At 57.1% G+C, this 54,317-nt stretch carries 42 protein-coding genes and 6 pseudogenes (1 of these 48 cut by a window edge); 26 read left to right on the top strand and 22 right to left on the bottom strand.

From position 1 onward, the window contains the following. The 11 genes in view from trbI to trbB are tightly spaced (at most 50 nt apart) and all read right to left on the bottom strand, a layout consistent with a single transcriptional unit that may run on beyond the window. Nucleotides 1–209 carry the start of an IncP-type conjugal transfer protein TrbI gene (gene trbI, locus ACRQ1B_RS27630; protein ID WP_432297418.1) on the bottom strand. It extends 1,093 nt beyond the left edge of the window, so the window shows 209 of its 1,302 coding nt (coding positions 1–209); its start codon is at nucleotides 207–209; its stop codon lies beyond the left edge, outside the window. 15 nt (nucleotides 210–224) lie between these two features. Further along, entirely contained in the window at nucleotides 225–671 is a 447-nt protein-coding gene (gene trbH, locus ACRQ1B_RS27635) for a conjugal transfer protein TrbH (protein ID WP_432297420.1), read from the bottom strand. Between the two features lie 3 nt (nucleotides 672–674). Continuing rightward, nucleotides 675–1,505, bottom strand: coding sequence for a P-type conjugative transfer protein TrbG (gene trbG / locus ACRQ1B_RS27640; RefSeq protein WP_432297422.1), 831 nt, complete (start codon nucleotides 1,503–1,505; stop codon nucleotides 675–677). A gap of 16 nt (nucleotides 1,506–1,521) precedes the next feature. Next, on the bottom strand, nucleotides 1,522–2,184 hold the full coding sequence (locus ACRQ1B_RS27645) for a conjugal transfer protein TrbF (RefSeq protein ID WP_432297424.1): 663 nt from the start codon (nucleotides 2,182–2,184) through the stop codon (nucleotides 1,522–1,524). Between the two features lie 21 nt (nucleotides 2,185–2,205). Beyond that, a complete protein-coding gene (gene trbL, locus ACRQ1B_RS27650; protein ID WP_432297487.1) occupies nucleotides 2,206–3,381 on the bottom strand; it encodes a P-type conjugative transfer protein TrbL in 1,176 nt (391 codons plus the stop codon). After that, nucleotides 3,378–3,527: an entry exclusion protein TrbK gene (gene trbK / locus ACRQ1B_RS27655; RefSeq protein WP_432297489.1), complete on the bottom strand. Its 150-nt coding sequence runs from the start codon at nucleotides 3,525–3,527 to the stop codon at nucleotides 3,378–3,380. The genes trbL and trbK overlap by 4 nt, the downstream gene beginning before the upstream one ends. 50 nt (nucleotides 3,528–3,577) lie before the next feature. Next, entirely contained in the window at nucleotides 3,578–4,387 is an 810-nt protein-coding gene (gene trbJ, locus ACRQ1B_RS27660; protein WP_432297425.1) for a P-type conjugative transfer protein TrbJ, read from the bottom strand. Beyond that, complete coding sequence (locus tag ACRQ1B_RS27665; protein WP_432297426.1) at nucleotides 4,380–6,815, bottom strand: conjugal transfer protein TrbE; 2,436 nt, start codon at nucleotides 6,813–6,815, stop codon at nucleotides 4,380–4,382. The genes trbJ and ACRQ1B_RS27665 overlap by 8 nt, the downstream gene beginning before the upstream one ends. A gap of 10 nt (nucleotides 6,816–6,825) precedes the next feature. Continuing rightward, a complete protein-coding gene (locus ACRQ1B_RS27670; protein ID WP_432297427.1) occupies nucleotides 6,826–7,125 on the bottom strand; it encodes a conjugal transfer protein TrbD in 300 nt (99 codons plus the stop codon). Beyond that, nucleotides 7,118–7,510: a TrbC/VirB2 family protein gene (locus ACRQ1B_RS27675; protein ID WP_432297428.1), complete on the bottom strand. Its 393-nt coding sequence runs from the start codon at nucleotides 7,508–7,510 to the stop codon at nucleotides 7,118–7,120. Before ACRQ1B_RS27675 ends, ACRQ1B_RS27670 begins: the two co-directional genes overlap by 8 nt. After that, nucleotides 7,500–8,465, bottom strand: coding sequence for a P-type conjugative transfer ATPase TrbB (trbB, locus tag ACRQ1B_RS27680; RefSeq protein ID WP_432297491.1), 966 nt, complete (start codon nucleotides 8,463–8,465; stop codon nucleotides 7,500–7,502). Before trbB ends, ACRQ1B_RS27675 begins: the two co-directional genes overlap by 11 nt. Before the next feature lie 378 nt (nucleotides 8,466–8,843). Between trbB and repA the strand changes: the two genes are divergently transcribed. From repA to ACRQ1B_RS27715, 7 genes and pseudogenes are all read left to right on the top strand, one after another. Continuing rightward, nucleotides 8,844–10,034: a plasmid partitioning protein RepA gene (repA, locus tag ACRQ1B_RS27685; protein ID WP_432297429.1), complete on the top strand. Its 1,191-nt coding sequence runs from the start codon at nucleotides 8,844–8,846 to the stop codon at nucleotides 10,032–10,034. Between the two features lie 84 nt (nucleotides 10,035–10,118). Continuing rightward, entirely contained in the window at nucleotides 10,119–11,114 is a 996-nt protein-coding gene (repB, locus tag ACRQ1B_RS27690; protein ID WP_432297430.1) for a plasmid partitioning protein RepB, read from the top strand. Between the two features lie 156 nt (nucleotides 11,115–11,270). Then, nucleotides 11,271–12,515 carry a plasmid replication protein RepC gene (gene repC, locus ACRQ1B_RS27695; RefSeq protein ID WP_432297431.1) on the top strand — a complete coding sequence of 415 codons (1,245 nt, stop codon included), beginning with the start codon at nucleotides 11,271–11,273 and terminating at the stop codon, nucleotides 12,513–12,515. A gap of 189 nt (nucleotides 12,516–12,704) precedes the next feature. Continuing rightward, nucleotides 12,705–13,021, top strand: a pseudogene (repC, locus tag ACRQ1B_RS27700) (replication initiation protein RepC). Between the two features lie 381 nt (nucleotides 13,022–13,402). Continuing rightward, a pseudogene (locus ACRQ1B_RS27705) lies at nucleotides 13,403–13,888 on the top strand (recombinase family protein). 66 nt (nucleotides 13,889–13,954) lie between these two features. After that, a complete protein-coding gene (locus ACRQ1B_RS27710) occupies nucleotides 13,955–14,449 on the top strand; it encodes a GNAT family N-acetyltransferase (protein WP_432297432.1) in 495 nt (164 codons plus the stop codon). Nucleotides 14,450–14,573: 124 nt separating this feature from the next. Beyond that, a complete protein-coding gene (locus tag ACRQ1B_RS27715) occupies nucleotides 14,574–14,771 on the top strand; it encodes an antitoxin Xre/MbcA/ParS toxin-binding domain-containing protein (protein ID WP_432297433.1) in 198 nt (65 codons plus the stop codon). A gap of 15 nt (nucleotides 14,772–14,786) precedes the next feature. Here the strand turns inward: ACRQ1B_RS27715 and ACRQ1B_RS27720 are convergent, their stop codons facing one another. Together ACRQ1B_RS27720 and ACRQ1B_RS27725 are read right to left on the bottom strand one after the other, a co-directional pair. Next, complete coding sequence (locus ACRQ1B_RS27720) at nucleotides 14,787–15,947, bottom strand: site-specific integrase (protein ID WP_432297434.1); 1,161 nt, start codon at nucleotides 15,945–15,947, stop codon at nucleotides 14,787–14,789. Further along, nucleotides 15,947–16,972, bottom strand: coding sequence for a hypothetical protein (locus ACRQ1B_RS27725; RefSeq protein WP_432297435.1), 1,026 nt, complete (start codon nucleotides 16,970–16,972; stop codon nucleotides 15,947–15,949). The genes ACRQ1B_RS27720 and ACRQ1B_RS27725 overlap by 1 nt, the downstream gene beginning before the upstream one ends. Nucleotides 16,973–17,175: 203 nt before the next feature. Between ACRQ1B_RS27725 and tssI the strand changes: the two genes are divergently transcribed. Genes tssI through ACRQ1B_RS27750 form a run of 5 tightly spaced genes read left to right on the top strand, consistent with a single transcriptional unit; the run spans nucleotide 17,176 to nucleotide 26,273 of the window. Then, nucleotides 17,176–19,443, top strand: a complete 2,268-nt coding sequence (tssI, locus tag ACRQ1B_RS27730) for a type VI secretion system tip protein TssI/VgrG (RefSeq protein ID WP_432297437.1) — start codon at nucleotides 17,176–17,178, stop codon at nucleotides 19,441–19,443. Nucleotides 19,444–19,450: 7 nt separating this feature from the next. After that, a complete protein-coding gene (locus tag ACRQ1B_RS27735) occupies nucleotides 19,451–20,659 on the top strand; it encodes a DUF2169 family type VI secretion system accessory protein (RefSeq protein ID WP_432297438.1) in 1,209 nt (402 codons plus the stop codon). Next, nucleotides 20,656–21,066 carry a PAAR-like domain-containing protein gene (locus tag ACRQ1B_RS27740; RefSeq protein WP_432297439.1) on the top strand — a complete coding sequence of 137 codons (411 nt, stop codon included), beginning with the start codon at nucleotides 20,656–20,658 and terminating at the stop codon, nucleotides 21,064–21,066. Before ACRQ1B_RS27735 ends, ACRQ1B_RS27740 begins: the two co-directional genes overlap by 4 nt. Nucleotides 21,067–21,096: 30 nt before the next feature. Continuing rightward, complete coding sequence (locus tag ACRQ1B_RS27745; RefSeq protein ID WP_432297441.1) at nucleotides 21,097–25,689, top strand: DNA/RNA non-specific endonuclease; 4,593 nt, start codon at nucleotides 21,097–21,099, stop codon at nucleotides 25,687–25,689. 11 nt (nucleotides 25,690–25,700) lie between these two features. Then, nucleotides 25,701–26,273 (top strand): hypothetical protein, encoded by a 573-nt coding sequence (locus tag ACRQ1B_RS27750; protein ID WP_432297442.1) that lies wholly within the window; start codon nucleotides 25,701–25,703, stop codon nucleotides 26,271–26,273. 600 nt (nucleotides 26,274–26,873) lie between these two features. Here ACRQ1B_RS27750 and ACRQ1B_RS27755 read toward each other — a convergent pair. From ACRQ1B_RS27755 to ACRQ1B_RS27765, 3 genes are all read right to left on the bottom strand, one after another. Further along, a complete protein-coding gene (locus tag ACRQ1B_RS27755) occupies nucleotides 26,874–28,547 on the bottom strand; it encodes an IS66 family transposase (protein ID WP_432297443.1) in 1,674 nt (557 codons plus the stop codon). 66 nt (nucleotides 28,548–28,613) lie between these two features. Then, a complete protein-coding gene (locus tag ACRQ1B_RS27760; protein ID WP_432297444.1) occupies nucleotides 28,614–29,003 on the bottom strand; it encodes a hypothetical protein in 390 nt (129 codons plus the stop codon). 260 nt (nucleotides 29,004–29,263) lie between these two features. Then, nucleotides 29,264–30,366 (bottom strand): IS3 family transposase gene (locus ACRQ1B_RS27765; RefSeq protein ID WP_432297445.1). Its coding sequence is split into 2 segments (ribosomal slippage): nucleotides 29,264–30,105 and nucleotides 30,105–30,366, totalling 1,104 coding nucleotides; the frame shifts between segments, so codons are not numbered across the junction. 30 nt (nucleotides 30,367–30,396) lie between these two features. Here ACRQ1B_RS27765 and corA point away from each other — a divergent pair. After that, a complete protein-coding gene (gene corA / locus ACRQ1B_RS27770; RefSeq protein ID WP_432297446.1) occupies nucleotides 30,397–31,383 on the top strand; it encodes a magnesium/cobalt transporter CorA in 987 nt (328 codons plus the stop codon). Nucleotides 31,384–31,924: 541 nt separating this feature from the next. Continuing rightward, the gene (locus ACRQ1B_RS27775; RefSeq protein WP_432297447.1) at nucleotides 31,925–33,430 is read left to right on the top strand and encodes an ISL3 family transposase; all 1,506 of its coding nucleotides are present in this window, start codon (nucleotides 31,925–31,927) and stop codon (nucleotides 33,428–33,430) included. Nucleotides 33,431–33,491: 61 nt separating this feature from the next. Here ACRQ1B_RS27775 and ACRQ1B_RS27780 read toward each other — a convergent pair whose 3' ends face one another. Then, nucleotides 33,492–33,689: a diguanylate cyclase gene (locus ACRQ1B_RS27780; RefSeq protein ID WP_432297449.1), complete on the bottom strand. Its 198-nt coding sequence runs from the start codon at nucleotides 33,687–33,689 to the stop codon at nucleotides 33,492–33,494. Nucleotides 33,690–33,824: 135 nt separating this feature from the next. Here ACRQ1B_RS27780 and ACRQ1B_RS27785 point away from each other — a divergent pair, with 135 nt between their 5' ends. Continuing rightward, a complete protein-coding gene (locus ACRQ1B_RS27785; RefSeq protein WP_432297451.1) occupies nucleotides 33,825–37,544 on the top strand; it encodes a type III effector HrpK domain-containing protein in 3,720 nt (1,239 codons plus the stop codon). A 193-nt stretch (nucleotides 37,545–37,737) separates the two neighbouring features. Beyond that, a pseudogene (locus ACRQ1B_RS27790) lies at nucleotides 37,738–38,443 on the top strand (OB-fold nucleic acid binding domain-containing protein); the annotation flags it as partial. 196 nt (nucleotides 38,444–38,639) lie between these two features. Here the strand turns inward: ACRQ1B_RS27790 and ACRQ1B_RS27795 are convergent. Continuing rightward, nucleotides 38,640–39,566, bottom strand: coding sequence for a nucleotidyltransferase and HEPN domain-containing protein (locus ACRQ1B_RS27795; RefSeq protein WP_432297493.1), 927 nt, complete (start codon nucleotides 39,564–39,566; stop codon nucleotides 38,640–38,642). A 402-nt stretch (nucleotides 39,567–39,968) separates the two neighbouring features. Here ACRQ1B_RS27795 and ACRQ1B_RS27800 point away from each other — a divergent pair, with 402 nt between their 5' ends. From ACRQ1B_RS27800 to ACRQ1B_RS27810, 3 genes are all read left to right on the top strand, one after another. After that, on the top strand, nucleotides 39,969–40,571 hold the full coding sequence (locus ACRQ1B_RS27800; protein ID WP_432297453.1) for an AAA family ATPase: 603 nt from the start codon (nucleotides 39,969–39,971) through the stop codon (nucleotides 40,569–40,571). Between the two features lie 156 nt (nucleotides 40,572–40,727). Beyond that, nucleotides 40,728–43,106 carry a S8 family peptidase gene (locus tag ACRQ1B_RS27805; protein ID WP_432297455.1) on the top strand — a complete coding sequence of 793 codons (2,379 nt, stop codon included), beginning with the start codon at nucleotides 40,728–40,730 and terminating at the stop codon, nucleotides 43,104–43,106. Nucleotides 43,107–43,206: 100 nt separating this feature from the next. Beyond that, on the top strand, nucleotides 43,207–43,758 hold the full coding sequence (locus ACRQ1B_RS27810) for a hypothetical protein (protein ID WP_432297457.1): 552 nt from the start codon (nucleotides 43,207–43,209) through the stop codon (nucleotides 43,756–43,758). Nucleotides 43,759–43,866: 108 nt separating this feature from the next. On the opposite strand, the gene ACRQ1B_RS27815 is transcribed toward ACRQ1B_RS27810, so the two are convergent. The 3 genes from ACRQ1B_RS27815 to ACRQ1B_RS27825 form a co-directional block, all read right to left on the bottom strand. After that, complete coding sequence (locus ACRQ1B_RS27815) at nucleotides 43,867–44,490, bottom strand: plasmid pRiA4b ORF-3 family protein (RefSeq protein WP_432297495.1); 624 nt, start codon at nucleotides 44,488–44,490, stop codon at nucleotides 43,867–43,869. A 530-nt stretch (nucleotides 44,491–45,020) separates the two neighbouring features. Continuing rightward, complete coding sequence (locus tag ACRQ1B_RS27820) at nucleotides 45,021–45,179, bottom strand: hypothetical protein (RefSeq protein ID WP_432297458.1); 159 nt, start codon at nucleotides 45,177–45,179, stop codon at nucleotides 45,021–45,023. 23 nt (nucleotides 45,180–45,202) lie between these two features. Further along, nucleotides 45,203–46,111, bottom strand: a complete 909-nt coding sequence (locus ACRQ1B_RS27825) for a LysR family transcriptional regulator (RefSeq protein WP_432297460.1) — start codon at nucleotides 46,109–46,111, stop codon at nucleotides 45,203–45,205. 103 nt (nucleotides 46,112–46,214) lie between these two features. Here ACRQ1B_RS27825 and ACRQ1B_RS27830 point away from each other — a divergent pair, with 103 nt between their 5' ends. The 5 genes and pseudogenes from ACRQ1B_RS27830 to ACRQ1B_RS27850 all read left to right on the top strand — a co-directional run. Beyond that, nucleotides 46,215–47,090 carry an NAD(P)H-binding protein gene (locus tag ACRQ1B_RS27830; RefSeq protein ID WP_432297462.1) on the top strand — a complete coding sequence of 292 codons (876 nt, stop codon included), beginning with the start codon at nucleotides 46,215–46,217 and terminating at the stop codon, nucleotides 47,088–47,090. 373 nt (nucleotides 47,091–47,463) lie between these two features. After that, on the top strand, nucleotides 47,464–49,374 hold the full coding sequence (locus ACRQ1B_RS27835; RefSeq protein WP_432297464.1) for a methyl-accepting chemotaxis protein: 1,911 nt from the start codon (nucleotides 47,464–47,466) through the stop codon (nucleotides 49,372–49,374). A 36-nt stretch (nucleotides 49,375–49,410) separates the two neighbouring features. Beyond that, nucleotides 49,411–50,727, top strand: a complete 1,317-nt coding sequence (locus ACRQ1B_RS27840; RefSeq protein WP_432297466.1) for an ABC transporter substrate-binding protein — start codon at nucleotides 49,411–49,413, stop codon at nucleotides 50,725–50,727. A 582-nt stretch (nucleotides 50,728–51,309) separates the two neighbouring features. Continuing rightward, nucleotides 51,310–52,299 (top strand): annotated as a pseudogene (locus ACRQ1B_RS27845) (IS5 family transposase). Nucleotides 52,300–52,357: 58 nt separating this feature from the next. Beyond that, nucleotides 52,358–52,615: pseudogene (locus ACRQ1B_RS27850) on the top strand (integrase core domain-containing protein); the annotation flags it as partial. Nucleotides 52,616–52,644: 29 nt separating this feature from the next. Here the strand turns inward: ACRQ1B_RS27850 and ACRQ1B_RS27855 are convergent. Further along, on the bottom strand, nucleotides 52,645–52,875 hold the full coding sequence (locus ACRQ1B_RS27855; RefSeq protein ID WP_432297467.1) for a hypothetical protein: 231 nt from the start codon (nucleotides 52,873–52,875) through the stop codon (nucleotides 52,645–52,647). Nucleotides 52,876–53,123: 248 nt separating this feature from the next. Between ACRQ1B_RS27855 and ACRQ1B_RS27860 the strand changes: the two genes are divergently transcribed. Both ACRQ1B_RS27860 and ACRQ1B_RS27865 read left to right on the top strand, forming a co-directional pair. After that, nucleotides 53,124–53,801 carry a maleate cis-trans isomerase family protein gene (locus ACRQ1B_RS27860; protein ID WP_432297469.1) on the top strand — a complete coding sequence of 226 codons (678 nt, stop codon included), beginning with the start codon at nucleotides 53,124–53,126 and terminating at the stop codon, nucleotides 53,799–53,801. 170 nt (nucleotides 53,802–53,971) lie between these two features. Then, nucleotides 53,972–54,133 (top strand): annotated as a pseudogene (locus ACRQ1B_RS27865) (SDR family oxidoreductase); the annotation flags it as partial. Nucleotides 54,134–54,317 lie beyond the last annotated feature (184 nt).

A 54,317-nucleotide genomic window follows, 5' to 3' on the forward strand; every position in this document is an offset into this window, starting at 1 on the left:
GCGAAACTGGAGGCCGGCGACCCCTCGCCCTCCCCCGCCGGATTTGGCTGCCCGAACTTTATACCGCGCGATGACAGTCCGTAAACGAGGACAGCGAGGAACAGGACGACCAGACCGATCCCGAAGAACACGGGCAAACGGTTCAGGCGCTTCATCCCTTTTTTACTGTCAGGCTGCAAGGCGGTTCCGAGCTGTAGAGATTGGACCATGGTCGTATCCGCCTGTCAGTTGCGCTTCATCAGCGAAAGAGGGCTTGCCGGCGTGGCCACATCGTTTGAGACGCTATAGGCACGACCGATTTCGAGCGTATCGGTCGACAGGCGGGCGAGGACCTGCCCATCCGTCGAGACAAGCGAGTAGGCGAGCTCGACCCGCTCGGTGTTTTTCTGCCCATTGGTTTGCGTGTCGTCAGTGACGACCACATAACCCCAGCCTTTCAGGGCGGCCTCGAGCGCAACCGCGAAGTCGGATGCCTCGCTGCGCAATCTGATGGTCGCACCGGTCGAGCCGGCCTGCTCCGCATATCGTGCAGCCATGTCGCCGGCGATTGTGCTGGCGGCCGGTCCGGTAATCTTTGAAGGCGCAATGCTCTCGGGCAGCCCCTCCGTGGAGGTATGGCAGGCCGAAAGCGAGAGGACTATGAAGATAAAGGCTGTCGGGAAGCTGCGCATGGTTCAACCACCCCGCCGGATGGTGATTTTCTGTTTTCTCCACCCGACCCCAGACATCAGGATGGCCTTGTCGATATTGTAGTCGACGATCATGATGTCGTTTTTCATGCGATAATTGACGACGCGGTTTTGCCCTCCGGACACGACGAACAGGACCGGTGCGTCCTGGCCGGATATCGTGCGCGGAAACTGGATGTAGGTCTTTTGGCCATCCGAATAGACCCGCTTGGGACGCCAGGGGGCACGGCCGCTGAGGGAGTAGGAAAAGCCAAGCTGTTCGGGTGCGACACCGCCGTTCGGCCCGCTCGTCACCTGAAGTCTGGCATTGATGTCCGACAGTTTGGACGACGCATCCTCCGGATATTCGAAGCCGATCCGGGCCATATATTGGGTAGGGTGGGATTTCAGCTGGAAATGGTAGGTGCGGCGTGATGTTGTGACCACCATGGAGGTGACAAGACCTGCCTCCGATGGCTTGACGATCAAATGGATCGCTTGCCCGCTCGCTTCCCCGGATGTCGCCGGTTCCACCTTCCAGCGAACCGTGTCGCCAACCAGGACGTCTCGCACAATCTCCCCTCCCTGCAGTTCGATATCGCACACCTGCAGAGGCGAGCAGACGACGGAGGGCTGTGTTTCGCCGAACAGGAAGACGACCTTTCCATCCGGTCCACGTGTCACCAGTCCGGACTGCGCTCGCCACTTCCCGGAGAGACCGGTTGCCTTTGCCTCGTTTCTGTTGAGGCTTTGTGATACTGCCGGACTTGCCGCACTCAACGAGGCAGCAAGCGCCATCAGGCAGCCAAAGGCTGCATGTCTGTTTATCATCCGCATTGCGGTATCCCTGCCATTAGAGTTGCGCGGTCCAGTCGAAATCGATGACGTAGAGGCCGATCGGATTGAGCCGGATCGTCGTTTCATCCTGGGGTGAGTTGATCGAGACGGTGGCGATGCCGCGGAAGCGTCTGGTGGCCAGGTCCCTTCCCCGTCGATCGCGCTCGTATTCCGTCCAGTCGATCTGGTAGGTCTGGTTAGAAAGCGCGACGATATTGTTGACTTCGATGGCCACCGTCGCATTCACGGCTTTCTCGAACGGCGAGTTACCCCGAAACCAGGCATTGACCTTCTGGGTCGACGGATCGCCCGTCCGCAACAGTGCATAGGCACGGTCGACATATTGTTTCTGCACGACCGCATCCGGGGTGACTGACCGGAAGCTTGTAACAAAAGCACCAAGGGTCGCCCGCACGACACGTGCGTCTGCATACTCGATCTGCTGCGGGAAGCCGGCCGAGACCGTGGTTCCAAGCTTGTCCACCTCGACAATGTAGGGAACGAGCTTCACTTGCGTGCTGAGATAAAGCGCATAACCAAAGCCGATTACTGCCATTGTCAGGCTCAATATGCCGACGGTTCGCCAGGCGGCGGCGGCCTTGACATAGGAACCGTATCGTTCCGACCATTCCTGCCTTGCGGCGATATAGGGATTGTCGGGTGTGCGTGGCGCTGCCATTCTGCCCATCCTGTCTGCGGGTTATGGTTTATCCGATCGTTCGGGTGAGACTGGTTTTGACGAGGGCTTTCCCCGCGTCTGGTCAAGCTTGGCGTTTGCAAGCCCGAGCAGCGATCCGGCATACGCACCCGGCGCGCCGATCGCCTTTTCCTTGGCCGCCGCGCCCGTTGCCGCGGCCCCTGACGTAAAGCTCGCGCCCATGCCACGCAGTGCGGCACCGGCAACAGATGATCCACCGGCTCTTGCCGACTGTGCAGCGGCAAACCCGGCACCGGCCGCGCCGGCGGCCAAAAACGCACCACCCGCAGCAAATGACGCTGCCTGTCCACCATGGCGGATGGTTTCCATTCCGCCCGTAACGGATGCGCCCTGAACCACGCCCTGCAGTATGGTCGGCACATACATCGAGATAATGAAAACGACGACCGACACGCCGGCGATGGCAAGGGTGGTAATGAACTGGTCGCTTTCCGCGGTCGGTGCCCGGGCCATGCCCAAGAGCACTTCGGATCCGATCCTGGCAATCATCACCAGCGCCATCAGCTTCATGCCGACACCAAAGGCATAAACGAGATAGCGGATCGCAAAGTCCTTGGTGAACGACGATCCGCCCAGTCCGAGCATGATCATGCCGGCCAGCAGGCCGACATACATTTCGACCATCACGGACACGAAGATGGCTGCGACGAGCGAAAAGCAGACGACCACAATTCCCATGGCAAGAACGGCTGCTATCCCAAGAGCATTGTCCTCGAAGACGCCGAACTTCGCCTGCTCCGACATCTGCGATGCGACACGGATGCCGGCGTCGAACACTTCCGCCGGCGAGGCCGACCCGCCGCCTGACCCGATCTGGAAAAGACTGTCGACGACCGCACGCGCAAAACTCGGCCCTTGCGTCAAAACGAAGGCAAAAAAGCCGATGAACATGATGCGGCGAACAAGTTCGGCAAACCAGCTGTCGAGGGAAGCGGCCTGGGTCGCAAGCCAGACGGCGGCAATGCCGACCTCGATACCGGCAAGGATCCAGAATAGCGACCGTGCCGCATCCATGATCGTGGTCTCCCAGCCCTGGGCGGCGGCCGAAACCTGGTTCTGCAGCTCCGTCAGGACATCACCCTGCTGGGCCAAGGCCGGGGCGGCCAGCAGGAGCAGCAACGGCCCGGCAAACTGAGCGATTTTCCAAAACTTGATCATTGCCATCTCGGCCGCATCTCCTGGCCCTTCGGGATCGGCGGTAAAGTCTTCCCCGTGCCGAAGAATTTCTCCCTTGCCTTCCGTTGCTCCTCGCTCATTTTCCGGGGATCCGGCGCGTCACGCCGCGCCGTCAGGCTGACTGACAATGCCGCGACAGAGATGGCGCAGGCCAGGATCGAGAGCAAAAGCGTCTTGTTCACCAGCGTGGCTCCATCTTCTGGCCTTCCGGAATGTCGCGGACTTCGGCATTGAAGAATTTTTCACGGCGGGCCTGAGCCAGATCCTTGTCGGTCTGCTCGCTCTGTAGCCACGTGCCCATCAGGGTCATTTGCTGTGAGACCAGTCCGCGCAGTTTCTGCATCTGGCCGACCTGTTGCGAGGCGATCTGGTGCCCCACCTGCAATGCCTTCATCTGGCCGTCTGCCGTCTGCGACATCGATCGCAGCTCGCTCATCGTCTCTTCTTCGCTGTCGAACTGATCGGCGGTCAGGCTTGCCGCCTTGAGCGTGCCGGCGATGGTGTCGCGATTGGTGTCCGACCATGTCTGATAGGTCGTCGAGAAGCTTTCGGCATTCGGCAGATCAGTCTTGAGATCGGCAAAGCTCTTGAAGCGCTGCTTCAGGAGATCGTCGGCGTTGCCCATCGAAAATGCGATGCCCTGCCCCTCGGCGACGATGTCGCGCAACTGGCCGAGATCGCTTTCGATCTGCCCCCATATGTGGTTGGGAAGCTGCGCCGTGTTCTGCAGCATGTTCTTGTAGATGTTGAGCTGGTTCTGGATTTGCTCGGCAAGCTGGGTGATCTGGGTAATCTGGTTGGTGATCTGCTCGCCGGATTGACCGACCAGCGAGATCAGCTCGCCATTGTTGAGAAGCTGCGTCCATTCCGTGGCGCCGCCGGCCGCGGCACCCGCGAATGAAGCGGTAGGAGAGCTTGCGAGCATCAGCGAGATGGAGACAGCGAAAAGCGAACGTCCTGCCGATCGGCCTCGAATTTGGTCATGCATGGTTGTTGATCCCTCTTTCCAGAAGCCATTGTTGCGGCCAGGCCTGTCCATGATCGGCATGCAGCGCCCGGATACGGGCAAGGTCCGCCTTGCCGGTCGCGCCGACGAAGGAAAGCGTGACGGGGCCGAGTGACATGTCGAACAGCCGTCGCCCGTCAGGCGATGTGACGTAATATTCGCGCTTCGGAATGGCATTCGCGACAATCTCGATCTGCCGTTCGTTGAAACCGATCCGCTCATAGAATTCACGGGTGCCAGGTTCGCGGGCGGCGCCATTCGGCAGGCAGATTTTCGTCGGGCAGGATTCCTTCAGCACGTCGATGATGCCGGAGCGTTCGGCATCCGAAATCGATTGCGTCGCCAGCACAACCGCGCAATTGGCCTTGCGCAGCACCTTCAGCCATTCCCTGATCTTGGCGCGAAACACGGGGTGACCGAGCATCAGCCACGCCTCGTCAAGGATGATGAGGCTCGGCCGGCCATCGAGGCGCTTCTTGATCCGATGGAAAAGATAGGTCAGCACGGGCACGAGATTGCGTTCGCCCATATTCATCAACTGCTCAACCTCGAAACATTGGAAGCGGCCAAGCGTCAGACCATCTTCCTCGGCGTCGAGCAGCAGGCCCATAGGCCCGTCGACGGTATAGTGATGCAGTGCGTCCTTGAGCTCGCGCATCTGAACGCCGCTGACGAAATCCGAAACGGAACGACCGCTGGCCGATGCCATGAGAGCAATCTGTCGCGAGATGGCATTGCGATGGTCGGGTGTGATCGTGACACCCTGCGCGGCCACAAGTGTTTCGATCCATTCACAGGCCCATGCCTTGTCTACGTCTGTCGACAGGTCCTGAAGCGGGCAAAAGGCGAGATCGGCCCTCTGCCCTTCCCCACCACCGATTTCATAATGATCGCCTCCCACTGCCAGTGTCAGGGGGAGCATGGAATTGCCTTTGTCGAAAACGAAGGCTTGGGCATTCTCGTAGCGGCAAAACTGGGCAGCGATCAGCCCGAGCAAGGTGGATTTTCCGGACCCGGACGGCCCGAATATCAGCGTGTGACCGACGTCTTCGACATGCAGGTTGAAGCGGAAAGGCGTCGAGCCGGACGCCACCTGCATGAGAGGCGGTGCCTCGGCTGGATAAAAAGGGCAAGGAGCCAAGGGATTTCCCGACCAGACCGAATTGAGAGGTATGAGGTCTGCGAGATTGCGCGTGTTGATCAACGGTTCCCTGATATTGCTATACCAGTTTCCCGGCAGGCTGCCGAGGAAGGCGTCGGTCGCATTCAGTGTCTCGATCCGCGCGCCAAACCCTTCCGACTGCACAAGGCGGCGAACGGCTTCTGCCTTGTCCTGCAGGCCTTCGCGATTCTCATCGAACAGGACGATAACCGGGGTGTAATAGCCGTAGGCCACGAGCTGTGACGATGCATGCGCTATGGCATCCTCGGTTTCGGCCACCATGGACATGGCGTCCTGGTCGACGGACCGGGACTGTGTCTGGAACAGTTGATCGAAGAATGGCCGCACCTTCTGCTGCCATTTCCTGCGCGTGCGTTCCAGCCGTTGTTTGGCCTCTTCCGCATCGAGAAAGATGAAGCGGGACGACCATCGGTAGGTCAAAGGCATGAGGTCGAGGCTGTTGAGGATACCCGGCCAGCTTTCTGCAGGTAATCCGTCGATGGCGACAATGGCGAGGTATCGGTTTTCGACGCGCGGTGTCAGTCCGTGTTCGAGATCCGCCGTGGCCAGCCAGTCCAGGTAAAACGGAATATCGGGAAGTCGCACAGGATGGCTTTCGCCGGTGATCGCGAAGCGGATGAACTGGAAAAGCTCGTCGTATCGTGCAGTCCTGAAGCCGCCGCGCTCCGATACCTCGCGGGTGAGCATGCGCTGGATCGAGATCGTATTTCCCAGATATTGCTCGATCTCGCGGATCGAGCGGCGAAACGTCTCCAATGCACCATCAGCATAGCTCACCGATCGGCTTTCCGCGTCGGAATAGATGTAGCGGGCCAGGCCGGAGCGCCGTCGCTCTACTGGACGGTGCGTCAGGATCAGCGCATGCCGGCTTTCGAAATGGCCGCTTTCGCGTTCAAAGTGCCGACGGCGCTCGTCATCGATCATTCGCGTGACAGGATCGGGGAAATGGCTCTGATCGGCGGACGGATAATCAACCGTCGGAAAACGCAAGGTTTCGACCTGGATCATCCAGCCCGAGCCGAGACGCGACATGATCGCGTTGATCTGGCGCGAAAGCTCATTGCGCTCAAGATCGGTGGCACTCTCCAGGTCAGGACCTGCAAAATACCAGCCGGCCATCAGGCTCCCGTCCTTGAGCAGAATGATGCCGTTGTCGACAAGTCCGGCATAAGGGACCAAGTCGGCAAAGGATGGGCCAGTCGAACGCAATGAGCGCAGCGCAACCATCCTCACCTCCTCAGGACCGTCGCCACGGCGACGATGTCGGACGGTAGTGGGATCGATAGCGCAGGTGGCGCATGTAGATTTGTCGCATCATCGGATCGGATTTCGCCATCATCCTTAGAGCGCCGAGGAGTACGATCCAGATCGCGGCACCGATGATCGCGGAATAGATCGTGAGCACAACGAAAATCAGGATGACCGCCGCAAGGCCGGTCAGCAGCACAAGTTCGCGATCGGCACCCATCAAGAGGTTCGGGCGCGAAAGAGCACGGTGAATCCGGTTGCGATGAAGGGCGCTGCCGACGTCAGACATCGATACCCTCCCCTATCGAGATTATCGATGTCCTGGAGATTGTCGCGTGGTCGGCTGGCGTCTCAATGCCGATCGAGGCACCTGTCGAACCAAACAGACCGACGATCGTGGTTGCCCCCAGCAGGATTCCTGCGACGAGCACGACATAAACGAGCCTTCTCGCAAAATCATTGAGCTCGCCGCCAAATATCAACATGCCGCCGGCGATGGCGACTGCGGCAAGAGCGATATAGCCGGCCACTGGCCCGGTAATTGATTCCTGGATCTGCTCGAGAGGGCCTTCCCAAGGCAGGCTGCCGCCTGAGCCGGCAAAGGCAGGCGCTGCGATAGACGATGCTATCGCTGCGATCCATATTCCGAGTTGGCGCGAATGATTATGCAGCATGGCTGTCTTCCTCGATCTGCGGATAGTGTTTCGTCTGGTATCGCGACCCGTCGAACCCCTCGATATGCAGGACTTCCCGTACTCGCCGGCCTTTCCCGGCGCGTTCGATAGCAATGACCAGGTCGACAGCGTCCCCGATTACGGCCTGCATGGATTGCTGGCTTGCCTCTGCGGTGAGTTGCTCCAATCGCCTGAGAGCCGATATCGCTGTATTGGAATGAATCGTCGTCACGCCGCCCGGATGACCAGTATTCCAGGCCTTGAGAAGCGTCAGTGCCGCGCCGTCACGAACTTCGCCGACGATGATACGGTCCGGACGTAGTCGCATCGTGCTTTTGAGAAGCCGGGCCATATCGATGCTGTCGCTCGTGTGAAGACTGACGGCATTTTGCGCGGCACATTGGAGCTCGGAGGTGTCTTCGAGGACCACCATGCGGTCATCAGGCGAAGACGACACGATCTCGGCAATAACTGCGTTCGCGAGCGTGGTTTTTCCTGAGCCCGTGCCGCCGGAGATGACGATGTTGAACCGGCTGTCGATGGCGCCGCGAATGATGGATGCCTGCGCTGCGGTCATCGCCTGGGTGGCGACGTAATCGCTCAGCGGCACGATACGTGACGCTCGCCGCCGGATCGTGAACGAGGGAGCGTTGACGATCGGTGGAAGGAGCCCCTCGAACCGGTGACCTCCGATCGGCAATTCGCCGGAGACGATTGGTCGGTCTCTGTCTGCCTCTGACTGTAATGCATGGGCGACGGAGCCTATGACCAGTTCGGCCGATGACGCCGGCATCTCGCCTGCTGGCGCCACCCCATGCTCGAGGCTTTCGATGAAAAGCTTGCCGTCGGGATTGAGCATGATTTCGACGACCGACGGATCATCAAGCGCGTGGCAAAGGCGTTCACCCAAAGCATCGTGGAGCTTGCGGATGAGCCGAGAATGCGACTGAAGCATTGGAAGCGGTCCCCTCGTTATGGCGTGCGAGAAGACTGGCTCGGAGGTAGGAAGGGCGTCGAGATGCAAAATTGCACCTCGTGATATGCGGGTGATTCCGTCAGGCTCGGGACAGTCAAGTGCAGCGCCGCAACCAGTTTGGTCGCGTTCTCGCTATTGAGTCACAGGAAAGATTCACCTCAGTCAGCTTTTCGAGAAACTCTAAGTTGCTGAATCATATAGGTAATGCTGCCGTCCAACTCTTTGGGATGCGTTGCGTTAAAATCTTGTTAACTTTAAATTCCTTGTCGCGCGCATGGAATCGGAGGATAGTTGCGCAAATGATGGCTATGTGGCCATTTTTTCGAAAATGAAGCCACTCAGGAAATAGTTTGCCAAATGAGCCAGATGCAACCCAATCGTTTTGATCTAGAGATTGCCGAACAGGGATCGAAGATCTCCAGCGCGTTGCACATGCTGCGTAGCCAACAGTATCCACCAGACGCCCGCAAGGGGTTGCGAAAGTTCCAGCTTGGAGAAGTCGCCGACTTTATGGGGGTCACCCAAAGTCATCTGAGGCAGCTCCATTCCGAAGGAAAAGGTCCAGAAGTTGAGAGCGTGAGTGGCCGCCGTTACTATACGGCTGATCAGATGCTGGAACTTCGGGAATATTTGGAATCGAACAAGAAATCCGATAAGCGATACTACTTGCCCAAAAGGCGTGAAGGTGAGCCGATGCAGGTCGTGTCGGTAGTGAACTTCAAGGGCGGAAGCGGCAAAACGACAACGGCTGCACATCTCGCGCAGTATCTTGCTTTGACAGGCCATCGCGTCTTGGCGATCGATCTCGACCCGCAGGCGTCACTGACGTCGCTCTTCGGTATCCAGCCGGAGCTTGATGAAACTGGGTCCCTTTACGAGGCTCTTCGTTTCGACGACGAGCGGAAGCCGATTGCGGAAGTCATTCAGCAAACGAACATTCCCGGTCTCGACGTCGTACCGGCCAATCTCGTGTTGCAGGAATATGAGTATGACGTACCCCTCTCCATTTCTTCGAGAAAAGGGGACGAAGGTCGTCTGTTTCACATGCGGATCGTCAACGCTCTAAAAGACGTTGACGATCGATACGATGTTGTCGTGATCGATTGCCCCCCGCAATTGGGGTATCTTACCATCACCGCGTTGATGGCTTCGACGGGGATTCTGATCACCATTCATCCGCAAATGCTGGACATCATGTCGATGAGCCAGTTCTTGATGATGCTTGGGGGCATTATGACGCCGGTCGCGGAAGCCGGTGCAGAGATTAGGGTTGAATGGTTCCGCTATCTCGTAACGCGCTTTGAGCCGACGGATATTCCGCAGGCGCAAATGGTGGGCTTCATGCAGTCGATGTTTGCCCAGCAGATGCTGAAGAATCATGTGTTGAAATCAACCGCCATTTCTGACGCCTCGATCAAAAAGCAGACCCTTTATGAAGTCGAGCGCGGCGACTTTGTGCGATCGACTTACGACCGGGCAATCGAAAGCCTTAATTCCGCCAACGGCGAAATCATGGAACTCATTCACAACGCATGGGGTCGCAAATGACGACGTTGTCAGCCGTTTTTTCACATCGTTTCGCGGTTGGTTTCAGCGACTTGACGACGTTGACCGTTGTATTGGAGGCATCTCATGTCGCGTAAAAATCCATTCGCAAACCTTGATATTGCTTCCATCACTACGGCGAAGGCGCCGACCAAGCCTGGTTATGCAATGACGGGCGCAGCAAAAACGGTCGTTCGATCGATTGAAGATCTCGCTGAAAATTCCAAGAGGCTGATGGAAGGCGAGGTGATCGTCGATCTCAACCCGAAAATGGTCGATGTCTCGTTCGTTTCGGATCGACTTTCCGAAAGGGACGAAGAGTACCTTGACCTGAAGCGGGCAATTGAGGAATCCGGTCAGTCAGTTCCGATACTTGTTCGCCCGAGCTCACAAGACGGGCAACGTTACATGGTCGTCTTCGGGCACCGCCGTCTTAAGGTGGCTCAGGAACTGGGCATTCCTGTAAAGGCGGTCGTCAAGAAGATGGATGACGTTGCCTCTGCAGTCGCGCAGGGTCAGGAAAACTCGGCACGATCAAATTTGTCGTTTATCGAACGCGCTTATTTTGCCCAGAATTTGCTGTCCACCGGCATGACAAAAGACGTTGTTCGCTCGTCCCTGGCGATCGATGAAGCGATGTTGTCGAAGATGCTCGGCGTGGTCGAGATAGTCCCCTCCCCCGTCATCAAAGTGCTGGGAGCATCGAAGAAGATCGGCCGCGACAAATGGCTGAGCTTGCGTCAACTGTTATTGGTACCCGCGCTTTTGAAGGTTGCCGGCGAACACGCCACGGCTCCTGAGTTCACCGCAATCCCTGAGGGAGAGCGATTTGACCGCCTTCACGATTACCTCAAGCGATACAAAACCAAATCTGAAGCCAAGCGACCCAAGCCGGCTACACAAAGCAGTGAATGGAAATCGCGTGACAGTGCTCTGAATTTCTCGATGAATGCCAAAGCCAAGAAGGTCGCTATCGAACTTTCGAGTTCTGAAGCAAAACCATTCAGCGAATGGCTCTCGAACCGAATGGACGCTTTGTACGATGAGTACAAGAAGTCCGGGCATGCAATGAACGGAGATTGAACAGCAAAAGAAAAAGGCCCCCAAGCGGTAAACCGTGGAAGCCTCTCTCGTCATCTCTAGCAGGATCGAGAATCGCATTTCCCGGAATCACAGTCAAGAGTCTTGGCACCGATTTGGTGAGCGGATTTCTTTTGCCTCAAGAAAGGTGAGAGAATTATGCGAACGGGACATGTGACGACGCCATTTGGGCGGCGGCCGATGACACTTGCCTTGGTCAAGGGCCAGTTGTCGGCTGCGCAAACGCAATCAACAACCGTTGTTGAAAAGTGGAAAGTGTTTCGCGACGTCTGCGAAGCACGCGAACTTCTTGGACTACAGGACAGAGCGATTGCCGTCCTCAATGCGCTTTTGACGTTTTATCCCGACAATGTACTCGATCAGCAGCAGGGTCTTGTCGTCTTCCCGTCCAATGATCAGATCACGCTACGCGCGCACGGCATTGCAGGGACAACGCTTCGTCGGCAACTTACGGCCCTGGTTGAAGCAGGGCTCCTGCAACGACGTGATAGCCCAAATGGCAAGCGCTACGCACATCGCAACCGCGATGGGGACATTGAAAAGGCGTTTGGTTTTGACCTCTCCCCTCTCCTCGCTCGAGCATGCGAGCTTGCTGCCATGGCTCAGGACGTTGCGGCGGAAAAAATGCGTTTTCGACGGGCAAAGGAAGCCCTAACCATTTGCCGAAGGGATGTTCGCAAACTGATTTCCGCTGCAATGGATGAGGGCGCGGCCGGAAATTGGATGGTGGTTGAAGAGACCTATGTGACCATTATCGCTCGCCTGAAGCGCAAAACGAGCCGCGTTGAGGTAGAAGCAGTGCTCGAGGAAATGGAGATGCTGCGTGACGAAGTCGTCAACATTCTGGAAAATCAATTAAAAACCGACGAAACGGATGGCAATGCTAGTCAGAATGGCTATCACATACAGAATTCAAAACCCGAATCTATAAATGAATCTGAACCTAGCTCTGGAAAAGAGCAGGGTGTGAAATCAGCGTCACTTCCGCAGACGCCAGATCAGACGCAGCCCAGGGCTGGAAAATTGAATGAGCGTATCAAGGCCTTTCCTCTGGGTATGGTCCTCCGCGCCTGCCCTCAAATCTCGGATTACGGCTCAGCCGGCGGTATTTGCAGCTGGCGTGATATGATGGCGGCCGCAGTCGTTGCACGCTCGGCACTTGCGATAAGTCCATCCGCCTACGAAGACGCATGTGCCACGATGGGGCCGGAAAACGCGGCTGTTGCGGTGGCATACATTCTCGAGCGGTCCAACTTTATCAATTCCCCTGGTGGTTATCTCCGAGACCTTACGAAACGCTCGGAGCGAGGCGAGTTCTCACTAGGTTCGATGCTGATGTCGCTTTTGAGGTCGCACGGAATGGAGGTGATGAAGGTTGGATGACCATACCAGACGCTCGGCCGAACTCTTGTGGGAGACAGCCGCGATTGAACCAACTCTACTATGCGATGCAGTCCCTGACCACCGTGGTAAAGATGAACGTAATATCGCCGTTCAAACTAATTAAGGCGTTGAAATATATAATAAAATTTGAGAATTAAACGGCTGACAAGTCGAGTTTGCTATGTCGCTATGTGGAAAGATGGCCGTGACGTTTCAGAGGGACGGTTGATCCGGCACGAAACCTGTCCACCAATCGCTGATTACGGGGCTGGCGGTGAAATTGCCAGTTGGCGCGCCCTGATGGGCGCGGTTGTGGTAGACCTACCGGCGCTTGGCGTCAGCCCATCAACCGATCAGCAGGCCCGCGAGGTGATGGGCATGTCAATTCCGCCGGCGGTTATCTGCGCAATCTGACGAAACGCAGCCGGCGCGGGAAATTTTCGCTCCGGCCTATGCTGATGGCGATGCTTAGGGCGACCGGCACTGGCGAGGTGAGAGTTGGATGAGACGTGCGTCGTGGCGGATGCAGAAAGCGATGAGCCTGCGAAAGTTGGTAACTGGCAGTGTGCCACCTAGATCTGGTCGTGATGGTAATGGACGCCTCAGTAAACCTTTGAACCTCGACACCAAGGTGACACCAAAGTGAAGATTTTCTGGTCGTGGCGGTGACAATTCGCAGGCGTCAGGCAGATGCTCTGTTCGGGACGTGCCGGTGCGGATCGCCGAAGAACTATCAAATGATCCAGCGCTCAATCATGCGTTTTTGCCTATGCTGGAGGCCAGACAAATGCTTTTGGGGGCATTCCTCGAGCTGGATCGATGTGTCCGAAAGGCCGCCAATCAAGACGCCATAACCACCCGTTTCATGAGCGTTCCCGGCGTCGGATATGTCAGGCTCGGGAACGAAGCTCGACCGTGCTGAACGACGCAAAGTTATGGCACTGGCCCAGGCTCGTAGGATTGACGCGGTGCTGGTCACCGAACTTTCTCGCTGGGGCCGCTCCACTGTTGACCTGCTCCACACCCTTCGCGAATTGGAGGGTTGGAAAGTGTCGGTCATCGCCATGAACGGGATGGCATTCGATTTATAGTCACCCCATGGCCGCATGCTGGCGACATTTCTCTCCGGCATTGCCGAATTTGAGCGAGACCTGATAAGCGAACGTGTAAAATCCGGTCTAGCCGCTGCGAAGGCGCGGCGCAAAATGCTCGGGCGCCGAACCGGAGAGCGTCCCAAGTCAGACCGCCTCGCACCTAAGGTTATGGCCCTGATTTCCGAAGGTCGCAGCTATCGCTGGATCGCACGCGATCTTGGCATCAGCAAAAACACGGTTGGTGATATTGCTCGTCGAGGACGTGGATGCGAAGATTAAGGGGCCATGCATTCTACCTTGGCAAGGCGCTTGATTTTCTGATCGATCATCGAATTTAGGACCATCATGACTATAACCATCGTCACCACCGCCGACCGACCAGACCTAGCACACACCACAGGAACTTGGCGCTGGGAAGCTTTTTTCAGCGATGGCGAAACTAGCTTGGCAGAAGTGCTTGAACTTGATGCGCAATGCGCCAGCAGCCAGGATGTCATGCCTACAGTTCTGGTAATGCTCGAAGAACAGGCACCAGTTGGAATGGTGGCGCTGTGTTTAGACGATTTAGAAGGCAGGCCGGAGTTGAATCCTTGGCTGGCGGGTCTTTATATGGATCCTAAGTACCGAGGTCGCGGGCATAGCTTAACCTTGATTCACCAGCTTGAAGCTTTGGCTCGAAACGCCGGAATTGAGCGCTTGTCTCTCTACAGTGCTGAAGCAGTGGGTTTATATTCAAAGGCTGGATGGGCGACCGTAGAGACGTTCGAGAGGGACGATAAAACGTTTTCCATCATGCAGAAGCAACTGTCTCCACATATCGAGAAAGCACGTTATGCGTAAAGACGATTGCTTAGAGTGTCATCTCGCCCCCAGCCGGAACCGACCCCTTCCTGGACGTCGGCGCGCAAGTATCAAGCCTCATTCATGGTACGCTAAACCACACCATCTGACCAAGATGCTGGAGATGTCTAAACCCGTCCTGCGGTCCGACGGCGCAACCATGAAATGGGCGCGACAGGAAAACAGCTACCTCGGCGGCCATCGTCCGATCGACCTTGTTGAAACAGACGAGGGAGCGGCAGCGGTCTTCGCCTATATCGAGGGATACATTCGCGAAAGGCTGAACACGTATCCCGCGCCGGAAGGGCCACCATCGATTTGACCGTGGCGCCCGCGATCAGCTCAGCAGCCGCGCCGCCTTCCCACTGCGCCGTGTCGCACTGTTATAATAGCTCGATGCCTGCTGCACAGACCTATGCCTCGACTGCTCCATCGCTTCCGGCAGCGGTATGCCGCGATTGGCAGCCTCAGTCAGATAACCTGACCGTAGTCCGTGTGCCGAAAACTCTCCAGGTTCGAGCCCGGCCAGCTTTGCCCGCTGCTTGACGATGTCATTGACGGATTGCGGATCGATCGTGCGTCTGGACACATTGCCCCAGCGGTCGATAGCGCGGAATATGCTGCCCGTGTCGATCCGGGCTGCTTCGAGCCAGGCATTGAGTGCCTCGACGGGCCGGCCGGTAAGATAGACAACCTCGTCGTGATCGGCACCGGATGTCTTGGTGCGTCCAAGATGAATGGCAAGCGAGGGCAGGGTGGTGCCGTCCTCAGTGGTGATCGGTGGCTCATTGGTGAGCTGTTCTTTTCGCAGTCCGGCAATCTCGCTGCGGCGGCGGCCACCGGAGGCAAAGGCCACCATCAGGATCGCCCGGTCGCGGATGTCCCTCAAACTATCGGTGCCACAGGTTGCAAGCAGCCTGGCCAGAATATCACCTGTGACAGCCTTGGCACTCTTGCGTTTACGTGGTCGCGGCGTGGCACGCACAGCAAGGCGGATTGCCGACTTGAGGGCAGGGGAGGCGAAGGCACCGGTAAGACCGCGCCATCTGGTCAGCGTCGACCACGAGGCAAGCCGTCGGGCTACGGTGTCGGGTGCGTGAGGACCGGTGGATTTCAGGAAGCGTTGGGCACGGAGGTTTTGCTCGACGGAAACCGGCATGCCGTGATCGGGATCGGTGTTGCGTTTGTTTGGATCCCACAGGTGATGGGCGACAAATTTCAGCAGCATCGCCTCTGGCGCCGGCCAGGGCAGGGATGCGCCTGTTGCTGCCAGTGACCATGCCTGCAGATAGGCAAGATCGGAGGTGAGGGCACGGAGCGTATTGTCACCCATGCCTTCATTGACCAGATGTCGGAGTGTTTCGACATCCTGATCCGTCAGCAGCTCGGCGAGTTCATCACGGCGATCGATCGGCAGGACTGCCGCAATCGTATCGAGCTCGGCCGCGCGGCGATCGACGGAGGAGAGTGAGGCTGCCGGTTTGCGCTTTTGCGACATCAGCGGATTAGCTCCACCGGCACCCAGACGGTGACATTGAACCCGACCTCGGGATCAAAGCTCTCCGGTGCCAACAACGTATTGCCGTGCTCTGTGGCAAACCAGCGAGCAACGTCTGCATTGTAGATCTCTTCGACGACCTCGCGAACCCTGCCGGCAGCGGCCACCGCTCCGCCATGCATCATCTTCGCAGTGTTGACATGCGCCAGCTTGCGCTTGGCCGGAGAACCGCCATCGGAGACAGCGACCGCCAGCCGTGCAGGTCCGTAGCTTTTGACGCGCACCTTCAGCCGGGGAGGGCGGTAGGCATCAAAGCGAACATTGACCGCAGCGATGCGAGCAACAACCTCTTCCTCGCTGATCTGCACCTGCGGCGCCACATCGGCAACGACATCGAGTTGGTGGTCAAAGTTCTGGCGTGTGATCTCTTCGGCATGATGGGCATAGGCGAGATGTTTGACCGGCAACGCCTTCAGCCAGCGCATGCGCTGCGCAATCGCCATCGACTTGGCTGCTTCTTCGCCCAGCCGGCCAATGGCAAAACTCTCACGCTTCTGGCCCTCATTTGTCATCAGTGTCGCCTGCCAGACCTCACCTTCTTCGGTCTCGACCCGGCGAACACCTGATATGCCGCTCTTGTTGTTCTTGCGTATCTTGACCGCCTGTTCGAGATTGGTCGGCGGTGGCAGGGCCGTGATAATGGCGTCGCGATAGGCACGTGCCTGGGCATAGGCGGCATCGGACGATCCGTAAATGCTGTCCTTGAACAGCCGCACGATCTTTTTGCCCCGCCGTCGCAGCGCCACCGTCCAGCCGCCACCGCGCCGTTCGTTTGGCTCCTCACGGTTCAGCGCATAGGTATCGGAATCATCTGCAGGTGGCGCGATCGTTTGTCTGTCGTCTTTTTTCCTGGCCAACTGTTCGCCCGCCTGTCTGCCTTGCCTCACCCTGCCCCCCAACCGTAGCCCGATCGATCGAAGCACGGCACCAAAAATGCCGCTCTCGTTGATTTTTGCAACAGACAATGCCCGCTTCCCGCGCCCACTTTTGCAACTGCTGGGTCCCGTAAATTCCCCCTATCTGCAAAACCTTGCCCATTCAGGGTTGACCTGACGGAACGCGGCTCTAGTTTTCGCCGCGATTAAGACGTGCATTTTTTGGCATCACCGGTTTCCGTTTCCTGGTTCCCGTGGTGCTTTTCTTGGTTTTCAGATTGCCGGAGCCACTTATGGACAATGCATCTTCAGCCGCCGATTTCATCCAGGCGAGCCGTATCCTGAAGATCAATTCGCCGCTGGGAGAAGATCAGCTTCTGCCCGAGCGCGTGACCATCGAGGAAGGCATTTCTTCACTGTTCGAGATCCGCTTGGTGGCACGCACCAAGAAGGCCCAGATCAAGCCGGAAGAACTGATCGGCCGGCTCCTAGATGTTTCCGTAGAAGTGCAGCAGGGCGATGGCGAAGAAGGCTCGGCCATTCGTCGTCCGTTCAACGGTCTAGTCACCCAACTCAACGAAGGCCCTCCGATCACCCGCGGCCTGCGCTCCTATGCCATGGTGCTGCGCCCGCAGATGTGGCTGCTGACGCGTCGCTCCGATTGCCGCATCTGGATGGACAAGACGGCGGTGGAAATCGCCGAAATCCTGTTTTCCGAACACGGCATTCCGGCACCAGACACATCGGGCGTGATTACGTCGCCAGCCAAACAGCATTACTCCGTTCAATGGAACGAGACGGATTTCGCTTATTTATCAAGGCGTTTCGAGGAAGACGGCCTATTCTACTGGTTCAGCCATGAGGATGGCAAGCACAAGCTGCATGTCGCCGATACCGCCAATGGCTGGCTTGGACCATCACCGTCCGCGCAAGGCGAGGGCAGGGTGCGTCTCGCGCAAGGCTCGTCCGATCGCAACCATATTAACGAATGGGCACGACAGTTTTCTTACGTTCCGGGCCAGCGTGCCGGCGCCGACTGGAATTTCGAGACACCCCGCATGGTGCCGGGCACGATGACGCCGTCTCTGGTGCAGATGCCGGATGCGACCAAGCGCGAGCTGTACGAATATCCGGCCCGTATTTCGTCGGTGGCTGAAGCAGAGCGTGCGCAAAAACTGCGGTCGCAGGCTTCCGAAGCCGACCATGACCGTGTTTATGGCGCTTCGACGAGCCGCATCATCGAAACCGGCCGCCGTTTCACACCGTATGAAGTTGCGCACCCCGATCATGCCTATGACGAGCACGTCGTCATCAAGTCGGTTCAGACGGTTGTTGATCGATCTTACGAGACCAACAGCAACGAACCGGAATATCGCAACGAGTTCGAAGCCGTTCCCTCGCGCGTGCCGATGACGCCGCACCGGGAAACCAAACGTCCGCGTATCGAGGGTACGCAGGTGGCAATCGTCGCGGGACCGGAAGGCGAAGAGATCCACCCGGACCAGTATGGCCGCATCAAGGTGTGGTTCCCCTGGGACCGCAAGGCCAAGAAGGATGGATCAGACACCTGCTGGGTACGTGTTGCCCAAAGTTGGGGCGGCGGCACTTGGGGTGCGCAGGTCATTCCGCGCATCGGGATGGAGGTGATGATCGCTTATGTCGATGGTGATCCAGATCGGCCGCTGGTGACGGGGGTCGTGCCGAACCCGAGCAATTCCGTTCCTTACGACCTGCCGGCCAACAAGACGCGCATGGTCATGCGCTCGAATACCCATAAGGGCCAAGGCTTCAACGAGATGTCCTTTGAAGACGAGAACGGCCAAGAGAACATGTTCTTCCATGCCCAGAAGGACCAGACTACGCGTGTTCTCAATGATCGTACAAAACGCATCGATCGGCACGAAGTATCGGCAATTGGCTCGAACCGCACCGTGGAGGTCGGTGGCAACCAGAAGCATGAAGTTGGTGGTTCCATGAACACCGTTGTCGGCGGCACCGGGCCGATGGCGATGGCGCTGATGGGAGCCGTGCAGGGGCTGGCGGGACAAACTTCCGGGCTCTTGACGCAGGCAAGCCAAATTGCTGGCGGTAGCACCCCTGCGGTGGCTGCGTTTGCCGGCACGCTCGCCTCTTCCGCGCTTGGCTTCCTTGGGGCAGGGGGGCTCTATAGTCGCCAAGGAGTGGTGTCTGGCCCCAGTCCTCGTGCGGATGCAGGGACAGCGCTTGCCGGCGCTGGAACAGGCGTCGGAGATGCAGCATCCAGCCTTTTCCCACTTCCGGGCATCATGAACACCATCATCGGATCGTTTCAGTCAACGACGGTAGGTGTCGCTAAGGTCGAGCAGATCGGAACGACAAAGGTCTCCAATGTTGGGCACACGACGATAGAAAACGTCGGCAAGGTGAAGAAACTCGTTGTGGGCGAGGAATATGTGATCGAAGTGGGAAAATCCACCATGATCATGAAGAAGGACGGAACTGTCATCATAAAGGGAGTGAAGTTCCACTTTGAGGCCGAAGGCCCATTCCAGCAAATCGGCAAAGTTATAGATTTGAACTGAGCGAGCCATGACGGAGATTTACAATACAACCACATTTCCGCATCTGGCCTTTTCTAACTCGGACAATCAGGGCCGGGAATTCGGTGTGTTGATGGTGAAGGTAGCCTTCGACATTGCGAACGATGGGACCTGCCGTATTTCAGAGGATCAGGAACCGTTCTGTTTTACTGATCGCTGCCATGGTGAGGTAAACATAACCTCTTTGAAGCAACCCTCCGATCTGGTGTCTTACAAGCCCGACGTTGATGTCGTTGTAGACGCAACCGCGTACCCCCCAGGCGCAAGCCCCTGCAAATCCTGGACTGCAGGTGTGGAAGTGATTGCGGAAAGCCGCTCAGTGGTTTCAAAGCGACTGCGCGTTACTGGTCCGCGTCGCTGGATGCCTGAGTGGCCAAAATGGCTATCTGAAGAGCAGAGGAGCAACTGGCAAGCTCATCGAAAGCTCTTTAAGGGCTGGCATCTCACAGAGCCCGAAGAAACCCTATCAGTGCCTATTCGCTATGAGCTAGCTTACGGCGGTTTGCTTGACCGCGGGGTTGATGAAAATGGCGCCTCCGTAAGCGAGGCTTTTGAGCAGAACCCACTTGGAGTAGGATGGCTTGATCCTGAAATTAGCGATTTGACTACCAGTTACCCGGCGCCTCAAATTGAGGCTTTGGATGATCCAATCTGCGAGGCCTACCACCACTACAAGCCTGAAGGCTTTGGCCCGATTCCTCCAGCTTGGCTACCGCGCCGAAAGCTGGGAGGCACATTTGACCAACAGTGGCTGGATGCCGTCGCTCCGAAATGGCCCGCAGATTATAATTTCGCTTACAATAACTCAGCCGCTGATGGACTTGTAGGCAAGGGTTTTCCGACTGGAGATCTTGCCATCATTCTGGAGAATCTCCGCCCGGATAGAGAGCAGTTCATTCTCACAGTGCCCGATCCATTAATCATGATGCTGGTCGATAACGGCACGGGCGAGATTGAGATGATCCGTCCAAATCTCGATACAATTTACGTCTCCATTGCCGAGGAGCGTCTCTTCGATTGCCGGGTGCAACTGACTTGGCGCATGCCGTTCAATCAAGAATCTACGGAAGCAATTCTGCTTACTGTCGCCAACAAGCTGGACCTCGCGGAAATGGCAATGTTGGCAAAAACAGCGAAAAAGGCGCCACACCCCGAAGCCTGTGGTGTTTATTGTCCGGAACTGGAGGAGGAAGCATGAGCGTCCCAATTTCAGCTCGGAAAGAAGGCACTTACTTCATCCATTCCATCGCGCCGGATGTATGCCTCACCCCGATGGGATCCGCGATGGTTCCTGTCGGCTACAACACGATTTCTTTTCTTGACACGGCAGTTCGGACGTCGCGCACGGTTCGCAACAACGATCTGAAAGATTTCCAAGTCAACACACGAACAAGCATGGTCTTGGGTCATGAGCCCGGCACCGGAAAGGGCGTGATCGTCAAAGGGTACAGGAGCCACGCCGTCGTTAAGCGTGGCGCTCCGACAGTATTTTCAGAGGGATGGGCCGTCGTACGACACGGCGACCCCGCAAAAATCAATCGCCACGGGCCTGGTCGAGTCGAGACGCCTCGGTCACATGAGACCCACGGCGAAGAATATTACTGAACAATCGATCTTTCGTTCCCGGAGCCGGTGATGCCTGACAGTGGTGAAACTCAAATTGCCTGGAGAATGGGCAGACAGGTCTATGTGAACACGCGCGACGGTAGCTCGACCGGGGAGGAAGAGGCTAACGCTGCTGCGAGAGTCCGTGTCGATATTGATCAACTGCTGCGAGAGGCAAAGCAAGAAAAACAAGAGCTCGAACTTGAAAAGCTTGAGCTTGAACGGGCGCTCGCCGAGGAGACTGATCCGGCCGCACGCAATCAACTCGCCAATGATCTGAAAGACGTGAACAGCGACCTCTCTGATATCCAAGCTGACATGGACGGGTTAGCGAACCATAATGGAACGGTAGCAGAATACGACGAACTCGTGTCACAGAAAGAGCTCCTTCGGGACGAAATCCGTAGCGAAGAAGCAATTCTACAGGAGGAGAGTTACGATCCCGTCCAACTCGCGCGTAATCATACGCTTCGCCCTGAATATATTGCTAATTTAAAGTCTCGCTTAGCTGACCTCGAAGCAGGACGCGGCCGAGGATTCTTCAACACTATCAACGACGGTGTCGTGGACCTAGGAGAATTCCTGGCTCCCGGTTCAATCATCGAGGTCGTACCGATCGGCAGGATTCCCAAGTACATAAAAAGACTAAAACGTCTTCGCAAGCTGCGAGAGCGTTTGAAGAGACTAAGACAGGCAAAAAAAGAGGAAAGAATCAAGCGGCGAGAACAGCGCAAACGTCGCCGCAACGGTCGCTGCGCCAAGCGCGGCAATCCTGTTTCGGTCTCAACCGGCTTTCCCGCTCATGTGGATCCGTCCTTCATCCTGCCTGGCGTCATTCCGCTCGTCATCGGAAGCGTCTATTCGCTCGAGGTCGAAGAAGATGGCCCTTTCGGCCGCATGCGCGCCAGCAATCTAGACGCAACCATCGTGCAACTTGCCGACGGGCGGCTGTGCTATCGCGACGAAGAAGCCTTCCCCGTCCATTTCGATCGTCCTATTGCTAAACCTGGTCATTGGGAAGAGGGGGATACGGTGCGTCCCCTCAAGCTCTCGGCCAGCGAAAACCGCAAGCTCGTGCTTAAAGAAGACCGGCTCTTCACCCACTTCGACAAGTACGAAGACGGCAGATGGCGGGTCGCGAGTATCGAAAACCGCGGCGGCAGCAGAGTCGAATTTACGCGCAACGGCAAGGGCAGGCTGGAAGCGGTCGCTACCTCGGAAGGCCTGCGTGTTTCTTTTCACTACAATGCCGCCGACCTGAGGATCGCGGCCAGCCTAGAGGGCGTGAGCGGCGAGACACGGACGGTTGTCCGCTGGGATTACGACACCGCAGGTAATATGATCCTAGCCGACGCGATCTTCGGCACCTCCGTCGTCTATACTTATGACGGGCGCGGACGGAAAATCCGCCAAGAGTACAGCCATGGCTATATCGCACGGCACAGTTACGACGACCTCGATCGGGTTGTCGCCGTCGAAACCAATGGCCCGTTCAACGGCGATCGCTTCACCTATGACGACGCGTTGCGTATCACGACCTATTTGCCCGGAGGCGACGCCGGCAAGCTTGAAAAATTTTACATTGACAATGAAGGCACAGTTTCCGCCGAGATCAATGCGCTAGGCCACATCAGGCGCACCGAATATAACGATATTGGATATGTCACCGCCGAAATCGACCCCGAAGGCCACCGCACCGCTTATCGCTACGATACCAACGGACACGTTAAGACCATCACCGATGCCGCCGGCCGCGAGACCTTTCTGTACTGGGACGAAGACGGTAATCTTGAGGTCACTATCGACGACGATGGCAGCAGCTGGGACTACGAGTACGACGAGAAAGGCAATCTCGTCAGCATCGTTGATGCGTTGACGCAACGCACCGATTTCAAAAACAATGATTGCGGCCAGCCAGTTGGCATTATGCGGCATGACGGCTTGCGTGAAACGCGTGAGTATGACGACAGGGGCAATATCGTCGCCCAAACGGACTTTCGCGGCGCCAAGACCAAGTTCGTCTATGATGGGTTCAATCGCGTTACCGCGGTCACAAATGCTCTCGGCGAGGCAACGACGCTCGAATATCCCGATCTGCCGGGCCATGATTTCTGGAGACCGGGACGCATTGTACGTCCAGACGGGGCCGCCCATACGCTGCAGATCGACCGCGAAAAAGCAGTAACGCGCATCACTGACAGCGCCGGTCGAACTGTGGTCTACCGCTATGGCTACGGCCCCAGCAATCTCCTGACGGAGATGGAAGATCCCCAGGGCGGCAAGCTTCGCTTTTCATATGATGGCCTGGAGCAACTGATCGCGATCGAGAATCAGAACGGTTCCAGATGGACGTTTGAGCGTGACGGCGTCGGGCGCGTTATCCGTGAAACCGATTTCAATGGTCTCGTTATCGACTATGCGCATGACGCTGCTGACCGGGTGGTGCAGGCGAAATTCGCCGATGGCGCTCGCGCGACCTACAAACTCGACGAAACCGGTCTGCGCACCGAGGAGGCCGTTTTTGATCCGGACGGGTCAACGCCGGAAATTACAACCTACCGCTACGACTCGCGCGGCCTGATCGCCGGAGCGCAGAACCATCAGGCTACTGTAGATCTTGAACGAGACCGGCTCGGCCGCATTACAGCTGAGACGGTCAACGGTCGACGCATCGATAACTCCTATGATTGTTGCGGCAACAGGATCGAACGGCGGATTGACGAGCGTCTGGTCACCTATGCCTACGACCCGATGGGAGCGCTTTCGCAGATTGCAATAGACCACCACATGCCCCTGGATTTTCGCCGGGATCGCATCGGCCAGGAGATGGAACGACGGAGCGCGGCCGGCTTCGTACTCAATCAAACTTGGGACAGGATGGGGCAAGTCACGCGACAAGTCGCCGGCTCGTCACTCAACCAAGCGTCGTCGCCACCGACCCCGCATGCAGCAGTGCTCGGCTTCACTCCGGCAGTCGCAAGGGCCTATCAGTGGAGCCAAGGTTACGAGCCAGTTGCCATCTTGGACGCGATATGGGGCGAAACCCGATACGATTACGACGGCAATGGCCAGGTCATTGAATCCCGCTTCGGCGATGGCGCCGCAGAGGACTTCACTTATGACAAGGCACAGAACATCGTCGCATCTGGCGGGATCGCTGGACAGGACCAGGCTTCCGTCGGGTTCTTGCAATGGCTGACAGCAAAGGGCGGACGACCGCAAGAGGCACGCGGGTCGAATGGGGAGCGGGTATCCCTGCAATGGGACGTCCGCGGTCGGGTCATCGAACGCCGTGTCGAACGCAAAGGCTTCAGGCCACGTCTCTGGCGCTATCGGTGGGACGCGGCGGACAGGCTCGTCGAGTGCGACACGCCGGAAGGACAGCGATGGCGCTATGGCTACGACCCTTTCGGACGGCGGCTGTGGAAGCGTATCTTCAAGGATCAGGGCACAATGCCAGCTTCCGAAAGCGAGCTTATGTGGAGGCGCCAAGCCCGCTCTGGCGGGACGCTCTATTTGTGGGACGGTGACACTATTGCAGAGGAAATTCCTCTTGGCGTGGATGGCACGGCGCTTGGCGCGATCCACTGGCACTACGAGCCGGGTGGCTACCGGCCTTTGGCCCGGCAGGAACTGAGCCGAGAAGGAGAAGCCGGGCGGGGTGAGGGTCTTTCATTCGTTGAACCCACCAGCGCAATTCGGAAGGATCTTCTCTCCTATGTAGTGACGGACCACATCGGCTCGCCGCGTGAGCTTTTCAGCGAGACCGGAGTACCTCTTTGGGCAGTAGAATACACGACCTGGGGTAGCATACGCAGATTATGGTCAGGGCAAATCGCCAATGACAACGCGCCACGCGGTGGCGACGCATCTGTGTGGATGGCATCCCACCGTGAGGGATTGGCTGGGGATGCGGGGCCGGGCTCCGCGCCCGGACGCTGGTTCACGCAAGGCAACCTCGCGCTGAAAGCCGAGGATCCGGAAACGCTGGATGCCACGCAGTTTTGTCCGATCCGGTTCCAGGGCCAATGGGAAGACGACGAGTCAGGTTTAACTTACAACCGTTACAGGTACTACGACAACCTCGCTGTCTGCTATGTCACGCCGGATCCCTTGGGAATCCGCGGCGGGCCGCGACCGCATGGCTACGTCGACAATCCGCTAAACGAGGTCGACCCGGCGGGTCTTTCGCCTATCTACGGCCCGCTTGACGGCCATGGCCGACCGACCGGGGTGTGGGCGACGCTCACCAGCAAGGATCTCAGACCTACCGGCTCGTCGCCACCGACGTTCAATCCGCCCGGCTTTAAATCGGGCAACGCGCCGCATTTCCAACAGCGAAGCCACCTTCTCGCCGACACCCTGGGTGGTTCCGGCAGCGACGCCCGCAACCTCGTGACCCTGACGGACGGCTCGAATCATCCGGGCATGAGCCGGATTGAAGGCAGGGTTCGCAAGTTCCTGCGGGATAATCCAAATTGTAGCGTCACCTACGTCGCAATACCGATATATAACGGTAGCAACTTAACGCCGACCGGGATCGCTATCACTGCCAGAACGTCTGCGGGTGAAATGTTGGCGTCGACGATAGTACCGAATGGTCTTCGGCAAAATAGAAAGTAGGAGGATCCTAGATGAGCGACGACGTCACCCAGCTTTTCGACCGTACAAATGTCACTCGTACGGCAGTAGCTGAAGAAATTTCCGCCGTCGAAACTGCAATCGGCGCATTGCCGCCATCATACAAAACTTTCGCCGAAACATTTGGATACGGCACAGCAAACGGCCTTTTCGTCATCGAGATGCCCTTCAGCATGTTCGGCAATGACGGTCTACTCATTCGCGGAGCCGACCTCCACGAGCAGGTTCACTGGCTTGTGGATCAACAACGAGAGGATGGATTTGAGGTCGGAGACATTGACTGCCTCGAGCCCTACGACGAAGAAAGCCGTGACATCGCGAGCTTTTTCGACGATCTGCGTTTCTACGGCAACAGCATTAATGGCGAATATTTGTGCTGGCGGCGCGATAAGGACGGCCTATTCAAATTCTACGTGATTGATCGTGCCTGCCTCTCGATCCGTTATGCCGGGACAAGCCTGATAGAGTTCATTCGAAGAACGCAAACCGACGACGTCAAGACTTTGCTCGGCACAGGATACGACGCGTTGCCCCGCACCTTCGAAGGTGCGACTGCTGAGAATTGATTACGGCCTGACCACGCATATAGGTGCTTTTTCAGGGTTCGTTTGTCACCAACAAGTTCGGATCATGTCGATCAGCTTGATTAAGCGGAACCAATCTCCTTGGAATGGTTCCGCTTATTGCCTGCGAGGATCGCTGAAATCTTCCACATTGGCCGGAATGCTCCCGATGGCGGTCATCCTACAGCAGCGTTTGGCTGGAGCCAGCTCCCCCCCGACGTGTTAGACTGATGCCGACACTGTAATCCGCCTTCCACCAACCCTCGCCGAAATCATCTACCTGAAAGACCGGAAAAACTTGCGTTTCCGCTCATCCTGGGCGGCCGACAGAGTGATTTGCGGCAGTTGTCGATCTACCATCGATAAGGGGTACTTATCGATGGTTAGAACCTCAACCGCCAATCATACCATGTGGCGAATTTAAATATTCATATAGCGTTCTTTTAAAAGATCGTTTACCATAAAATCAATGGCTTACGATCTAGCGAAAATCGGCATATCAGCCCTGATGCGCCGTAAGCGGGGCGGATTTGGTGGCGATGCCAACAGATTTTGCAGTCCCGGTCGCCGCCGGCTGGCTGAGTAAGGCGGCGCCGAACGCTTTTAAGCGCGTGCCGCAACCAGATAGGGGAGGGGCGGAACAGGATGATGGCCGTCGCCAATGCCCAGTCGATCACCAAGGTAATGCCAGAACGACAGGCCAAGCTTCTGGCAGGTCTTTATCAGGCCAAGCATGCTGTCACGGGCCAGCCTGCCGTCTCGACTAACCGTACCGCCGGAAATCTTGCGCTTGATCACAAAACCGCGCAGATCTCGTTCCGACGCGTTCGTATGCAGCGGCGTTTCCGGCCTATCCAGGACGCGCAGCAGCTCGGCCTTGCGGCGCTTCAGCCGCGACAACAGTTTATCGAGCTCGCCATAGCCGGTCTTGATCGAGAATATCCGATCGAACCGGACACGCAGGCCATGCGCTTCCCGTCGGCCTGGACTTCGCTGGTAGTTTTTCAGCTGCTTGTAAAAGAGCCAGATCAGCTCGCGCAGGGTCTCGACATGTCTTACCTGGCGCGGCGTCGCCGGCATCAGCTTGTGCAGCAGCCGTTCTGCGTGGACCCAGCAGAGCGCATGAGTGCCGACCCGAAACTGTCCGGCATCGTCGGAGACGATCACCGCATTGCCGACAAGACCATGATGGCGGATCGCACCCCAGACGCCGGCTTCGGCAAATGGGCGGAGCATGTCTCTGTCGAAGATATCGATGCCATGTTCAACCAGATATTCGAGGAATGGAACCTGATTGGCAAATCGCTGCGGTTCGCGCGTGTTCAGTTGCGCCAGAAGCGCGGGATCCACCTGACGATCCTCCAGAAAGGCGAAGGCGGCATCGTTGAGGACATAGTCCTGATAGTTGCCCCGCAGCAGGGCCAGAAAGTTCAGCCGCGACTTCGAGCTTGCCGTGCGAAAGGCGGTGAAATGTTCGCCCCCGATATGCGTCGTATAAAAATCGCGGTTGGCATGGCGAGCACCTGTGTCGTCGACCGTGACGAAGGCCGCCGAGGCCAGGCCGGCATGCAACACGGCGGCATCCTCCGCATGAAAGCCATCCAGCCCTTGTGTCAGAAACCGGACCACCTGGCGCTTGGAAATCTCGACGCCAACATCGTTGAGCAGCGTCGTCAGTCGTTGCGTCGTGACCTGCCCATGGCTGTGAAGCATCAGGCAGAAGCGTTGCAGGTTAACGCCGTAGCCACCCCGGATTCCTGTCGGCATCGGAGCGGTAATCGTGCGGCCATCCGGCGTCACCCAGCATTCGCGGCGATAGCGCACCACCTCGGCCCGCACGATCAGATCCCGCACGACGCAATCCTTGTAGCCCTTGAAGCGCGACCCCGGCGGAGCATTGGCAGGCAGAACCTCTACACGGGTGATTTTGCCCGTGTCGCCTTTGGGACCGCGGCGCCGTATGGGCTTCCCCTTGCTGCCAACCGTCTTGTCGCTGGTTGCAGTCTCCATGCCCGAGGGTCTGAACGGCGGGCGCGGCGGCAGACTTTTCAGCCGCGCAATCTCGTCGCGCAGAAGCTGGTTGTCGACCTTCAGCCGGGTGTTATCGATCCTTAGCTGGTCGTTTTCGCCCTGGAGCCTGTGGTTTTCCGACTCCAGATTCTCGATCCGGATGTCTGTTCGATCAGACCGCTCCATCAGGCCGGTCACCAGCTCGCGCAGCGCCTTCAGCGACAACGTATCGGCATGCTCAACCATAGGAAGGCGGCGCTTCGTCATAAAGGCAGTGAATCATGATTTACAAAAAACAGGAATCCCTTCTGTCACCGGATTTGCTCCAGTTACTCACGGGATCGCTTTCTGACGAGCGCGCAGCGCCTCCGTCCAGGCAGCAAGTTCGTTGATGTCCTGCAGTATTTCTGCTGGACCCGGCGGTTCCTCATTGCGGACACGCGACGGGTCATGTGCCTCAATGATATCGCTGCACTTCTTGAATGCGGCTCTAAACGATTCTGCATCCGCTTCTAACAGGGCGGAAACCTTCTTGAGGTTTTTTGTATCGATGTAGTCCCTGTGGCGAATAAGAACGCCTGCGAACACGATTTCTTCTAGAGCGCGCTCCCAGGTAGCGCGCAGGAATCCATACAGCCTCACGGACGCGCTGCGGTATGCTTCATCATCGTGGGTATCAAACAATAGCTTGGCGGCCCGCTGCTCCTTCTCGAGGCGATCCACTCTGGCTTTAACGCCAGAGTGATCCCAGGGCAGACCATCGCCGACGATCCCGGTCCCATCCGGTCCGCGCGATAGGTTAGCAAGTTTTGTGGAAATTCCCTGTCGTTGGGCGCTATCATTCAAATCGTTGACGAAAACCAGATCGTGCGTGAAGACTGACCTGAGCCCCTGAACTTCCTCCAGATTTTGGTAGAGTCCGTCGTATCAATGAACCGCCCCAGGTTTCTGGACCAGCGGAGGCTAGAGTTTGCCGGCGTCAGTCAGGGAGGCGGGCTGGTTACGCTTCCCGGATTCATTAGCGCTATCGGGACTTTGTTGCCGATTGCACCATGTGGCCGAACCTCGTTGTAGTCTCTACGCCAATCCTCCATCTTTTCGCGGGCATCCGCAAGGGTCAGGAACCAGTGCTGGTTCAGACATTCCGCCCGGAAGCGGACGTTGAACGCTTCGATGAAGGCGTTGTCGGTCGGTTTGCCAGGACGTGAGAAGTCCAGCGTCACGCCCTTCGCATAGGCCCAAAGATCCAGATCGCGCGACACGAACTCCGTCCCTTGATCGACACGGATCGTCTTGGGATAACCAACCTGGCGGCATACTCGTTCGAGCGTTTGCACAACGTCTTCACCGCGATAGCTGTGCCGAGGATCAAGCACTGGCACATACCGTGAGAAGGTATCAACCACTGTAAGAACACGCAGCTTCTTGCCGGTGGCGAGCTGGTCGTGAACGAAGTCCATCGCCCAGACATCATTCGGTCCGACTGCCATTTGTCGATCCTCCCTCAGCTTGGCTTTCACCCGGCGTTTGGGCGTCTTGTTCCTCAATTGCAGGCCCAAGTCCCTGTAAATACGGTAGGTTCGCTTGATGTTGGTACCCCAACCCTCGCGCTCCAGAAGCACATGCACACGACGATAACCGTACCGGACGCGGGTCTCGCAGATCTCACGGATACGACGCTCAAGACCGGCCTGATCGGGACGGCGGGAGATATAGTGGTGGGTCGACAGATCGAAGTTCAGTGCGCCACAGGCACGCCGGATCGAGACCACCCAATCCCGGCACATGCTCTTCACCATCTCCCGCTTGCGAGCAGGCCTTAGAGCTTTCGGCGAATGACGTCCTGCAGCATCTCCCGATCCAGTGTTAGATCTGCGACGATCTTCTTCAGCCGTGCATTCTCGTCCTCGAGCTGCTTCAGCCTCTTCATCTCCGGCGGCAGCATGCCGGCGTATTTTTTCTTCCAGTTGAAATAGGTCGCCTGGCTGATTCCCGCCTTCCGGCAGATCTCTGCAACCGTCACGCCTTCATCACCCTGCTTCAAAATGAACGCCTTCTGTGCGTCCGAAAACTGCGATGCTTTCATCGTCTTCCGTTCCTTTCCCAGCCAGGAAAAATGCACCGGAAAACTCTAGCCAAAAATGGTCCAGTTTGCAGGGTTCAGATCAACGGCAAGCGTGCCGAGAATGTGCCACTCTCGGCCCAGCGCTTTGAAGCTAGGGACCAGGATTTCATCTGGATCGGGTTGACCGGGCCGACGGCAGACGAAATGTCTGATCTCCAGGCCATGTTCGATCTCCATCCGCTGGCGGTCGAGGACGCCATGAATGGCAAACAGGTCCCGAAGGTCGACATCTACGGTGACCAGCTTTTCGTCGTGGTGAAAACAGCACACCTTGAATCGGACAAGATCGCCTATGGCGAAACCTGTGTCTTCGTCGGCCGCAACCATATCGTCACGGTCAGACACGGATCGGCAATTGCCCATACCGGATTGCGTGAACAGTTGGAGCAATCTCCGCAACTTCTCGCACGGGGGCCGGACTATGTGCTCCACGGCATCATCGATTTCGTGGTGGATGGTTATCTGCCAATGGTCGAAACGATCGAAGATCGGGTTCTGGAGATGGAGAAACATGTCCTTGTCTCCTTTCTCGGGCCGGAACAGATCAGGCGAATTTTCCGAATGCGCCGGCAGGTCATCAAATTTCAGCGCGCTCTCGGCCCCATGGCTGAAGTCGTTGGCAAGCTGACCAATCTCGAACTGCCCTGCGTCGATCAGAATGCCAAGCCGTTTTTCAAGGATGTCTATGACCATGTCCGGCGGGTCGAAAACATGGTCGCCGGGCTTCGGGAAATCATAACCTCGGTTTTCGAAGCCTCCAATCTTCTCGAACAGCAACGGCAGGGCGTCATTACCAGGCAACTGGCAGCCTGGGCGGCGATTCTTGCAGTGCCGACCGCTATAGCGGGCATATACGGCATGAATTTCGAGAACATGCCCGAACTGACGACGCGGTATGGCTATTACGTTGTCATCGGTGTGATCGTAGCATTGTGTTCCGTACTCTACCTCAGGTTCAAGAGAGCTCGTTGGCTATAAATGAAATCCGATCGGCGGTATTTCCTGACAATGATGGCGGATAATGCACGTGATCTCCTGTCGGATACGGATGCTTCGTCAGATGCCTACTCCTGGTAATGCTGCTAGGACTGGCAGTCGGCCACCCGTCATCGAAACTCGGCCTTCACCACGGGCCTAATCTGGATACAACCTGGCTCCAGTTGCCCATGGGCAGCGGGAAGCCGCAGCAGCGCCTCCTTTGGCACTCAAACGCGCAAAAGTTATGGGCTGATGGTCAATCTATAACGGCAGTCGATTTCAAAATATTCGCTCGGGCCGAGCCTCCAGCTGCCGGCAACGTCATCAAGCGGAATTGTTACGAAAAGAGAATTATGGCAGCGACTAGCTGCGCTGGAGGAGGGTAGGATATCGCTGCAGCCCAAACGGCGCTGGAAGCTGGGGCAGCGATTGTTTTTCCGCATCTTCAGCGCCAAAGAACTCCAGAGCCCGAAAATAGGCTCTGACTCACATTTGCTGCTGTTGAAGACGATGCTTCCGCTGGTTCACCGGAGGATCAAATATGCAACGACGATTTCAACAAGCGCGCCTCGCGCCGTCCGGCTTTGCAGTCGATGAAGTAACGGTTGTCGCAGAGTGCGTTCAAGTTCGGTTGCGATCACGCGCTGCCTCAGGAACTTGCCCCTCATGTGGTCGGCAAAGCCGGCGAGTTCAAAGCCGATATCTACGCCGGCCCGCTGACCTGCCCTTTAGCGGTCGGCGAGTTGAGCTGGCGATCGTGGCGCGTCGGTTCTGGTGCGATGCCGTTCTGTGCGGTCGGCGAATCTTCTGCGAACAGTTCGATAGTGGCGTGCTGGCACGTTACGGTCGGCGCACCCAGCGGCTGGAGACCATAGTTCACCATCTTGGTTTGGCGCTTGGAGGCAGACCGGCGGCGGCCTTTGCCAATCGTCTGATGGTACCAGTAAGCAATGACACGCTGCTGCGGGTGGTTCGCCGCCGTATTGCCGATCGAGACAATGAACTCACCGTCATCGGCATTGATGATTTTGCTTTCCGGCGAGGCCAAACCTATGGGACGATCGTCTGCGATCTGGAGCGGCGGAAGCCCGTTACCCTCCTACCAGATCGAGCGTTGGACACGTCTCGAGCCTGGCTTGCTGGGCATCAGTCGATCTCCACCGTCGCTCGCGATCGGGGCGGCGGTTATGGTGAGGCGATAGCGAAGGCGCTGCCTAATGCTGAGCAGGTTGCTGATCGCTGGCACCTAATAGAGAATTCCAGCCGAGCCTTTCTCGATGCAGTTGGCAAGTCGATGCGACAGATCAGGCAGGCGGTCGGCAGCAATGTGGTTGATCCAAAGCTTCTGACCTATGCTGAGAAGCTGCAGTATGAGGGGTATCTGCGCCGCCAGGAAACGAACGAGGCAGTTCGGGAGCTGTCGAAGAAAGGAACATCAATTCGGCAGATTGTGCGGCAAACCGGCCATAGCCGGAAGCTCGTTCGCGACGTTTTGAGGGGACAACGTCTCGACGTGTTCCGAACGCGGCCCAGCACTCTGGATAGCTGGCTGCCTTGGCTCAACAGCCGTTGGGAAGAAGGGGCACGGAACGCTTCGGCACTCTGGCGTGAGATGAAGACGAAGGGCTTTGCGGGACAGAGTGGCGTCGTATCGCAATGGGCTCAACGCCGTCTTCTTGCGGAAAAGGCCAATCAGAGCGGGCTCGCCAGAACGCCATCGGCACGTGTCATCGCTCGGCTCCTGACCGCCGCGCGCGATGACCTTGCCAAGTCCGAAGCGATCCTCGTGGCGGCGATCGAAGTAAACGTCCCGGACCTTGTGATTGCCTGTACGGCCATCGGTGACTTCCAGTCCATGATCCGCTCAAAGACTGCCCGAAAGCTTCATGAGTGGCTGGAAGCGGCCAGAAACAGTCTTGTCGGATCGTTCGTCGGCGGTGTGGAAAAGGACCTCGACACTGTGAGAAACGCGATCATCTCACCGTGGTCGAATGGACAAACGGAAGGACAGATCACACGCTTGAAGCTCATTAGACACAAGATGTAAGGAAGAGCAAAGCTCGATCTGCTGCAAGCGCGCTTGATCGGTGCGTCGTAAGAGCGGCACGTCAGCAAATGTGCGTCAGAGCCATCTCTGCTCGCGCTCGCGCATCTTCTTCACAGGTGTTTGGGAGAATTACTGCGAACTCTTCGCCTCCATACCGAGCGCAGATATCCCTGGGGCGACTTATCGAGTTTGAGATCGCAAATGCAATCTCCTTCAGGCACCAGTCTCCTTCAACACGGCCTAATGTATCGTTGAACATTCAACGGTTTAAATCATGTGTCGACGTCAAGCGAATGACTACGTGTCACATGCAGTACACACAGTGACGGTTAACCTTACCGTAATCCTTAGCCGAAACGGCGCAAACGTTAACGATACAGGAGAGGCGTATCCAATGGCAAAAGTCAGTTCAGCAACCAGTGCCAACCCAGGTTCCGGTGATACTGAATCCGTAAAGGTCTGGGAGCAGGCCGAGAAAAATGCCAAGGATGTCGGGATCCGATGGGAAAAGCCGGCCGACGACAAGCGATCCGCCGAAGAGATCATGAAAGACACGCCGATCGACGACGTGAGCGGCACGAAAATTCAGACCGCCGATGGTGGCAAAAAAACCGTGGAAGAGGTGCTCAAGGAACGCGTCGGTGATTACGAGAAGGACGAGGATGCGGCCTATCGCGCAGCGCAGGTGCTCGAGCATATTGAAAGGTTCGATGGAGACGGCAAGCGCATTGTTGGCAACAGCGTCGATAACGACAAGATCGATGGCTTTACGAGCAACGACGACGCGAAAAACGGCACCGAGGCTGGTCGGCTGCAGGATTTCGGCAAATACGGCTTCAGCCACCTTAAAGGCCAGTTGAATGACGTGACCTCCAAGGTGGAGGATCCCGAGGCACGCAAGAAAGCTGAAGAGGACGGTATCGAATGGGAGCGGCCGGAGGGCGATGACCGTTCCGCCAAGGATATCATCGAGGGCGATCGCCTGCTGAAGAATCTAGGCAGCCAGAGTGGTGTCAAGGACCTGCTCAAGGAACAGGTTGGCGATTTCGAGAATGACGCCGATGCAGCTTACCGCGCCTCACAGGTTCTCGATCATATCGAGAAATTCGACCGGGAAGGCAAACGTCTGGTCGACGGTGATGTCGGCGATGGCAAGATCAATGGCTTCAGCAACAGCGGTGAGGCCTATCACGACAAGGAGGGCGGACGTCTCCAAGACTTCGGTAAATACGGTTTCGACAGCCTCGAAGGCAAGCTCGACGACTACAAGAATGCCGGCAATGACAAGAATGAGCGTGAAGGAGCCGAAAAAGACCTTGGCATCGAATGGGAGCGTCCCGAAAATGACAAGCGTTCCGCCAGGGACATCATCGAAGGTGATCCGCTCTTCAAGCAGCTTGGCGATCACAGTGGTATCCGCGATCTGATGAAGGAGCGGGTCGGCGATTTCGACAAGGATGCCGATGCCGCGTACCGCGCCGAACAGGTTCTTCGGCATGTGGAACTGTTCGACAGCAACGGCAAGGAACTTTCCGGCGGCGATGCCGGCAATGGCGAGATCAACGGCTTTAGCAAGGATCGCGAGGCATATAACGGCACGGAAGCCGGTCGCCTTCAGGATTTTGCCAAGGATGGCTTTTCATCCCTCAAGGGCAATCTCGGAGATATTGCTCCCATCAAGGGCAAGGCAGAGGATACCCAGAGCTACAAGGATTACATCAAAGCCAATCCCGATGCCGACGAAGCCTCCAAGCAGATCGCCAAATACGGGGCAATACTCGAGGAGAACTACGACACGATCCGCGAAAAGGCAGGTGGCGGGGATAATCTCGATGCCGGCGCAACCAAACGATACATGGATACGACAAAGGGGCTGAGCGACGAGACAAAGGAAGCGCTGAGCTTCTGGTCGCAGCCCGGTGCCATACTCTCGGTCGATACGGCGAAGAATGAACTCAAATACAAGCCGGATGGCAAGGTCAGCAAGGACGACCTGAGCAACTGGATGGACAAGCAGGCGCCAAAGGATGCCGGGTCGTTCGTCTCCTTCCTGTCGGGCGTCATCAGCGGCAATGCCGTCGGAGATGTCGATACCAGCAAGCTGGATAAGGAAGTCTTCAAGGCGGACAGCAAGAGCTCCACACAGGAAAAGGCGGCTGCGCTGCAGGAATTGTTTCAAGCTCAGCAGTTAGTCAGCGCCGGGGCCGGCGCCGGTATGTGGGGCAGTGACTATGGCAAGGTTGCCATCGGAACAAACCCTGATCCCAAGGAAGTCCTCAAAGATATCAATGAAAAGATCAGCATTCTGGAAAGTGATCCCGCCGTTGTCGAATATACGAAGACGAATACTGCTAACAAAACGGCGGAGTTGTTCGACAACAATAAGGGACTGAAGGATGCCGTCCAGAAAAGCTACGACGATGAAATAAAATCGGGCAAGCTTCTGGACGATTTGTGGAAGACGAATACCAAGGACGGAAAGACCGACCAGTTCACGGCGCTCGCCGATTTCTACTCCTCGGCGAGCATCTATCAGGATGTCCTCGGTATCAAGGATGGCGCCGCTGAAATCCGCGAGACAATCGGCAAGTCCGATCATGCCCAGGCGTTCAAGGACTATTACAAGGATTCTCTTGCCTCGGGTAAGCGGCTGGAAGAGTTGATGAAGGACAAACCTTTCGAGGAAGCGCTCAGCACGTTTAGCTCGGAAGTCGCTGTCTACGGTGCTGCGCTCGACTCGGAATTCACCAAGACTTTCGACAAGGATATCGAAAGCAATTTCAATCGAGTCGCGAATGAAAATACGTTCAAGGATGGTAGCTTCGACGATCTGAAAAAGGTTTTCGGCCTAAACGGATCCGACAAGCTGGACAACGAGAAGCTGGAAAAAATCGTCACCGACTTCGTCAACCAGAATCCTGAATTGGTGGTCAATGGACAAGAAAAAAAGCAGGCCATTGATGCAATCCTGACCGGGATCCGCGGCAGCTGGGACGTCATGCGCCAGGGTACCAAGGCGTTGGCGGATATGCCCGAAGAATGGATGAACGCGGCGACCAAGAAGGGACTGATCAACCCCGATCTGAAGGTTCTTTCAGATAAAGGCGTCATGCACGGTGTCAGCGGTATCTTCCTGGCAGGTGTCACCATCGCTAGGGGGGTACAGAACAGCGGCCAGCTAAGCGACAAACACATCGTCGATATCGTCACCGGATCCGTTCAGACCGTGACGGTTCTGACGGAGGGCGGCATCAAGGGCTACAAGGATCATGTCACGAATAGTGTCGTCAGTGATTCCAAGCTGGAAAATCCTGCGACCGAGGCCGGACGTAACCTCAAGAGCAAGCTCGATGCCGTGCGGGAAAAACATCTGGATGAACTGCTGCAATACGACGCGAAACAAAACAGCGGAGAGACGATCGCAGATGCAAAGCTGGAGAACCCGCAGACTGAAGAAGGCAAAAAGCTGAAGGCGGACAGGCAGGCGACCATAGCGGATGCCAAGTCCGACGATCCGAAGACAGAACTAGGCAAACAGCTTAAGGTGAGAAGAGAGCAGTTTCTGGAAGATGCCAAGCTTGATGACCCGGCGAGTGAACTTGGCAAGAAGCTAAAGAACGACTTGAAGTCGACACAAAAAACATTCTTCGACGATGCCTTTAAACCGCAAGGCAAGCTTGAAAACGCAGCCAAGATAACAGGCGGACTGGCTGGTATCGTCGCCGGTGCGTACAGCATCTTTGATGGGAAGAACGCTCTGGACAGAGGCGACACGGTGACCGGAGGTCTCAATATCACCGCAGGATCGCTCGGGATTGCTGCCGGGCTTGCCGCGGCTGGCGAAGGTGCTGCGGCACTTGCCGGTCAGACGGCGGCCAGGGCTGTCATGGCCGCCGTCTCCGGAGGTCTCGGACTTCTCGCCGCCGGTGTCGGGGTAATTGCCATGTTCCTTCCAGGCCTTATCGAAGAAGGCAAGATGCAGGCCAGACAGGATGATTTTGCCAGCCTGCTCGACCAGTATCTCGGCAAATACGACATTGATGGCGTGGCTTACGGCGATCCCGGCGATCTACCGGACGACGTATGGGGCAAAACCAGCGAAGGCACGTCCTGATCTGTCGATACAGCCGGGCTCGGTGAGCTCGGCCGTATTGCGCACCGCCTCAGTTAGAGCGGTGAGCTTCGTCTGAGCCCAAAGTCATGCGCTCCAGGTATGGCGGGGTGAATGTGAAAGGGAGCATCCGCTGCCCTTTTTCGCATGGTGCCGATTTCGATGATGTAACTGTCAGGAGGTCGGGGTAAAGCGGTACCGACCATCCATGAAGCTCGAGCGTCGTGACGCACTCTGGGCCATCAAAGCGCTGCGTGATGAGCCGCTACCGCTGTTTGCCGCGGCGGCTGAGCGCGAGATGGCGACGATCGCCGAACAAAATGAGCCCGAGGTCGCCCTTCGGCAGATGACCGAGGGCCACAATGTTATCGAGGACTATGGCCATACAGGTCTGACATTGCGACAGCATCCGATCGCGTTTCTCCGCAAGGATCTCGCTTCCCGCAATATCATCACCTGCGCCCAGGCGATGAATTCTCGCGATGGCCGCTCCGTCTACACCGCCGGCCTCGTCCTGGTGCGCCAAAAACCGGGATCTGCCAAAGGGGTGATGTTCATCACCATTGAGGACGAGACCGGCCCTGCCAATATCGTCGTCTGGCCTTCGCTGTTCGAGAAACGCCGTCGCATCGTGCTCGGCTCCAGCATGATGGCAATCAATGGACGCATCCAACGCGAAGGCGAGGTCGTGCATCTGGTCGCCCAGCAACTGTTCGATTTGACCGCTGATCTGTCAGGTCTGATGGACCGGGATGCGGAGTTCAAAATGCCGGCCGGCAGGGGTGACGAGTTTGCCCACGGCGGAGCCGAATCCGCCAAAGCCAGTGCTCACCCCTCGGGATATGTTTGTCAAAGATTTGCATATCGATACGCTGAAGGTGAAGGCGCGAAATTTTCATTGAGATTTGATCTCGAACAACGGGCCGCAGGTTAGATCTCCTCAAGGGCATGAGACAGACACCGTAAGGCGCTGATGGGGGCAGTTCGTAGTGGCCTCCTACGCCTCTAGGCTGAGAGACGACGGTACTGATGATTTCTTTCCAGTGCGGCGCGTACTGGATGTCCCTTGGCTTACGCTGTTCAGGCTTGGCGCGCGCGTCACGACATTTCGTTTTCCAGACCCGAAAGATGCTCTGCGCATGTCGCCTTCACCAGTTCGAGCAGAATCCTGGTCCTCTCCTGGACCCAAAGGAGCGCTTCCTCCGTGATATCGTAATGCTTGGAATAGCGCGCCTTAACGTAAGCTTCGTTGAGAGTGTTGAACCAGGCGCGCTCCCTGTGCTGGTCACGGGGAAATGCTTCCGCCAGCCGCCGGTCTTGTTCTTCTGCGAGCGAGCGGAGAAACTTGATGTTGTGCGATGGCGGGCCGTAATTGGTGAGCGTAAGAAGCACACAGGAATAGGCCTGCTCTAGCGCTTGGTGGAGGCTGAAAGAAGCATCCCTTCGCCACTTCTCATCACTTTGTGAATTGTTCAGTTGGAAGCGTGCCGTGCCAAATGCTCGCACGGCATTAGAGTATCGTTCTTCGTAGTGGACGGATGCCAAACGGAATGCTTCCTGCCGCGTCAACGGCTTCGGTTCGGGCAGTTCTTCGTCGTCGAGTTCGTAAAGAACGATGCCTTCCTTGCGGATGTCGGAGAAAAAATATTGGCCTTCCTTCAGGTAGGTGTTCACCTCACGGCGCGAATGCACGATGAAACTCACCGGCGTTTCGATCGCAGGATCACGGATCAGTCGGTCGGCGGCCTTGTACCAGTATTCGGCAAAGTCGCAGAGCTTGCGGTTGTTTACGATCACCAGCAGATCAAAATCCGACCGGTAACCCTTCATCGTGAAAGGCTCATCCACCCAGCCACCTTTGGCGTAGGATCCGAACAGGATTATTTTCAGAATGCGCCCGCGCTTCTTGAAATCCGCCGCACCTTCTTTCAACGCATCCTCAAACTCCTCGTGCAGGATAGCCAGCGCGCGCGACAGCTCGCGCTGTTTCTGCGGTGGGATATGATCGAGGGAGGATTTCATCATTGCTGGGATTGGTTCCGCTGGGCGTTGCGAGGCTGGTGGAAATTCCGGCTGGATATCGGTTTTTTCTGAAGGGTTTGTTTCTGGTAAAGAAATCATGGCCGGCCCGGAAAGGTGGCGGAGCCGACAGGATCCGCATGCCATTGGAATCGATTAGCGATTGCCGTGCAACCCGTAAAATTGATGGGTCGTTCCATAGTTTCACCGCAGACGGTCGATGGATCGTCGTTGCGAAACATGCCTTGCCGCGCGGTCACGGATTTTCCGATGCCGAATGAGGTTTCTGGGCGGCAGGGGGCACTTCCCGTGTATGCAGCATCCACAATCTCGATGATCGACAGGATTCCCAGGCAGGGACATGCATGCATGCTAGAGTTGGTCAAACAGAGGAAACGACCTGAACAAATGGCGAGAAGTGATCTCCTTGTATCCGTGGTCAAGGCTGGCGCTTCCGGTGATCACTCGACATTGACGGCAACCGTCGAGGCGATCGTTGCCGAAGAGCGGTCGAAAAGCCATCATGTCCTGGCCGACAAGCTGCACCGGGCGCTCCAGTCCGTGCCCGTCACGCCGGCAAGCGAACTGCGCCGGCCAAACGGCGGCGGTCGTGACTTCATCATCGAAAGCGAGCCGAGGACGACACTCGAAAGCCTCTTGCTGACGCTTCCGGCGGAACAATTGACCCGCCAGCTCACCGAAGAGCAGCGCCGGGCCGACCTCCTGCGCGCCCAAGGCATGCAGCCTCGCCATCGCGTCCTCCTGTCCGGCCCTCCGGGCAACGGCAAGACATCCCTTGCCGAGGCAATCGCCGAGAGCGTTGCGGTTCCTCTGCTGACGGTGCGCTACGATGCCCTGGTTGGCGCCTATCTCGGGGAGACGAATGCCCGTCTGGCGCGTCTGTCAGGGAGTTTTGCCAGAATATCCGCCGCCGGCATATTCTGGCGCAGGGTTCCGCCTCGCTCCAGTCCGTTCTCGTTGAAGAACTTCGTCTTTGGAAAACCCGCATAAGACCTGAGAGCGATGGCAAACATTCCGGAACGTCCCCTTCTACGTCTCAACAATCCCGCAAACTTAGGACGGCAACCGGGCAATCGACCTCCGATCCCGCGTACGTTTACCCCGACAGAGCATGCAGGAACCGAGGCCGGTCGCAAGCTGCGGCGCTTGTCGGATCAACTGGCGGCCGGCACCCCGGCCCTACAACTTCGCGCTGACCCCAATGCGCTGGCGCCCGAGCGCTTGCTCGTCTTCGAACTGACGGGTGGCATCTACAAGTTCGAAGAAGCTGTGCGGCTGGTTTCCGGACTGGAATTCCTCGGTGTCGAGGATCTTGATCCCGACGAGGATGACAAAAATCCGGTACTGTATCTGATGGTGCCCTCGGAGGGCGCGCTCAGCAATCTCGTGACCTTGTGGCGGGACTGGCGCAGGAACGGTTCCGTACCCAACCGCTTCAGCAGCTGGAAGGCGCTTCTGTCGCAATTGCGGGATATCCGCCCCTGGGGACCGCAGGATCGAATAGCTATCGAGGACGCTGCCGTCCTCACCACCGAAGCGGACCACGGTCATGCCACGATACGCGTGGAAATCGAGCTGGTGTTTCGCCAAAACGGCGCCGCCGCCGAGGCTACTGCGCACCAGGACATTCAAGCCCGCGGTGGGGTCGTCATCTCGCGGGCAAGAATTGCCGGTGCCGCCTATCACGCCATTCTGGCCGACATCCCGACCTTGGCCATACGTGAGGCTCTGGCAGGCAATCCAGAAAGCCTTGCCGGATCTGATGCGATCCTCCAGATCAGACCACAAAGCGTCTTTCATGCCGTACCCTATGAGGAGGCGCCAGGTGATGCTGATGGCGAGGCACCCAACATTCCATCCGGCGACCCTATTGCCGGCATCTTCGACGCGGTTCCCCTGTCTCAGCATCCCCGTCTCGCCAACACGCTAAGTCTGGACGATCCGTTTGGTCTTGAGCCGCTAGCAGTCGGACCACGCCGGCACGGAACCGCGATGGCGTCGGCCGTGGTGCATGGCGATCTCAACAACCCGTGGGTCCGACCCCGTGAGCGTCCCGTCTATTTTGTCGGTATGATGTACGATGCGGCGGATGGGACGAATATCGAGCGTTTCCCTGATCGACTGCCCGCAGACCTGTTCGAGCAGGCTTTGGTGCACATGCGCGATGGGCCGTCTCCGGCGGCACCGCATGTGCTGATCGTCAATGCATCGCTTGGGGATGCCAACAAGCCGTTTTCAGGCAGGATGTCGGGGTGGTCGCGTGTCGTCGATTATCTTGCAAGCCGATATGGCGTTCTTTTCGTCATCAGCGCCGGAAATCACATGGGCGTCTATGAAACTGAAAACATGAGCGCGATGCAGTTCGAGGACTTGCCGGGCGACGAGAAGATGCGTGTCACTCTTCGGGCCAGTGCCTCGCAGATCGCACTGCGTCGCATTCTAGCGCCGGCAGAAGCGATGAATGCCATTACAGTCGGCGCCCTGCACGCGGATCACTATCAGCATCCTCACCCTTTACCGGCCTCCACCTTCGACGTTTGGGCCGAAAGTGGCCTTTGTACCGTTTCGAGCGGACTTGGCCCGGGATACGCGGGGGCTACCAAGCCGGATATCCTGGCACCTGGTGGACGCCTTCATGTTCGCCTGATGCCGCACGGTGCCCATCATCGGCTGCAGCCCTTGACGGTCAACGCCGGCGCATTCGGCGGTATCGGCGTAGCAGCGCCCCCGACCGAAACATCGTTTGGACCCAATGTAGTCGCGCGGTCTGTCGGCACCAGCATCGCTGCGGCGTTGGCAACGGGTGTCGCGGCCCGCGCGCATGAAGCGCTCGAAGCCGCCTATCCGGATTTCGTCACGCTTCCAAGCGCGCAGCGCGCGGTCCTTTTGAAAGCACTTCTCGTTCACGGAGCCCGCTGGACGCAAGCGCGCGACCTCCTGATCGAAATTCTCGGACCGTCCGACAACCGCCAGCACTACCGGCAGAAGGACGACGTCCGCCGCTACATCGGCTTCGGCGCCTACGATCCCGACCGCGTCATCGATTGTACCGCGGATCGCGCGACACTTTGGGCCGTCGGCCAGTTGGGTGCCGATCAGGGCAAACGCTTCCGCATCCCCTGGCCCGCCGCCATGAGCGGGCAGGCAAGACCTCATAGCGTGAACGCAACCCTTGCATGGTTCTCTCCACGAAAGCCGGGCGCTGTGGCATACAGGGGCGCGCGCATGAAAATCATCGAACCCTCGAAATTGGGTGCGGCTGGTATTAAGGCTGCGGGAGTTCAGCCCGATCCGAAACAAGCGCACAAGGGAACCGTGGTGCATCGGCGGTGGGACGGCGCCAAGGCGTCTGCAATTGCGGGGGACGGTTTTTTCGAGATCGATATCCAGCGCGAGGCTGACAGTCTGCCGGACGATGTCCAATTCGCTCTCGTGGTGACGCCCGAAATGGCTGGCGAGCTGGCAGTGTATAATCAGGTCCTCAACCGTGTTGCACTCAAGCCAACCATCGGCGTTCCCGCGTGAGCTGCACTATGTGTCGGCATTATTTTGATGATCGAGGAAGTTGATGTAGATATTTGCCGTCACGCCAACATAGCGTTCACGTCCCTAACTGCAGAAATCTATGAAAAAGCCTCAGCGTAATTTTGTAATCGAATACAAATCCGGCCGGCGCAAAGCCGACGTCAAGGCGCCCAGTTCCATTTGGGGCAGTCTCGATTTGAAGTCTGTTGCCCGCGATGTCGAGACCGTTTTGCCTCCGCAATTGCCCGGCGATGCTCACCTTGTGGCGAGTGAGCCCGCCAGGCTGCCGGACGAGCCGGCACCTGCGACCCAAGTCCACGATCATCATGCTCCGATCTCGAAGGGTATCGACTTGGATCTAGCCACCGGCGATGTCAGCGCAGCGCAGGATGAGAATGATGCGCAAGAAATCTACGACAACGCAGCACAGGAGCCTCAGGCGCGTAAGCCGAGAAAAGCGTCCAGAGGGCGGCGAGCGCTCGCAAGCCGGCCCGTGCCAAAAGCTGGCAATGACGCACCGATTGAGCCCGATGTTGAACGGGATGAACTTGACGAGCTAGAGGAAGAGAACCGGGTTCTCAAGAAGATGCTGGTCGCCAAACTCCGCATGGAAAATTCATGGCTGCGCGAGCGGCTGCAAGCGGGGCGTTGACAGCAAGGATGATTAGCGTTTCATTCGCGCCCGCTTATATAGACGGACACGTCGAGGATGCCAAGCAGGCGCTCTATGGTTGCCTGTCCATACGATCAGCATCTCAACTCATTTCTTTTGGGCGGCTTTCGGCTTTGGTTGATACAGGCGTCGTTTGGCATTCGAGCGAAGAGCATTTCGGACATCTCTGTCCGTTACCGCAAGATCGAACCATGCCGGATCGAAGTGACCACCGCACCAGCGAATGGTCTCTGCGAATTCCGGATCATCCCGTTCGGCGATGATCTCAAGAAACTGCTCGTAACCCGAAATGCCACCAACCTCTTCAGGAGGGCGCGCCCTTTCCCCAGCAACGCAACTGCCCTGTTTCGGTGACGTATCGAGTGTCAAGAATTCCTCAATCGCGATAGTGTGTCGCCAGCCATCTCCGAAATCATAATGGTAGGCGAACACGGCTCCTTGCTCGAAATCCAGCAGGCGAACCTCTGTCTGATCGAAGACCCGGGGATCTTCGTCAGTCGCATCCTCGGTGAGGATCTCGGCGTTACCGTAGCGGAGACCACCGATGCGGAACTCGTAGAGATGATAGTTCCACCAATTGAACGCAGCCTGGGTCCCGAGATGCAAGTGTTCCAGGTTCCAATAGGCCGGCAGGATCAATCGTCGCCAGACGTCCGGCTTGATCTTGTTGATCGAAACTTTGACCTGTACGGCGTTCGGCGCTTCGAACATAAAACGAGTGAACAAGCTTAGCGCTTGTCGGTCAAGGCACCCCTTCGCGGTCACTTTCGCTTCCCTATTCGGTGGCTCGCTCCAAAGAGGGAAACCTTGTCTGGCATCCGTCAACCTCTCCGTTGTTCAAGAGACAGCCCATAGCGGCGATCCGGCGCAAGCATGCACCTTCTCCAAGCTTGCGTCAGCTATGAAAGATATCAATGCATCGACCAACGTAATGCAAACAGCATGGTCCGCGGTTTCGATCTCATCAAGATTTGTCCATACAGCATCCTCGATTTCAAAAAACGGCGATCGCTGGAATGGTCGTCTGTTAGGGTGTCGGTTGCCTGCGTTCCCGGTCGAAAGCGGATCAGCATGCCAGTCACCTCAACGCTGCTTTCCATTTAAGGCAGGGAGATCCATAACCTGGTGGCCGTGGATCGGTGTGTTTGCGAGATCAACGTCGACCATCACGAATAACTCATCGACGTCGGTTGTCAGCAGCGCCTGGTCGAACAGGCCGCACCCGTTGCGATAGACCTTGTTTACGTCGCGTATTTCAGTGACTGCGCGTCAGGCGGCGAAAGATTGTCAACATACGGCCAAATGTCTACCACCGGCTCGGCGACAAGCGTCACATCGCGCATCAGCTGCGAAAAGCATTCCAGCAACTCGTCTTCCGTCAGCAGACGCGGCTTGATCACGTGTCCCAATCCTGATCACGTGTTCATCTCGTACGGGTCTCGCTCTGGCAGATATCTATGAATGCCCGCAATGGCCTCGATGCGATGCGGCTTGGATAGTAGAGCCTTGGGCCTTCCTGTTCAGCCCACCAGTCGGCCAGGACAGGCACGAGCGAGCCCGCGCGGAGATCGTCTTCGAGCCAGTTCCGGAATGCGCCGATGACGCCGAGTCCGGTCCGCGCATAAATCAAGCCCGTGTTCAAGGCGTTGACGCTGAGAATAAGCCGGCTTTCCGGTTTGACGCGCACGGTCTCACCTGCGCATTGCAGATCCCAGGGCAGAAGTGGTCCGCCGGGCAGCCGGTAGCGTATGGCTTTGTGACTGGCCAGATCGGCGGGGTGCTGGGGCCAACCGTTCGCCTCCAGATAGGAAGGAGAGGCGCCAAGCGCGATTTGCTGGGCACGAGGGCCGATCGGAATGGAAATCATATCCTTCTCGATCGACGAACCATAGCGGATGCCCGCATCGCATCCGGCGGTGATGATATCGACAAAACTGTTTTCCACCACGATTTCGACTTCGACGGCAGGATGGGCGCGCTGGAACGCGATGATAAGAGGCGGCAGGACGTCCGGCATGACGGATCCGGGGACGTTGAGTTTCAAACTGCCCTGCACACGATCCGTAGCATTTGCAGTCTCCAGACAAGCCGCGTCGATAGCACCCAGAAGAGGATTGACGCGTTCCGCAAGCAAACGCCCGTGCTCCGTGGCACGAACACTTCTTGTCGTGCGAAGGAGAAGGGGCACGCCGAGTTCAGTCTCGATCCGTGAAACTGTGGTGCTGACTTTCGATGGCGCGACGCCCAGCTGCTTCGCCGCCGCCCTGAAGCCGCCCTCCCTGATAACCGCAAGAAAGACTTTCAGATCACTCGTCGTAATATTGTTCTTCATGCAGAACAGCCTATTCGAAATGTCGCGGATTATCCAAAAATCGGAGATCAATTAAACCGTCCCCATCCGCACCGTCAACGGTGTGCCAGCGGGAGATCGAACCATGTTTGTCGTAACAGGCGCCTCGGGCCAGCTCGGCCGCAGGATCGTCGAAAACCTGCTGCTGCATGTGCCGGCCGCTAGTATCGGCGTCAGCGTGCGTGATACGGCGAAGGCGGGCGACCTTCAGACGCAGGGCGTGCGGGTCCGTTCGGGTGATTATGACGACGCCAGAAGCCTACGACATGCTTGGGAAGGAGCCCGACGCATCCTTCTGGTGTCATCAAATGCCGCTGCAACGGGCGGCGATCCCTTGAAACAGCACGCCACAGCCATTTCCGTGGCGCGGGACCTCGGCGTTGAGCGCATCTTTTACACCAGTCAGGTCTCGAGCGCCTCAATCTCGCTTTTTCCGCCGGGCCGGGATCACGCAGCGACCGAAACGATGTTGGCGGGATCCGGGCTGGCCTGGACAGCCATGCGGCACGGATTCTATTCCGCGAGTGCTCTGATGATGAATAGGCGTGGTTTCAATGCAGGTATGCTTTCCGCACCTGAAGACGGTAAGGTTGCATGGACAACTCACGACGACCTTGCCGCGGTTGACGCCGTGCTGTTGGCCGGTAGCCACGTGATCGACGGCCCGACACCGCCACTGACGGGTGGCGAAGCACTCGACCTTAGCGATCTCGCGGAAGTGGCAGGAAAGCTAATGGGTAAGCCGATCTTGCGCAACGTTGTCGGCCAGGAAGAGATGGAGGCCAATGCCCGTCTGGCGAGCGTGCCGAAAGGATTAATCGATGTGATGCTTGGATATTACCAGGCGGCGCGTGCAGGCGAATTCCAGACCGTCGATCCAACGCTGGCAAGGATACTGGGTCGCGCGCCGCAAAACATGCGCGAATTCTTGAAAGCCAAACTGGCCGAATCTGTCGGGTGATAGCTGCAACCGGGCTGGCGGTAGAAGCTTGGCGTCTCGCATCTTGACGGCCCAGTCCGCCTCGCAAAGCCCTCCGGCCTGATCATCTTCCCTTGTCGTACCCTAGTTTAGCTTCACGGAACTGCACGGTTCGCTTGGAGGATAATCTGCGCCGTTCGCGGCGGGTTATTATTGGTGGTCCAGTTCTCTTAAAGGGTTTTGCAAACTGGTCACCGAATGCCGACGAGTAAACGCAAACCAATTATGTGCGATCCACCCGAGTTCAGTCAATCGACCCACAAAAATGAGCAAACGCTCAAGATCGGGGCAAATATTTAAGTAAATATTGACTGATTTAGGTGAGCATGAATTAACATTCATTCTGGGGGTTGTGATGCTGTCAATGAAAATCCGGAATCTATTGCCGGTCCTCTTTATTTCTCTTCTCCTCATGGTGGTCGCGCTGGGGGCGATTGCAATCAACTCTCTAAGTAGCATCAACAGGCAGGTTTCGCTGCTTGGAGACACTCAAGCGAAGGCGACAAGCGTCCTCGTGAGCATTAAGGAAACGTTGTCCGGTATCAACAGCCTCTATTCTCAGCATCTCCTTTCCGTCTCGCTGGATGATCTCAAAAAGCTTGAAAACGACCTCGATCGGCGAACCGCAATCGTGCAATCGCTGTTAGTGGATTTCAGTAAAACGCCTGCAGCACAAATAGAACAGAAAGCGTTGGCAAGCCTTGATGAGAGTATGGCAACGTTTTTCGCCGACGGGAAAAAGTTCATCTCGATCTCAACCATCGGTGCAAAGACGATCGCGCTTGATCTTTACAACGGCCAGATGAAATCCGGTTTGGCGCAGTCTGAAGCCACACTCAACGCGATGATTGACCGTAACCGCAAGGCTTCGGAGGCGGCGCTCCTATCTTCCGGTGCCAAGTACCAAAACACATTGATCTTGACCGGATCGATGATCGCAGCCTCCTGCTTAATCGCACTTGCCGCCTCATTTATTGCGGTGGTGCGGGTGGCGCGACCTATAGCGTGTTTGCAAGAAAGCATGTCGGTTCTCGCAGAGGGCAATAGCAACCATCATGTTCCATTCCGTGACCGTGGGGATGAGATTGGAGACATGGCAAGAGCTGTGGAGGTCTTTCGCGAGAACGCCATCGAACGTGAGCGGCTTGAACATCAGAGTGCGACAGATCGAGATCTGACAGAAACGGAGCGCCGAGATAATGAGCGCCGCAGGGCAGTGCAGGCCGGCGACACGAAAATCGTCGTTGAAGAGCTCGCGCGCGGCCTTGGCAGACTGGCTGATGGTGACGCAACTGTTCGGCTCGATCGCCCTTTCAACGTCGAGTTCGAGACGATCCGCGTCGATTTTAATGCCGCGGTTTCCAAGCTCGACGGTGCGCTCGCTGTTGTGAGCCGAAATGCTCAGGTCATCAATTCGGGTTCCGAAGAGATCCGCTCCGCTGTCGATCACCTGTCAAAGCGGACCGAACAGCAGGCCGCGTCGGTTGAAGAGACCGCTGCAGCTCTTGAGCAGGTCAGCAACACCATGCGCGATGCCACGAAACGCGCCGAAGAAGCGGGAATTATCGTAGAGGCGACCAAGAAAGGTGCTGAGCGATCGAGCAAAATCGTGGATATGGCTGTAGAAGCGATGGGCTCGATCGAACAGTCGTCAGCCGAAATCAGCAACATCCTCGGCTTAATTGACGACATCGCTTTCCAAACCAACCTTCTAGCGCTTAATGCGGGTGTGGAAGCTGCGCGTGCTGGTGAAGCGGGCAAAGGTTTCGCCGTTGTAGCTCAGGAAGTACGCGAGCTCGCCCAACGCTCAGCGCAGGCCGCTAAAGAGATCAAGGGTCTCATCATGTCCAGTCAGCAGCATGTCCGATCAGGTGTCAGCCTGGTCGGCGATGCAGGGGAGGCTCTGAAGGATATCGCACGTGAGGTCGTCGGTATCAGTCATCACGTGACTGCAATCATTGAAGCTTCGCGCGAGCAGTCGTTGGGGATCCGTGAGATCAGTAACGCGATCAATACGATTGATCATGGAACTCAGGAAAATGCAGCGATGGTAGAGGAATCTTCTGCCGCGACTCACGCTCTGGCGGCTGAAGTCGAAAGCCTATTCAAGCTTATCGCACAGTTTAAGACTGGCGAAGGGATTGTTATTCGTGGAAATCTGGCTCAGAGCGCGTTGCCGGTAAAGCGACAGAATGTCGGGTTCCAGCAAGCGTTTGTCGACCATCCGCGTAAATCCGCCGGCGGCGGAGGTTGGAGTGAGTTCTAATCGCAAACCTTCAACCCCAGAAGATGAGAGCTAACAATGACCGCACGTATCTGTTTTGCAAGTTTGATGATGGCAGCATTAGCGAGCCCGTCCTTCGCTGAGACGCTCACTATCGCTACCGTCAATAATGGCGACATGATCCGCATGCAGAAGCTGTCGGCGGACTTCAGCAGGAAGCATCCCGACATCAACCTGAACTGGGTAACGCTTGATGAGGCTGATCTTAGACAGCAGGTGACCATTGACATCGCCACGAATGGGGGCAAATTCGACGTCCTGACGATTGGCACTTATGAGGTCCCAATCTGGGCAAACGAGGGGTGGCTATTGCCTCTTGATGATCTGGGAACGGAGTACGATACTGCGGATATTCTCCCGGCAATTCGCGACAGTCTCACCCATAACCAGTCTCTTTTCGCAGTCCCATTCTATGGTGAGAGCTCGATGGTTATGTATCGACAAGACCTTATGGCTAAAGCCGGTCTATTGATGCCGCCAGCGCCGACCTGGAGTTTTATCGCCGACGCAGCTATCAAGATGACCGACCGCGCCGCTGGCGTGAACGGAATATGCTTGCGAGGCAAACCAGGCTGGGGGGAGAATATGGCCTTTCTGACCGCTACCGCCAATTCCTTTGGGGCACGGTGGTTCGACGAGAAGTGGCAGCCGCAGTTCAATCATCCGACATGGAAGCAAACGCTGAATTTCTATGTCGACCTAATAAAAAAGGCCGGGCCCGAAAGCGCGGAGAAAAACGGTTTCAACGAGAATCTCAGTTTGTTTCAGGCCGGCAAATGCGGCATGTGGATTGATGCTACCGTTGCGGCGTCTTTCGTGTCTGACCCAAAAGCCTCGAGCGTCGCTGCGCAGGTAGGTTTTGCTCTTGCGCCGGATAACGGCTTGGGCAGGCGGGCTAACTGGCTATGGGCGTGGAACCTTGCTATCCCCGCAAGTACTGCCAAATCAGAGTCTGCCAAGGCTTTCCTGAAATGGGCGACTGACAAGCGCTACGCACAACTTGTAGCGAAAACAGATGGTTGGGCAAATGTTCCGCCTGGTACTCGCTCATCGCTATACCAAAATACCGCCTATCAAGCGGCAGCACCATTCGCAAAGATGACCCTCGAGAGCATCAATGCCGCCGACCCGCTGAAGCCATCGGTCGATCCCGTCCCGTATGTCGGTGTCCAGTTTGTAGCCATCCAGGAATTTCAGGGCATCGGCGATGAAGTTGGGAAACAGTTTGCAAAAGCGTTGGAAGGGGCGGTGTCCGTTGATGAGGCCTTGACCGCTGCTCAAGCAGTATCACAGCGCGAAATGCGCAAAGCCAAATATATCGAGCCAGGCCTTTAGCTGATGCCCCGATGCTCAAAGTCAGCGCTGGCGTAATGGGAGACGCCAAAGGCATTGATTTCGTCCGCCGAAGCCAATTTCAGTTCGGCTATTTTGAATTCAGAAGACCAGAAAGCCCTAATGACAAATCTGTGGAAAATCTACGCTGCCTTACCTTTTGGCTTGGCTCTAGGCGGTTGTACTTCCGGAAGTACCAACGCACCTGCACCTTTCATGAAAGGCGGGGCCTCAATGGTTCGTACGGAGTCTGATCACACCGACTGCGCGATCGAAGCCGCGCAGCGTGTTCCGTCAAATATCCTAACGACGCAAAAGCCGATCTATACGATACCACCGCGGACGCAGTGCAATCAGATCGCTGGTGAGACGATATGCCATCATATCGACAGGCAAATTGTTGGCGGCGAGGTTTCAGAACGCGATGCGAATGCCGAATTGCAAGCGGCAGCGCAGCGGCAATGCATGAGGAGGAGAGGTTATACATATACTAGGTAAGTGATTACTGTAACAGCATTGGTGCGCGGATCGTTAATTGCGTTGTCGTAGGTGATCGGCGATCGCAATAACCTGGCTTTTGCAACGATGCCTTTCAAGCATAATGTGTCCCGCCGCCATCGTATCGGCAAGATGAAATTTAAGTTCACGAAGTGGTCGGAATACGAGGGAGCCTTCGTCGGCGTGGCAACCTGACCCTGTGGATGACGGCGGAGGCGATGTCGTCCTGGCAGGCGCCGAAGCGAACTACGCGTGACGGCCAGCCGCGCTATTTCGATCTGGCGATTGAGACCGCCCTGGCGCTGGGACTGGTGTTCGGTCTGCCGCTGCGTCAGACGGAAGGTTTCTTGACTTCGGTGCTGAAGCTGATTGGCTTGGATCTCGCCGTTCCCGATCATACGACGGCTGAGCCGTCGGGCCAATAAGCCGAGAGCGCCGAACAAGCGGCACGATGATCGCATCCCGGAGAAAGGATCCGTCCACGTCGTGATCGACAGCAGAGGGCTGCAAGTCTGCGGCGCTGGCCAATGGCTGGAGGAAAAGCGTGGTGTCAAATCCCGTAGGGGTTGGCGGAAACTGCACCTGGCGCTGTATGCCGACAGCGACGACATCATCGCTCACGTCATAACGGACCAGGATGCTGGCGACGCCTCGCAGGTGGAGCCGCTGCTCGACCAGATTGACACGCCGATCGGCCAGTTCACGGCCGATGGCGCTTATGACGGTGAGCCGACGTATGACGCCGTCATCAGGCACAGCACCGATGCTACGGTGGTCATCCCGCCGCGGTCCAATGCGTGGAACGGCCGGACAGCCATCCCCCGAGCCCAGCGAGACCGTCATACCGCGGCGATCAGTGCCAATGGCCGGATGACATGGCAGGTCGCGACCGGCTACGGCAAACGCTCACTCTCGGAGACCGCGATCGGTCGTTACAAATTGATCATCGGCCGCCGGCTGCGGGCACGCCTATTCGCAGCACAACAGACGGAAGTCGCCATCGGCTGCAATGTGCTCAATCGAATGCTAGCCTGCGCACGCCCGAAATTCGTCCGGTGTAGAAAAGCTACTGCATAGCCGCATTATCAAAGACCGAACTCCGTGCTTTCAACAACCCGCGCACCAAAGCCCGTCAGACACGAAATCGCTGCTGCTGGATATCGGGATAGAGCCTCGTACGACGCCGGTCCGCAGCCCACAGTCCAACGGAATGGCTGAAGCCTTCGTAAGGACGTTCAAGCGCGATTACTTCTCGGTCAATTCCAGTCCGGACGCCAAAACCGTCATCGCCCAACTGCATTTAGGGTTCGAGCAATACAACACGCTTCACCCGCACAAAGCTTTGGGAAATCGCTCACCGCGCGAGTTCTTAAACCGTCAACGAGTAATCTGATCCTGTCCGGTTTTTATGAGGCAACTCCATCATGTCGTCGCAGAGATCTGCCGATCCAAGTCCAGCCTCGGCCGATGGGCTATCCTGTCGGCAAATTTGAAACGCAGGTCGTTGGTTCGGATTGCATCAAGGCGGGTGATACGGACACCAGATATCTTCATACAAAGACCTTCCATCACACCAAGACCCAGCAGCATCCTGTCAAAGATGCTCCCCCCATCATGATGACGGCGCCATTCATCATCATGATCAAAAATCATGGTTCCGGCATCCAGGCCGCGGTGCCTCATTCTATGAGCTTAACAATTGACTGTCCAACCTGTAAGGCAGCGCCGTTGGACGCTAACCACTCCGCCATCTCGATCGGAGCATGTGATCGGTCTGCGCGACGCGCAGCGTCTCCCGTGATTGGCACGATCATTGATGATTTCTCAAACTATGGTTTGAGCAGAACCAATTGCTCTTCCGGCGACAAGCGTTTGTCTTCCTCATAGACTAGGTGATCGATATGCCAACTTTGAGACCATTGCGGCTGGGAATTACTTATCCCCTCGGCGGCGCAGAATACGACTACTATCAATTCGCTGATAGCAGCAACGGCAAGGTACGGACCTATCTGGTGGGTGCGCGAATTTTCGGTGAAGGCAAGGATCACGATATCGAGCACTTGCAGCGAACCGGCTCGCTGGACAATCTAAGGGATGCTGCACTCGGCCTCGTTCCGCTGACATGCGACGCAGCCGTTTGGGCCTGCACGAGCGGCAGCTTCGTGGATGGTCGCGCCCATGCCGAGGCGCAGGCGCAGGCAATAGGTGCGGTGACGGGATGTCCGGCAAGCAGCACGTCGTTGGCGTTCGCCGCCGCACTCCAGGAGATCGGAGCCAAGCGGGTTGCGATCGTCGCGAGCTATCCCGAACCGGCCGCGCGAGCCTTCGTGAAATTTTTGTCGGAATTCGGCATCGACGCGCCCCGTCTCGTCTGGCTCGATGCGCCGGCAGGTCCCGATGCCGCGCGTTTCGGCGCCGAGCGTCTGCTTGCCGCTTCGCAAAGCCTGGACCTGACGGATGTGGATGCGATTCTCGTTCCGGACACAGCTCTGCCAGGGATCGAACTGTCGCGCTTGATGACCGAGCAACTCGGAAAACCATGCTTGACCGCAAACCAGGTGACATTGTGGGAAGCATAGCGGCTGGCCAATCACAAGGTTGAGCCGACAGCGCTGATGGCGGCGTTCGCGTAAAGCGGCGACAGGCTGGCGACAACGCCGCCCTGTCGCCGGCATATCAGCTGCCCGTCTCGATCAGGGCCTTCGGACGAGGCTCCTCATTGAGGGCCTTGCCATTCACTTCGGCAAGGATGAGAGGGATCAGCATTGTAACACAATTGACCCGGGCTGTAGCCGTCGAATTCCGGGACAAGGGCATTCGCGCAAACATCATCTGCCCGGGATTTGTGCGAACGCGTCACGGGGAATTCGAAATGGCCGAGTTGCGAAAGCTCGGAATCGACGCGTCGGAGAAGGATATCAATGTCCTTCAAGGACGCATGTGCACGCCGGAGGAGGTCGCCCGTGTCGTAAGCATCCGGCGGAGGCCGCAGGTCAGGCCGCCTGAGCACTCAGCGTCTTGGGTGTCCAGTTCCACGGCAGCAATTGCTCCAGCCTGCTGATCGGTGTGTCCGCAATGTTGGCGAGGGCGTCGGC

The sequence above is a fragment of the Endobacterium panacihumi genome (assembly GCF_050847465.1).
GTDB lineage: Bacteria > Pseudomonadota > Alphaproteobacteria > Rhizobiales > Rhizobiaceae > Neorhizobium > Neorhizobium panacihumi.

What these genes read in the sequence shown, in the direction of transcription:
- ACRQ1B_RS27665 (WP_432297426.1), bottom strand. Translation starts at nt 6,815, where the DNA reads ATGGTTGCGCTGCGCTCATTGCGTTCGACTGGCCCATCCTTTGCCGAC.
- repA (WP_432297429.1), top strand. Translation starts at nt 8,844, where the DNA reads ATGAGCCAGATGCAACCCAATCGTTTTGATCTAGAGATTGCCGAACAG.
- ACRQ1B_RS27785 (WP_432297451.1), top strand. Translation starts at nt 33,825, where the DNA reads ATGGCAAAAGTCAGTTCAGCAACCAGTGCCAACCCAGGTTCCGGTGAT.
- ACRQ1B_RS27715 (WP_432297433.1), top strand. Translation starts at nt 14,574, where the DNA reads ATGTCTAAACCCGTCCTGCGGTCCGACGGCGCAACCATGAAATGGGCG.
- ACRQ1B_RS27755 (WP_432297443.1), bottom strand. Translation starts at nt 28,547, where the DNA reads ATGACGAAGCGCCGCCTTCCTATGGTTGAGCATGCCGATACGTTGTCG.
- ACRQ1B_RS27645 (WP_432297424.1), bottom strand. Translation starts at nt 2,184, where the DNA reads ATGGCAGCGCCACGCACACCCGACAATCCCTATATCGCCGCAAGGCAG.
- ACRQ1B_RS27855 (WP_432297467.1), bottom strand. Translation starts at nt 52,875, where the DNA reads ATGATTTTTGATCATGATGATGAATGGCGCCGTCATCATGATGGGGGG.
- ACRQ1B_RS27795 (WP_432297493.1), bottom strand. Translation starts at nt 39,566, where the DNA reads ATGATGAAATCCTCCCTCGATCATATCCCACCGCAGAAACAGCGCGAG.
- ACRQ1B_RS27750 (WP_432297442.1), top strand. Translation starts at nt 25,701, where the DNA reads ATGAGCGACGACGTCACCCAGCTTTTCGACCGTACAAATGTCACTCGT.
- ACRQ1B_RS27780 (WP_432297449.1), bottom strand. Translation starts at nt 33,689, where the DNA reads ATGTTCAACGATACATTAGGCCGTGTTGAAGGAGACTGGTGCCTGAAG.
- ACRQ1B_RS27835 (WP_432297464.1), top strand. Translation starts at nt 47,464, where the DNA reads ATGCTGTCAATGAAAATCCGGAATCTATTGCCGGTCCTCTTTATTTCT.
- ACRQ1B_RS27710 (WP_432297432.1), top strand. Translation starts at nt 13,955, where the DNA reads ATGACTATAACCATCGTCACCACCGCCGACCGACCAGACCTAGCACAC.
- tssI (WP_432297437.1), top strand. Translation starts at nt 17,176, where the DNA reads ATGGACAATGCATCTTCAGCCGCCGATTTCATCCAGGCGAGCCGTATC.
- ACRQ1B_RS27810 (WP_432297457.1), top strand. Translation starts at nt 43,207, where the DNA reads ATGAAAAAGCCTCAGCGTAATTTTGTAATCGAATACAAATCCGGCCGG.
- trbJ (WP_432297425.1), bottom strand. Translation starts at nt 4,387, where the DNA reads ATGCATGACCAAATTCGAGGCCGATCGGCAGGACGTTCGCTTTTCGCT.
- trbL (WP_432297487.1), bottom strand. Translation starts at nt 3,381, where the DNA reads ATGATCAAGTTTTGGAAAATCGCTCAGTTTGCCGGGCCGTTGCTGCTC.
- ACRQ1B_RS27830 (WP_432297462.1), top strand. Translation starts at nt 46,215, where the DNA reads ATGTTTGTCGTAACAGGCGCCTCGGGCCAGCTCGGCCGCAGGATCGTC.
- ACRQ1B_RS27825 (WP_432297460.1), bottom strand. Translation starts at nt 46,111, where the DNA reads ATGAAGAACAATATTACGACGAGTGATCTGAAAGTCTTTCTTGCGGTT.
- ACRQ1B_RS27840 (WP_432297466.1), top strand. Translation starts at nt 49,411, where the DNA reads ATGACCGCACGTATCTGTTTTGCAAGTTTGATGATGGCAGCATTAGCG.
- ACRQ1B_RS27740 (WP_432297439.1), top strand. Translation starts at nt 20,656, where the DNA reads ATGAGCGTCCCAATTTCAGCTCGGAAAGAAGGCACTTACTTCATCCAT.
- ACRQ1B_RS27670 (WP_432297427.1), bottom strand. Translation starts at nt 7,125, where the DNA reads ATGTCTGACGTCGGCAGCGCCCTTCATCGCAACCGGATTCACCGTGCT.
- ACRQ1B_RS27800 (WP_432297453.1), top strand. Translation starts at nt 39,969, where the DNA reads ATGGCGAGAAGTGATCTCCTTGTATCCGTGGTCAAGGCTGGCGCTTCC.
- trbH (WP_432297420.1), bottom strand. Translation starts at nt 671, where the DNA reads ATGCGCAGCTTCCCGACAGCCTTTATCTTCATAGTCCTCTCGCTTTCG.
- trbG (WP_432297422.1), bottom strand. Translation starts at nt 1,505, where the DNA reads ATGCGGATGATAAACAGACATGCAGCCTTTGGCTGCCTGATGGCGCTT.
- repC (WP_432297431.1), top strand. Translation starts at nt 11,271, where the DNA reads ATGCGAACGGGACATGTGACGACGCCATTTGGGCGGCGGCCGATGACA.
- corA (WP_432297446.1), top strand. Translation starts at nt 30,397, where the DNA reads ATGCACCGGAAAACTCTAGCCAAAAATGGTCCAGTTTGCAGGGTTCAG.
- ACRQ1B_RS27720 (WP_432297434.1), bottom strand. Translation starts at nt 15,947, where the DNA reads ATGTCGCAAAAGCGCAAACCGGCAGCCTCACTCTCCTCCGTCGATCGC.
- ACRQ1B_RS27745 (WP_432297441.1), top strand. Translation starts at nt 21,097, where the DNA reads ATGCCTGACAGTGGTGAAACTCAAATTGCCTGGAGAATGGGCAGACAG.
- ACRQ1B_RS27860 (WP_432297469.1), top strand. Translation starts at nt 53,124, where the DNA reads ATGCCAACTTTGAGACCATTGCGGCTGGGAATTACTTATCCCCTCGGC.
- repB (WP_432297430.1), top strand. Translation starts at nt 10,119, where the DNA reads ATGTCGCGTAAAAATCCATTCGCAAACCTTGATATTGCTTCCATCACT.
- trbB (WP_432297491.1), bottom strand. Translation starts at nt 8,465, where the DNA reads ATGCTTCAGTCGCATTCTCGGCTCATCCGCAAGCTCCACGATGCTTTG.
- ACRQ1B_RS27815 (WP_432297495.1), bottom strand. Translation starts at nt 44,490, where the DNA reads ATGTTCGAAGCGCCGAACGCCGTACAGGTCAAAGTTTCGATCAACAAG.
- ACRQ1B_RS27735 (WP_432297438.1), top strand. Translation starts at nt 19,451, where the DNA reads ATGACGGAGATTTACAATACAACCACATTTCCGCATCTGGCCTTTTCT.
- ACRQ1B_RS27775 (WP_432297447.1), top strand. Translation starts at nt 31,925, where the DNA reads ATGCAACGACGATTTCAACAAGCGCGCCTCGCGCCGTCCGGCTTTGCA.
- ACRQ1B_RS27675 (WP_432297428.1), bottom strand. Translation starts at nt 7,510, where the DNA reads ATGCTGCATAATCATTCGCGCCAACTCGGAATATGGATCGCAGCGATA.